We start from the raw sequence: 55375 nt of genomic DNA, 5'->3' as shown, positions 1-55375 counted from the left end.
CGGCGGGCATTCGACCAGGCTGTTCATGCAGCGTTGCGCCAGGTGCTGATACTCCGCCGTGCCACGTTGCTTCCAGGCCAGCTCCTGTTCGGTCAGTGGGCGCTTGACCTGGGCTGGCGAGCCCATCACCAGGCTTTGTGCCGCACATTCGAAACCCGCCTTGACGAATGCCGTGGCCGCGACGATGCAGCGCGGCGCCACATGGGCACCATCCATCACCACCGCGTTCATGCCGATCAAGGCGTCTTCGCCCACGCGGCAGCCGTGCAGCACGGCGCCATGCCCGACATGCCCGTTGCGTTCGACTACCGTATCGCCGCCCGGGAAACCATGCATCACGCAGGTGTCCTGCAGGTTGGCGCCCTCCTCCAGCACGATACGGCCGAAATCCCCCCGTAGTGAAGCCAGTGGGCCGACGTAGCAACGAGGACCGACGATGACATCACCGATCAGCACGGCGCTGGGGTGCACGTAGGCTGTCGGATGAACCACGGGGGTCAGGCCGTCCAGTCGATAGCAAGGCATGGAAAAGCTCCTGAAATGATTTCAAATGCACGCAGATCTTGTATCACAATATTATTTTGCGTCAATCGCCAGGATCGTGTATCGCTTTGGAGGGTGCCGTTTGTTTTGCAAAAAATCGTCGTTTCACGCCGATATACATCTAAATAAACGATTCAACATCATCAACGGCGATGAAAAATCGCTTGTCGCTACGACGCAAAGAGATACGTGAAGCAATTTTGCACGTTGCAAATATGTATCACGTAATGCATATACTGGTTCCACCTGGACGTGATCCCGCATCACGCCCCTGCAAACAATTCCAAGAAATGCCGGCCCCACGATGTGCCGTGCGTGCAGCCAGAGGAACCCGACATGCCGCGATATCTCGATGTGCAGGCGCCGGAACAAGGCGTCCAGCTCATTACCCTGCAACGGCCCGAGGCGCTCAACGCCCTGTGCACCGAGTTACTGGCAGAGCTGGCCACTGCGCTGGAAACGGCCGGGAAGGACGAGCAGACCCGTGCGGTGGTCATCACCGGCAGCCGCAAGGCATTCGCCGCAGGCGCCGATATCCGCGAGATGGCCGAGCGCGACCTGGTCGGCATCCTCAACGACCCCCGTGTGGCTCACTGGCAAAGCATCGCCGCCTTCACCAAGCCGCTGATCGCCGCCGTCAACGGCTATGCCCTGGGCGGCGGATGCGAGCTGGTGATGTGCGCAGACATCGTCATTGCCGGCAGCGACGCCCATTTCGGCCAGCCGGAAATCAACCTCGGGATCATCCCCGGCGCCGGTGGCACCCAACGCCTGCTGCGGGCAGTAGGCAAGCCGCTGGCCATGCAAATGGTGCTGACCGGCGAAGCCATCACCGCCCGCCATGCCTTGCAGGCCGGGCTCGTCAGCGAAATCACCCAGCCGGAACTCACTGTAGAACGCGCGCTGCATGTCGCCCGCGGCATTGCCGCCAAGGCCCCGCTGGCGGTGCGCCTGGCCAAGGAGGCGCTGCTCAAGGCCGGCGATACCGACCTGGCCAGCGGCCTGCGCTTCGAACGCCACGCCTTCACCTTGCTGGCCGGCACCGCCGACCGCGACGAAGGCATTCGTGCATTCCAGGAAAAACGCCAGGCCCGCTTCCAGGGCCGCTGACCATCTTCCCCTCGACTGACGGAGCGAGTCTGTCATGCCTTTCCAGCACATCTTGTTTTCCATCGAGGACGGCGTCGCCCTCCTCTCGTTGAATCGCCCCGAACAGCTGAACAGCTTCAATACCGCCATGCACCTGGAAGTGCGTGAGGCGCTCAAGCAAGTGCGCCAGAGCAGCGAAGCACGGGTGTTGTTGCTGACTGCCGAAGGCCGTGGTTTCTGCGCCGGCCAGGACCTGTCCGATCGCAACGTCGCCCCTGGCGCCGAAATGCCGGACTTGGGCGAGTCGATCGACAAATTCTACAACCCGCTGGTACGCACCCTGCGCGACCTGCCGCTGCCGGTGGTCTGCGCGGTCAACGGTGTGGCTGCCGGCGCCGGTGCCAACATCCCGCTGGCCTGCGACCTGGTGCTGGCCGCCCGCTCGGCCAGCTTCATCCAGGCATTTTGCAAGATCGGCCTGGTACCCGACTCCGGCGGCACCTGGCTGTTGCCGCGCCTGGTCGGCATGGCGCGAGCCAAGGCCCTGGCCATGCTGGGCGAGCGCCTGGGCGCCGAACAGGCCCAGCAATGGGGGCTGATCCACCGTGTGGTCGATGATGCCGCGCTGCGCGACGAGGCCCTTGCCCTCGCCCGCCAGCTCGCCACCCAGCCCACTTACGGGCTGGCCCTGATCAAGCGCAGCCTGAACGCCAGTTTCGACAACGGTTTCGATGAACAGCTGGAACTGGAGCGCGACCTGCAGCGCCTGGCCGGGCGCAGCGAGGACTATCGCGAAGGCGTGAGTGCCTTCATGAACAAGCGCACGCCAGCATTCAAGGGGCGTTGATCATGAGCGCACTCGCAAGCAACGCCCAGGTGGCAGTGATCGGTGCGGGCGCCATGGGCGCCGGCATCGCCCAGGTTGCGGCCCAGGCCGGCCACCTGGTAAAGCTCTACGACAATCGCCCGGGCGCAGCAGCCCAGGCGGTTGCCGACATTGATCGGCAACTTTCCCGCCTGGTGGAAAAAGGCAAGTTGCAGGCCGTCGAGCGGGAAGCCATCAGCGCCCGGCTGTGCCCGGTGGACGCCCTTGAAGCCCTGGCCGATGCCCGCCTGGTGATCGAGGCCATCGTCGAGAACCTGCAGGTCAAGCAAGCGCTGTTCAGCCAGTTGGAAGCCTTGTGCGCCGCCGACTGCATCTTCGCCAGCAACACCTCGTCGCTGTCCATCACCAGCCTTGCCGCCGGGCTGCAACGGCCGCAACAGGTGGTTGGCATGCACTTCTTCAACCCGGCACCGCTGATGGCGCTGGTCGAAGTGGTCTCGGGCCTGGCCACCGCCCCGGCCGTAGCCGCCTGCATTCATGCCACCGCCCAGGCCTGGGGCAAGCTGCCGGTGCACACGCGCTCCACGCCGGGCTTTATCGTCAACCGCGTGGCGCGGCCGTTCTATGCCGAAAGCCTGCGCCTGCTGCAGGAAGGCGCAGCCGATTGCGCCAGCCTCGATGCGCTGCTGCGCGATGCCGGTGGTTTTCGCATGGGCGCGTTCGAGCTAACCGACCTGATCGGGCACGACGTCAATTACGCCGTTACCTGTTCGGTCTTCGATGCGTTCTATGGCGATTTCCGTTTCCAGCCTTCGCTGGTGCAAAAAGAACTCGTGGACGCGGGCCGCCTCGGGCGCAAGACCGGCCAAGGCTTCTATAGCTATGGCGAAGGCGCGGAGCGCCCGCAACCAGCCGAACTGCACAGCGCCGCCATCGTCGATGCGTGCGTCGTCGAAGGCGACCTGGCGGTGATGCAGCCGCTGGTCGAGCGCCTGCGCCAAAGCGGCATCGCCGTGACCCGACGCGCCGGCTGCGGCCTGATCCAGGTGGGCGATGCCACCCTGGCACTGTCCGACGGCCGACTGGCCAGCCAGCGTGCCCGGGAAGATGGCCTGCGTAATCTGGTGCTGCTCGACCTGGCCCTGGACTACGCCACCGCCACCCGCCTCGCCATCAGCTGGTCGGCCGACACCAGCGACCACGCTCGCGACCAGGCCGTGGCCTTGCTACAGCGTGCCGGGCTGAAGGTAACGGCGGTCGCCGACCTGCCCGGCCTGGTGGTGCTGCGCACCGTGGCGATGCTCGCCAACGAGGCCGCCGATGCCGTGCTGCAAGGCGTCGGCAGCGCCACCGACATCGATCTGGCCATGTGCGCCGGGGTCAACTACCCCTGCGGCCCGTTGGCCTGGGCCACGAACATCGGCATCCCCCACACCCTGCGCGTGCTCGACAACCTGCAGCGCGGCTACGGCGAGAGCCGCTACCGCCCTTCCCTACTGTTACGCCGCTGCGAAGCCAAAGGAGGCACCCTGCATGACTGAAGTCGAACTGGCACAAGCCTGTGCCGAGGCCATGTACGCCCGCGATCAGGCCACCCAGGGCCTGGGCATCCGCCTGCTGGAAGCCAGCCCGGGCCTGGCCTGCCTGCGCATGCCGGTACGCGCCGACATGATCCAGGGGCATGGCACCTGCCATGGCGGCTTCCTGTTCGCCCTGGCCGATTCGGCGTTTGCTTTCGCCTGCAACAGTCACGACCAGGCCACCGTCGCCCTGGGCTGCAGCATTGACTACCTTGCCCCCGCGCTGCGCGACGATGTGCTCACCGCCCGCGCCAGCGAGGTCAGCCGCAAGGGCCGCACCGGCCTGTACCACGTCCGCATCGAGAACCAGCGCGGCGAGCTGGTGGCGATGTTCCATGGCAAATCCTACAAAGTGCGCGGCACCGTGCTGGCGCAGGAGACGCAAGATGACTGAACACACCCTGGCCGATGCCTTGATCATCGACGCCGTGCGCACCCCCATCGGCCGTTATGCCGGGGCCTTGAGCGGCGTGCGCGCCGATGACCTGGCCGCCATTCCGCTCAAAGCCCTGATTCAGCGCCATCCCGAACTGGACTGGACAGCCATCGACGACGTCATCCTCGGCTGTGCCAACCAGGCTGGCGAGGACAACCGCAACGTCGCGCACATGGCCAGCTTGCTGGCCGGGCTGCCGATCGAAGTGCCGGGCACCACCATCAACCGCTTGTGTGGCTCCGGCCTGGACGCCATCGGCAATGCCGCCCGCGCCCTGCGCTGCGGCGAAGCCGGGCTGATGCTGGCCGGCGGCGTGGAGTCGATGTCGCGCGCGCCGTTCGTCATGGGCAAGTCGGAGCAGGCGTTCGGCCGCGCAGCCGAACTGTTCGACACCACCATCGGCTGGCGTTTCATCAATCCGTTGATGAAGGAAGCCTTCGGTACCGATTCGATGCCGGAAACGGCAGAGAACGTTGCGCAACAGTTCGGCATTTCCCGCGCCGACCAGGACGCCTTCGCCCTGCGCAGCCAGCACAAGGCGGCCGCCGCCCAGGCACGCGGGCGCCTGGCGAAGGAAATCGTGCCGGTCGAGATCCCGCAGCGCAAAGGCCCGGCCAAAGTGGTCGAGCACGACGAACATCCCCGCGGCGACACCACCCTGGAGCAGCTGGCCAGGCTTGGCACCCCGTTCCGTGACGGCGGCAGCGTCACCGCCGGCAATGCCTCGGGGGTCAACGATGGTGCCTGCGCCCTGCTGCTGGCCTGCAGCACTGCCGCTCGCCGCCATGGCCTGAAGGCTCGCGGCCGCATCGTCGGCATGGCGGTGGCCGGGGTCGAACCACGGCTGATGGGCATCGGCCCTGTGCCGGCTACGCGCAAGGTGCTGCAGCTTACCGGGCTGTCGCTGGCCGACATGGATGTCATCGAGCTCAACGAGGCCTTTGCCGCCCAGGGCCTCGCGGTACTACGCGAGCTAGGCCTGGCCGACGATGACGAACGGGTCAACCGCAATGGCGGTGCCATCGCCCTGGGCCACCCGTTGGGTATGAGCGGTGCACGCCTGGTCACCACCGCGTTGCACGAGCTGGAAGAAACCGCCGGACGCTACGCCCTGTGCACCATGTGCATCGGCGTCGGGCAAGGCATCGCGATGGTCATCGAACGCCTCTGAGCGGCTCAGGCCATGCGCTTGTTACCGAACCGAACGCAGCCGTATATGCTGCTTCCATGACACTCACCACGCGGCCTGCAACCGTTACCGCGCGGCGTACAAGAACAATTCGAGTGAAGCCATGAACATGTACCATGATGCCGATCGTGCCCTGTTGGACCCGATGGAAACCGCCAGCGTCGATGCCCTGCGCCAGCACCAGCTGGAGCGCCTGCGCTGGAGCCTGAAGCACGCCTATGACAACGTGCCGCTGTACCGCCAGCGCTTTGCCGAGTGCGGCGCCCACCCCGCCGACCTCAAGTGCCTCGAAGACCTGGCGAAGTTCCCCTTCACCGGCAAGAACGACCTGCGCGACAACTACCCCTACGGCATGTTCGCGGTGCCCCAGCAAGAGGTGGTCCGCCTGCACGCCTCCAGTGGCACCACCGGCAAGCCCACAGTGGTGGGCTACACCCAGAACGACATCGACACCTGGGCCAACGTGGTCGCCCGCTCGATCCGTGCTGCAGGTGGGCGCAAGGGTGACAAGGTGCATGTCTCCTACGGTTACGGGCTGTTCACCGGCGGGCTTGGCGCGCATTACGGTGCCGAGCGCCTGGGCTGCACGGTGATCCCCATGTCCGGTGGCCAGACCGAGAAGCAGGTGCAGCTGATTCGCGACTTCCAGCCCGACATCATCATGGTCACCCCCTCTTACATGCTAAACCTGGCCGACGAGATCGAGCGTCAGGGCATCGACCCGCAAGACCTCAAGCTGCGCCTGGGCATATTCGGCGCCGAGCCGTGGACCGACGAGCTGCGCCGTTCTATCGAGCAACGGCTGGGCATCGATGCGCTCGACATCTATGGCCTCTCGGAAATCATGGGGCCTGGGGTGGCGATGGAGTGCATCGAAACCAAGGATGGCCCGACCATCTGGGAGGACCACTTCTACCCCGAGATCATCGACCCGGTCACCGGTGCAGTGCTGCCGGACGGCCAGTTGGGCGAGCTGGTGTTCACTTCGCTGAGCAAGGAAGCGTTGCCAATGGTGCGCTACCGCACGCGCGACCTCACTCGCCTGCTGCCCGGTACTGCCAGGCCGATGCGGCGAATCGGCAAGATCACCGGCCGTAGCGATGACATGCTGATCATTCGTGGGGTCAATGTGTTCCCGACCCAGATTGAGGAGCAGGTGCTGAAAATAAAACAGCTTTCAGAACTTTATGAGATTCATCTGTATCGCAATGGCAACCTGGACAGGGTCGAGGTGCATGTGGAGCTGCGTGCCGAGTGCCAGCACCTTGATGAAGGCCAGCGCAAGCTTGTTGTCGGCGAACTGAGCAAACAGATAAAGACCTACATTGGCATCAGCACCCAGGTGCAGTTGCAGCCCTGCGGTGCGCTCAAGCGTTCCGAGGGCAAGGCCTGCCACGTGTTCGACAAACGGTTGGCCAGCTGATTCATTCGGCTGCCTTTTCGGCCCCGGCATCGTCCGGGGCTTTTTTTTGCGTTTTTTCGGCTGGCCTCTTCGCGGGTAAACCCGCTCCCACAGGAATCGCATCATGCCAGGGGGATGCACACGAACTGTGGGAGCGGGTTTACCCGCGAAAGGGCCGCCAATGTGATACACAAATCTTATTCGATACACCTAAAACTGTTTGACGTTATGTTTTGTATCGCTTACAAATGACTCATGCCTTAGCAGGAGTCGCAGCACATGTACGCACAGCTAGTGGAAACCGGAGTCAAGCGCGTCAAGTCGCTGGAAGAAATGTCGCCCGAGGAGCGCAACTTCCAGGAAAAGATCGACGCCGAAATCAAGATAGAAGCCAAGAACTGGATGCCCGAAGCCTATCGCCAGACCCTGATCCGGCAGATCTCCCAGCACGCCCACTCGGAAATCGTCGGCATGCTGCCCGAAGGCAACTGGGTCACCCGCGCCCCCAGCCTCAAGCGCAAGCTGCAGCTGATGGCCAAGATCCAGGACGAAGCCGGCCACGGCCTGTACCTGTACAGCGCCATGGAAACCCTGGGCGCCGACCGTGACGAAGAAATCGCCAAGCTGCACAGCGGCAAGGCCAAGTACTCGAGCATCTTCAACTACCCCACCCTCAGCTGGGCCGACATGGGCGCAGTGGGCTGGCTGGTCGATGGCGCTGCCATCGTCAACCAGGTGGTGCTGCAGCGCACCTCATACGGCCCGTATTCGCGCGCGATGATCCGCATCTGCAAGGAAGAGAGCTTCCACCAGCGCCAGGGCTACGAAATGCTCCTGACCATGATTCGCCACGGCACCCAGGCCCAGCGGGACATGGTCCAGGACGCGATCAACCGCCTGTGGTGGCCGGCACTGATGATGTTCGGCCCCAGCGACGAGCACTCCCCCAACAGCGCCCAGTCCATGGCCTGGAAAATCAAGCGCCAGACCAACGATGAACTGCGCCAGCGCTTCATCGACCAGACCGTGCCGCAGCTCGAGCTGCTCGGCTGCACCGCCCCCGACCCCGACCTGAAGTGGAACGCCGAGCGTGGCCACTACGACTTCGGCGAAATCCAGTGGGACGAGTTTTACGAAGTGATCAAGGGCAATGGCCCGTGCAACCAGGAACGTGTCGCCACCCGGCGCAAGGCCATCGAGGACGGCGCCTGGGTACGCGAGGCCGCCGTGGCCTACGCGCGCAAGCAACAGAACAAGAACGCCGCCTGAGCGGCGATTGATGCGGAGATCGAAAATGTCTGTCTGGACCCTCTACGAAGTGTTCGTGCGCAGCAAGCACGGCCTTAACCACAAGCATGTCGGCAGCGTGCATGCCGCCGATGCCGCCATGGCCATCGAAAACGCCCGCGAGCTGTACACCCGCCGCAGCGAAGGCGTGAGCCTGTGGGTGGTGCCCTCGGCACTGATCACCGCCTCTTCCCCGGACGAGAAAGACCCGCTGTTCGCCCCGGCAGACGACAAGGTCTACCGCCATGCCAGCTTCTACGAACTGCCCGACGAAGTCGGGCACATGTGAGGTTGGCCATGCATAACGAAGCCCTTGCCCCCTACCTGCTGCTGCTTGGCGACAGTGCCCTGGTTCAGGGCCAGCGCCTTTGCGAATGGTGTGGCCGCGCCCCGGCCATCGAAGAGGAGCTGGCCCTGATGAACGTCGGCCTCGACCTGGTAGGCCAGGCGCGCAACTGGCTGGAGTACGCCGCCGAGCTGCTCGATGATGGCCGTGACGCCGACGCCCTGGCCTTCCGCCGTGACGAACGGGCCTATCGCAACCTGTTGCTGGTCGAGCAGCCCAACGGCGATTTCGCCGTGACCATGACCAAACAGTTCTTGTATGACGCCTGGCATTTCGCCGTGCTGCAGGGCCTGGTCGGCTCGAACGACGAGCGTATCGCCGGTATCGCCGCCAAGGCCCTGAAGGAAGTCACCTACCACCTGCGCCGCTCCAGCGAGTGGGTGCAGCGCCTGGGCGGTGGCACCGAAGAAAGCCGCCAACGCATGCTCGCAGCCATCCCGGCACTGTGGCGTTTCACCGTCGAACTGGCCGCCGGTAGCAACAATGAAGTGCACCTGGCGCAGGCAGGTGTCGCTGCCGACCCCGCTGCCGTCGGCGCGGCCTGGCTCAAGCAGGTTGGCGAGACTTTCACCTCGGTCGAGCTGCCGCTGCCCAAGGCCGCCAGCCATTTTTACCTGGACGGTCGCAAAGGCCTGCACACCGAGCACCTGGGCCTGCTGCTGGCCGAGATGCAGTTCCTGCCAAGGGCTTACCCCGATGCAACCTGGTGAGCTGATTGCCGGCGACCGTGGCGCCCGCGCGCAACAAAGCGACGACCTGGCCCGGGCCTGGGCGGTACTGGCCCAGGTAATGGACCCGGAAGTGCCCGTGGTCAGCGTGGTCGACCTGGGGATCGTGCGTGACCTCGGCTGGCACGGTGGCCACTTGCACCTGGTCGTCACGCCGACCTACTCCGGCTGCCCGGCCACCGAGGTGATCGAAGGGGATATCCGCCAGGCGCTGGAACAGGCCGGCTTCCCCGCGCCGGCCCTTGAGCGTCGGCTGACCCCGGCCTGGAGCACCGACTGGATCAGCGAACTGGGCCGCGAGCGCCTGCGCGCCTATGGCATCGCCCCACCACAGGGCAGCGCCAGCAAGCGCAGCCTGCTCGGCGAGGCACCGCAGGTGTGCTGCCCGCAGTGCGGCAGCGCCCATACCGAATTGCTCAGCCAGTTCGGCTCCACGGCTTGCAAGGCGCTTTACCGCTGCCGCGAGTGCCTGGAGCCGTTCGACTATTTCAAATGCATTTGAGCCGTGGAGAACGCCATGAGCCAGTTTCACAGCCTGACCATCAAGCAAGTGCGCACCGAGACCCGCGATGCGGTATCGATTGCCTTCGACGTGCCAGAGCACCTGCAGGCGCAGTTCCGTTTCACCCAGGGCCAGTACCTGGTCATGCGTACCCAGCTGGATAACGAAGAAGTGCGCCGCTCCTATTCCATCTGCAGCGCCGTGCAGGACGGCGAACTGCGTGTGGCGGTAAAGCGTGTGCCTGGCGGGCGCTTCTCGGCATTTGCCAATGACGTGCTCAAGGCCGGCCAGCAACTGGAAGTGATGCCGCCGTCGGGCAGCTTCTTCGTGCCACTGGAACCGGCCCGCCAGGGCAACTACCTGGGCGTGGCTGCCGGCAGCGGCATCACTCCGATCCTGTCGATCATTGCCACTACCCTGGCCAGCGAGCCGCACAGCCGTTTCACCCTGCTGTACGGCAACCGCTCCAGCTCTGGCGCACTGTTCCGCGACAAGCTGGAAGACCTGAAGAACCGCTACCTCGACCGTCTGAACCTGATTTTCGTGTTCAGCCGCGAGCAGCAGGATGTCGACCTGTACAACGGCCGCATCGATGCCGACAAGTGCGGCCAGCTGTTCTCGCGCTGGCTGGACGTTCCTGGCCTGGATGCAGCGTTCATCTGCGGCCCGCAGGCGATGACCGAAACCGTGCGCGAGAGCCTGCGGGCCAATGGCCTGGCCAAGGAACGCATCCATTTCGAGCTGTTCGCCGCCGCCGGCAGCGAAGCCCGTCGTGAAGCCCGCGAGGCGGCGCGCCAGGTGGACTCGGCGCTCAGCCACATCACCGTGATCAGCGACGGCCGCGCCCTCACCTTCGACCTGCCACGCAATACCCGGAACGTGCTGGACGCCGGCAATGCCATCGGCGCCGAGCTGCCGTACTCATGCAAGGCCGGCGTGTGCTCGACCTGCAAGTGCCGGGTGATCGAGGGCGAAGTGGAAATGGACAGCAACCATGCCCTGGAGGATTACGAAGTGGCAGCGGGGTATGTGCTGTCGTGCCAGACCTACCCGGTGAGCGACAAGGTGGTGCTCGATTTCGACCAGCTCTGAAACCGCGTTGCCTGCTTCGCGGGTGAACCCGCTCCCACAGGGACTGCACAAGACCCTGTGGGAGCGGGTTTACCCGCGAAGAGGCCCTAAGCAACACCGCAACACCCGCGTGACCTCAACAAAACAATTACAACACCCAGAGATCGCAACCCATGACACCCGAACGCATCGAAAGCATCGCCAACCACCCCGACTTCCAGCACCTGGTGCAGCGCAAACGCCGCCTCAACGGCAGCCTGACCCTGGCCATGCTGGTGATCTACTACGGCTTCGTCCTGCTGGTAGCGTTCTCCCCCAGCACCCTCGGCCAGTCCCTCAGCGGTGGCGTCACCACCGTCGGCATGCTGGTCGGTGTGCTGATGGTGCTGCTGTCCTTCGCCCTGACCGGTATCTACGTGCACCGCGCCAACAACGTGCTCGACCCGCTCAACGACAAGGTCAAGCAGGAGTGCGCACAATGAACTGGACCGCCATCTCGATGTTCATGGTATTCGTCTGCTTCACCCTGCTGGTCACCCGTTGGGCTGCCATGCGCACCCGCTCGGCCAGCGACTTCTACACCGCCGGCGGGGGCCTGACCGGCATGCAGAACGGCCTGGCGATCGCCGGTGACATGATCAGCGCCGCCTCGTTCCTGGGCATTTCGGCAATGATGTTCATGAACGGCTACGACGGCCTGTTGTATGCCCTGGGCGTACTGGCCGGCTGGCCGATCATCCTGTTCCTGATCGCCGAGCGCCTGCGCAACCTGGGCAAGTACACCTTCGCCGACGTGGTCAGCTACCGCCTGGCGCAAACCCCGGTGCGCCTGACCTCGGCCTTCGGCACCCTGGTGGTGGCGCTGATGTACCTGGTGGCGCAGATGGTCGGTGCCGGCAAGCTGATCGAACTGCTGTTCGGCATCAGCTACCTGTACGCGGTGATGCTGGTCGGCGTACTGATGGTCGCCTACGTCACCTTCGGCGGCATGCTTGCCACCACCTGGGTGCAGATAATCAAGGCGGTGATGCTGCTGTCGGGCACCAGCTTCATGGCCTTCATGGTGCTCAAGCACTTCGGATTCAGCACCGAGGCGATGTTCGCCAGCGCCGTGGCCGTGCATGCCAAGGGCCAGGCGATCATGGCCCCGGGTGGCTTGCTGTCCAACCCGGTGGATGCCATTTCCCTGGGCCTGGGCATGATGTTCGGTACCGCCGGCCTGCCGCATATCCTGATGCGCTTCTTCACCGTCAGCGATGCCAAGGAAGCGCGCAAGAGCGTGTTCTATGCCACCGGGTTCATCGGCTACTTCTACCTGCTGCTGATCGTTATCGGCTTTGGTGCCATCGTCATGGTCGGCACCGAGCCGTCCTACCGTGACGCCACCGGCGCGATCATCGGCGGCGGCAACATGGTCGCCGTGCACCTGGCCCAGGCCGTGGGTGGCAATCTGTTCCTCGGCTTCATCTCCGCCGTGGCCTTCGCCACCATCCTGGCGGTGGTCGCCGGCCTGGCGCTGTCCGGTGCATCGGCTGTTTCCCACGACCTGTATGCCTGCGTGGTGCGCCAAGGCAAGGCCAGCGAGCAGGAGGAAATGCGCGTGTCGCGTATCGCCACGCTGCTGATCGGCCTGCTGGCGGTAATCCTCGGCCTGATGTTCGAGTCGCAGAACATCGCCTTCCTTTCCGGCCTGGTGCTGGCCGTGGCCGCTTCGGTCAACTTCCCGGTACTGCTGCTTTCGATGTTCTGGAAAGGCCTGACCACTCGCGGCGCGGTGTGCGGCAGCATGGCCGGCCTGGTTTCGGCGGTGCTGCTGGTGGTACTGGGCCCGGCGGTGTGGGTCAACGTGCTGCATAACGAGAAGGCGCTGTTCCCCTACAGCAACCCGGCGCTGTTCTCCATGAGCCTGGCCTTCCTCGGCGCCTGGGTGTTCTCGGTCACTGACAGCTCCGAGCGCGCCAGCCAGGAGCGTGGCCGCTACCTGGCGCAGTTCATCCGCTCCATGACCGGAATCGGCGCTGCCGGCGCCAGCAAGCACTGACTCTCAGGGAAGAACAACCATGTCGGGTAAAACAACAACAATGAACCGCACGCACTTCATTTCGGCCGCCTGGCTGGCGACCCTCGCCATGCCGATGCCGGCGATGGCAGATTTCATCGGTGACAGCCACGCCCGGTTGGAGCTGCGCAACCACTACCTCAACCGCGACTTCCGCCAGAGCAACGCACCACAGGCCAAGGCCGAGGAGTGGGGCCAGGGCTTTACCGCCAAGCTGGAGTCGGGGTTCACCGAAGGCCCGGTCGGCTTTGGTGTCGACGCCATGGGCCAACTGGGCATCAAGCTCGACTCCAGCCGCGACCGCCGCAATACCGGCCTGCTGCCTTTCGGCCCGAACAGCCATGAACCAGTCGATGACTACAGCGAACTGGGCCTCACCGGCAAGGTACGGGTGTCCAAGAGCACCCTGCGCCTGGGGACCTTGCAACCGATCCTGCCGGTGGTGGTGTACAACGACACCCGCCTGCTGGCCTCCACCTTCCAGGGCGGCCTGCTCACCAGCCAGGACCTGGCCGGCCTGACCTTCAACGGCGGCCGCCTGACCAAGGCCAACCTGCGTGATTCCTCGGGCCGCGACGACATAGGCTACGGCGCCGCCAGCAGCGACCACCTGGACTTCGGCGGCGGCAGCTACGCCATCACCCCGCAAACCAGCATCAGCTACTACTACGCCAAGCTCGAGGACATCTACCGCCAGCAGTTCGTCGGCCTGATCGATACCCGCCCGCTGGGCGAAGGCCTGAGCCTGCGCACCGACCTGCGCTACTTCGACAGCCGCAACGACGGCGCCGAGCGTGCCGGCAACATCGACAACCGCAACTTCAACGCCATGTTCACCCTCGGCGTACGGGCCCACAAGTTCACCGCCGCCTGGCAGCAGATGTCCGGCGACAGTGCCTTCCCGTTCGTGAACGGCGGCGACCCCTTCACCGTCAACCTGGTCACCTACAACACCTTCACCCGCGCCGGGCTGGACTCGTGGCAGCTGCGTTACGACTACGACTTCGTCGCCATGGGTATCCCCGGCCTGAGCTTCATGACCCGCTACACCGATGGCCGCCACGCCGAAACCGCCACCGTCAGCAATGGCCGTGAGCGTGAGCGCGACACCGACATCACCTATGTCATCCAGAGCGGCCCGTTCAAGGACGTCAGCCTGCGCTGGCGCAACGTCACCTTCCGTTCCGGCAACGGCCTGACCAACGCCGTGGACGAAAACCGCCTGATCATCGGCTATACCGTGGCGCTGTGGTAACAGCGCCCCTCTACATTGGAGAACAGCATGTCTGCCGCCCCTACCCTGCAAAGCTTCATCGCCGGCCGCTGGCTTGGCCAGCATGGCGCCCAGGCCCTGCGTAGCGCCCTGGATGGCCACGTTCTGGCCTACAGCCACGAAGAGCGCCCGGATTTCGCCGAAGCCGTTGACTTTGCCCGTGCTCGTGGTCTGGCCACGCTGATGGCCATGGACTTCCAGCAGCGCGCCGCGCGCCTGAAGGCACTGGCCCTGTACCTGGCCGAGCACAAGGAGCAGCTCTACGCCTTGTCCCACCACAGCGGCGCGACCCGTGCCGACAGCTGGATCGACATCGAAGGCGGCAACGCCACGCTGTTCTCCTATGCAGGCATCGGCAGTCGCGAGTTGCCGTCGGGCAACCTGGTGCATGAAGGCCCGGCCATCCCGCTGGGCAAGCAAGGCCATTTCGCCGGCAGCCACATCCTGGTGCCGCGTGCCGGCGTAGCGGTGCACATCAACGCCTTCAACTTCCCCATCTGGGGCATGCTGGAGAAGTTCGCCCCGACCTTCCTGGCCGGCATGCCGTGCATTGTCAAGCCAGCGACTTCGACCAGCTACCTGACCGAGGCCGCGGTGCGCCTGATGAATGCATCCGGGCTGTTGCCCGAAGGCAGCCTGCAACTGGTGATCGGCAGCACCGGCGACCTGCTCGACCGCCTGCAGGGCCAGGATGTGGTGACTTTCACCGGCTCCGCCGACACCGCCGCCAAGTTGCGTGTCACGCCGAACCTGGTGCGCAACTCGGTGCCGTTCACCGCCGAAGCGGATTCGCTGAACTGCGCCATCCTTGGGCCGGACGTGACCCCGGACAGCGAAGAGTTCGACCTGTACATCAAGGAAGTGGTCCGCGAAATGACCACCAAGGCCGGGCAGAAATGCACCGCCATCCGCCGCGCCATCGTACCGGCCAGGCACATCGACGCCGTTGCCACGCGCCTGCGCGAACGGCTGGCCAAGGTGGTGGTCGGCGACCCGTCGCTGGAAGGCGTGCGCATGGGCGCCCTGGCCTCTCACGACCAGCAGCACGATGTGGCCGAGCGGGTGCGTAGCCTGCTGCAGAGCTGCGACCAGCTGTTCGGCGCCAGCGATGGCTTTGCGCCGCGTGGCGAGGGTGTGGCCGAGGGCGCGTTCTTTGCCCCGACCCTGCTGCAGGCCCGCGACCCGCACGCCGAAGGTGGCGCCCACGATATCGAAGCGTTCGGCCCGGTCAGCACGCTGATGGCCTATGACGACCTCGATGAAGCCCTGGCGCTGGCCGCGCGGGGCAAAGGCAGCCTGGTGGCAACCTTGGTCACCGCCGACCGCAGCGTGGCAGCCAAGGCCATCCCGGTGGCCGCTGCCTGGCATGGCCGCCTGCTGGTACTCGACAGCGAGGCGGCCAAGGAATCCACGGGGCATGGCTCGCCATTGCCGCAGCTCAAGCACGGCGGCCCGGGCCGCGCGGGCGGTGGTGAAGAGCTCGGAGGCCTGCGTGCCGTCAAGCATTACCTGCAGCGTGCCGCAGTACAGGGTTCGCCGAGCATGCTGACGGCGGTTACCGGCGAATATGTGCGCGGTGGCGAAGTGATCGAAACCGAAGTGCACCCGTTCCGCCGCTATTTCGAGCAGTTGCGCATCGGCGAGTCGCTGCTCACCCACCGGCGCACCGTGACCGAAGCCGACCTGGTCAACTTCGGCTGCCTGTCGGGTGACCATTTCTACATGCATTTCGACGAGATCGCCGCCAAGCAGTCGCAGTTCGGCAAGCGCATCGCCCACGGCTATTTCGTGTTGTCGGCAGCGGCCGGGCTGTTCGTCTCCCCGGGGGCAGGCCCGGTACTGGCCAATTACGGCCTGGACACCCTGCGCTTCATCAATCCGGTGGGCATCGGCGACACCATCCAGGCGCGCCTGACCTGCAAGCGCAAGATCGACCAGGGCAAGACCAGCCCACTGGGCCAGCCCCAGGGTGTGGTGGCCTGGGATGTTGAGGTGACCAACCAGTTGGGCGAGCTGGTCGCCAGTTACGACATTCTCACCCTGGTGCTGAAAAAGCCCTGACAGTGCCGTTGGTCAGGGGCGGTGACAATCCAACCGACCTCCCCTGGCTGTTGCCGCTCTCATTCAATGAGGGGTGGTCAATGGCTTCGCCTCTCACTCCTGTATTGGGCCCGCCTGATCGCGGGCCGTTTTTTCATCGAGAGCGAGGGTTGCGAGATGAATGGCTTCATGGGAATGGGTGGCGGCAGCGCACAGGATGACTGGCCAGAGCTCGAGCCGGACCAGCGCAATGACCGGGCAGATGACCCGGATGCCGACCCCAATGTGGCTGATGACGAAGAAAACCGCCCGGGTGTACCGGCCAGCGACCCCGAATCCGGTGCCTGACCGTCATACAGACGGTCTGCGCGATCCCCTGTGGGGAGATTGCCCAACCCTTTGGGCCGCGCTGTCGCACAGATAACGGAATTCGCAAGCGATCCTCGTACCCTGTGGGAGCGGCTTTAGCCGCGAAGAATCCAACGCGGTGCATGGCACCGGCTGCGCCGGTGTTCTCGGCTAAAGCCGCTCCCACAGAGGATCGTGCCAACTTTTAGAATTTGAGCAGGACGTTTGTTCCCGCACGGATTGTGCAGTCGGGGAATCACATGGTCGCCGCCGGCCCACCTACCGACTGGTTCGGCTTGCCGCCGGACACCCGCCAGCTCACTTCGGTAATGCCGTAGCGCTCGGCCATCGGCCTGCTGACTTTTCTGATTTTTTCGCGCCCGAACTTGGGGATGATGCCGATGCCCGCATCGCAGCTTGCCCAATGCCAGGCCTCGGCATTGTCCAGCGTCTCCAGACGAATGATGAAACTGCGCGGCTGGCCATGCAGTTGGTAATCGATGATGTATAACTGTGGGCTAGGCATCGCAGGGGCCTCCCTTTCTCCATGGATGACACCCTGATTGATCGGAGCACGGCCAGAAGATTCAAAAAATCGTCGAACAATAGGGATCAAAGGCTATTGCAGCCTCGGTACGCAGAGCTCGGCCGGCACCCGGCCCAGCGGGTGCCGGGTGTCCGGTAACCCTTCAGCTCACTGTTGGCGCCCCCCGCCATGGCTGTTCTGGCCGCCCTTGCGGCCGGCCTCCGATGCCCGTTGGCGGTCATTGGCGAAGTTGCCGCCAGAAGCCTGCCCGCCTTTGTGCCCTGCGCGGGAGGCCCGTTCCCGGTCATTGGCGAAATTGCCTGGGTTGGTTTCCTTGGTGCCGCCGCGCTGGCTGGCTCGCTCTTGATCCTGCGCCATTTGGTATCTCCTTGCGATGGATGGGTCGCATGGATGTTTGCCATGCCTTGGTTCCGAGCCGCCGATCACAAAGTCTGCTCAATGGTTTTACTGGCAACTGACCAGTGGCACCAAACATGGGCCGGCAAAAGGTTTGCGTGGCGGAAGCAGGTGGATCGCACTTTCCTTTGCCGGCGGAGGTCTCAACAACATGGCGACGGCCTATAATCGCGCCACACACACGCCCGATGATGCTGCTTCGGGCGGAACGTTCCGGTCTGTACAAGGCTCCGTCCATGAAGTCGTCCGCCAAACAACCTGCCTCGCCCCAGAACCCGGCGCTCAGCCCCAGCCACCTGGATTTCCCGGTGGTGGGCATCGGTGCATCGGCAGGCGGCCTGGAAGCGATCTGTACGCTGTTCCGGCAAATGCCCGGCGATTGCGGCATGGCCTTCGTCGTGGTCTTGCACCTGTCCCCCGACCACCAGAGCGTCGCCGACCGCATCATCCAGGAGACCACGCAAATGCCGGTGCGCCAGGTGACCGAGCCGGTGCCGATCGAGCGCAACCACATCTATGTGATTTCACCGGCCAATCGCCTGTCCACCAACGATGGCTACCTGCGCGTGACCCCGGCCAACCGGCGCCGTGGCGACCACGTGGCCATCGACCTGTTCTTCCGTGACCTGGCTGACGTGCACAAGGACCACGCCTTCTGCGTGGTGTTGTCCGGTACCGGTGCCGATGGTGCCGTGGGCCTGTCGCGGATCAAGGAGCAAGGCGGCGTGACCCTGGCGCAAACCCCGGACGACGCCCAGTACGACAGCATGCCCCGCGCTGCCATCGAGACCGGCATGGTCGACCTCGTGCTGCCGGCGGCAGAAATGCCGCAGAAGCTGCTGGAGCTGTGGCGCAATGCCCGTCAGGTGAGGCTCCCGGAAATCGAGGACGACACCCTGCCCCCGGCCCTGGGTACCCGTGCCGGCGATGCCCAGGCTTGCGAGCCGATGCTCGAGGAGATCCTGCTGCAATTGCGCAGCAATACCGGCCACGACTTCCAGCACTACAAGCGCGCGACGGTGCTGCGGCGCATCGAGCGCCGCCTGCATGTAACCGGCCAGGCGGACCTGGCGGCCTACCTGCATTACCTGGAACAGCACCCCGCGGAATCCAGGGCGTTGCTGGCCGACATGTTGATTGGCGTGACCAATTTCTTCCGTGATCGCGAAGCCTTCGAAGCACTGGAGCGTCATGTGCTGCCGCAACTGGCCTGCGAACGCGACCCTGCCGAGGGCGCGGACGAGATTCGCGTATGGTCGGCGGGCTGCTCCACCGGCGAGGAGGCGTACAGCCTGGCCATACTGGTTTGCGAGCAGCTGGCACTGGAACAGCGCACGAGCAAGGTACAAGTGTTCGCCACTGACTTGGACGAACGCGCCATCGCCATTGCCCGCAGTGGCTCCTATTCCGAAGCGATCGTCACCGATGTGCCGCCCAGCCGGCTGCGCCAGTTCTTCCTCAAGGAAGACCAGCATTACCGGGTGCGAAAAGAGGTTCGCGAAAAGGTGCTGTTTGCCCGTCATAACCTGTTGTCGGACCCACCGTTCTCGCAGATCGACCTGATTGTCTGCCGCAACCTGCTGATCTACCTGGACCGCGAGGTGCAGCGGGACATCCTGCAGATGTTCCACTTCGCCCTGCGCCCAGGTGGCTACCTGTTCCTCGGTTCGTCCGAGTCGGCCGACGTGGTCAACGAACTGTTCACCCCGGTGGACAAGCGCAATCGCATTTTCCGCGCACTGGATGCCAGCAATGCCGGCCGTAACTCTGGCCATAAACCTGGCCATAAACCTGGCCGTCAGCTGCCCGGTACTTCTGCCGCCAGCATGCCGCAGGAAACACTGGCCAAGGCCAAACCGGGGCGCAAGCCATCCTTCGCCGACCTGCACCATCGTGCCCTGGCGCGGCGCATGCCGCATAGCCTGATCGTCGATATCGACGGCAATATCCTGCACATGAGCGAAGGCGTGGGCCGCTTCCTGCAACTGGCCGGGGGCGAACCGAGCCGCAACCTGCTCAACCTGGTGCTGCCGCCCCTGCGCCTGGCCCTGCGCAGCACCTTGTTCCAGGCGCGTCAGGGTACCGAGGCGGTGACCTCGCGCCCTGTCGACCTGGCGGAATCCATGGGCAGACTGCAGGTGGAGATCACCGTGCAGCCGTACAAGGACGACCTCGGCGCCAGCGATTGCCTGCTGGTGGTATTCGAAGAGCGCGCGCCCGACCCGTCCCTGCCGTTGCCAGGCGTCATCCGCCAGACCGACAGCATGGTCTTGCACAACCTCGAGCGCGAACTGCTGCGCACTCGCCTGCTACTGCAGGAAACCATCGAGCAGTCAGAGGTTTCCAGCGAGGAGCTGACCGCTTCCAACGAAGAGATGCAGGCCATCAACGAGGAGTTGCGTTCGGCCAGCGAAGAATTGGAAACGAGCAAGGAAGAGCTGCAATCGATCAACGAGGAGTTGCTTACGGTCAACTACGAGCTGAAGAACAAGGTCGAAGAAACCGACAAGATCAACGACTACCTCAGCAACCTGATCGCCTGCACCGAGATCGCCACGGTGTTTGTCGACCGCAACCTGCATATCCGCTGGTTCACGCCGCGCGCCACCGACCTGTTCAACATGCTGCCGGTCGATACCGGCCGTTCCCTGCTCGACATCACCCATCGCCTGGATTACCCGGCACTGGCTGACGATGCTCGCGCCGTGGCCCAGGGCGAGGCCATCATCGAGCGTGAGATCGGTAGCCAGGGCGATCACTGGTACCTGGCGCGCCTGCTGCCCTATCGCTCCAGCGAGCAGAAGATCGACGGCACGGTGCTGACCTTCATCGACATCAGCAGCAGCCATGCCGCCGAAGAGCGCGTGCGCCAGGGCGAAGAGCGCCTGAGCAAGCAGTTGGCCGAGACGCAGAACACCAGCCTCATGAAGGACGAGTTCTTCGCCGTCATGTCCCATGAACTCAAGCACCCGCTCAACCTGATCCAGCTCAACGCCGAAATCCTGCGCCGCCTGCCGTCGCTCAGGAACATCAGTGCAGCGAGCAAGGCCGTTGGTACCATCTGCGATGCGGTAACCAGCCAGGCGCGGATCATCGACGACCTGCTGGATGTGGCGCGCATTCGTACTGGCAAGCTAAAGCTCAAGACCGAGCCTGTGGATCTGCTCGCCGTCCTGCAGGGCATCCATGGCGTGGTAGTGAGCGAGCAACATCCCTGCCCGGTTCGCCTGGAGCTGCCCGCCGACAGCCTGCCGGTGGTGATCGAGGGTGACGTAACCCGCCTGGAGCAGATCATCTGGAACCTGCTGAACAACGCGCTGAAATTCAGCCCGGCAGGCAAAGAGATACGCCTGGTGCTGAGCCACGACGAAGACCACGCGCGCCTGCAGGTGATAGACCATGGCGTGGGCCTGAGCCACGACAGCCTGGAGCACATCTTCGACCTGTTCAGCCAGGCTGCGCCGCAACAGGCCAGCCACAGCCGCGAGGGCCTGGGCATCGGCCTGTCCCTGGTACGGCAACTGGCCGAGGCTCATGGTGGTAGCGTACGCGCCACATCACCGGGGCTTGGCCTGGGCTGCACCTTTACGGTCACCCTGCCCCTTTGCGCAATCCAGCACCCGCAGCGTGAGCGGGGCTCGGAGCCACTGAGCGAGGGCCGCCTGAATGGTATTCGCGTGTTGCTGGTGGATGACTCCGTAGAGGTGCTGGCGGTAATGCAGGAGCTGCTGGAAATGGAGAGCGCCACTGTTCATGCCTTCAGCAAGCCGCGTGAGGCCCTGGACGCCGCTTCGGGTGAGGAATACGACATCATCCTGTCCGACATCGGCATGCCGGTGATGGACGGGCATGCGTTGATCAAGGCCCTGCGTGGCCATGCGCACCTGCGCCATACCCCCGCCATCGCCCTGACCGGCTATGGCGCCAGCGCCGACCAGTACAAGTCACGCCAGTCGGGTTTCGACCGGCACTTGAACAAGCCTGTGGGCTATGACGAGCTGGTGGAGGCCATCGAAGCACTGAGCGGCTCGGTACCTTACTGACCATTGGTCGCATTCAACGCAACGTTCATTGCTGCCAGGGGCCGAATCTTCATGGAATGAGGGATTCGCCCAGGAGCCTGAATGAAGCCAGTCAAGCATCGCGCCACCATCATCTGTCGGCATGGCAAACAAACCCATAAATGGTTGTGGGTAAGAAAGCCCAACGCCGCCTGGACCCTTCCCGGCGGCAAGATCGAACCCGGCGAGACGCCGGTACAGGCGGCGGAGCGTGAATTGCTTGAAAAAACCGGGTTGCAGGCAGAATCACTGACCCTGCTGATGCGCCATGAAGCGGCAGAGCGCATGCATTATGTGTTCGAGGCGGAGTTCATCGAGCCCCCGCACCCCAAGGCCTTGCACGAGATTGCCGATTGCCGGTTCGCTCATCTGGACCAGGTGCCCATGCTCAAGGACGAGATCAAGCTGCTGATCCGCTCGTTGCTGGCGTGTGATCGGGCGACGGCAGCGTCGGTGAGATAGGGCTTTATGCCTGTGCCGGCCCTTTCGCGGGTGAACCCGCTCCCACAGGTCCAGTGGAATACCTGTGGAACCCCTTGTGGGAGCGGGTTCACCCGCGAAGAGGCCTGCCCTGCAAACTGCTAGGCATGCACACTCCACTGGCAGGCCTCCACCTCGATCGGCATCTCGTCTATGGCATGGATCATCCCGTTCGCCAGTGCCTCCCGGGGCCCGAGTATTCGCGGATAGGCCATCAGATAACGTGGCACATCCAGCACCTCATCCGCCCCTTCCGTCCGCTCGGCGACGATCTGTGCATACAGCCGCAGGTCGTAGTCCAGGCTCATTGCATATTCGGCCATACGTGAGTGGTCGACCGAGCCATGCAAGGTCCAGTGGAACGGATGGAACAGGAACTTGCTGTAACTGCATGCCGTGCGCCGTTCCCCGGCCAGAAAGAGGATATTGCCCATGGACTCCACAGTGCCCAGGTTGTGGGTATGCACCGCGACCGGTAACGCCCGCAAAAAGTTGTACAAGGTAAACCCGTAACTGCACTCGCCGCCCATGGTGGCGATGTTCAGTTGCAGGACATCGGCGCCTTGCTGCAACGCCCGCGAACAGGTGTTGATCAGGTTGCCGCAGGTGGATGAGTTGATAGGCCCGGTGAAGTGGACGATATGTCTGGCCATGCTTGCCTCCGGTGTTGGCAGATCATTCCTTGGTTTTCTGCGCATCGTCACCCTGCCCGGCCATCTGCCGGTACTGCTTGCGCAGGGCATGCAGCTCGGCCGGATCCATGTCTTCAAGGTCCAGCAGCGCCTTGTGCGCCTGTTGGGTGGTGCGCAACAGTTCATCGATCTTGATGTGCAGTTCGTCGTTGTCGCGGTTCTGGGTGTTCTGGATCAGGAACACCATGAGGAAGGTGATGATGGTGGTCGAGGTATTGATCACCAGTTGCCAGGTGTCGTTGAAACCGAACAACGGCCCGGTCACCGCCCAGCTCAGGATCAGCAGGCAGGCGATGCCAAAGGTCAGCGGGCGGCCGGCCCAATTGGCCAGCCACTGGGCGAAACGGTCGAATTTCATCCTGGCACCCTTCCTCGTAGCAACTATTGGGTGGAAACGTCACGGGCCACAAAGTTCAACGCGGCATCCGCCTTTTCCGTTGGTCAACCGTGCTGAACCCTGGCCGCTGTTCACCAGTCGCACCTTCAGAGTGACCGAACAAGGACCCGGCAATGAGGAAGGCAGCGTGAGCGATATCCGCATCGGCATCTCTGGTTGGCGCTACGGCCCCTGGCGCAAGGATTTCTACCCGAAGGGCCTGCCGCAGGACGACGAACTGGCGTTCGCTTCGCGAGCGGTCAACAGCATTGAAATCAACGGCTCGTTCTACAGCCTGCAAACGCCCGAACGCTATCGGGGCTGGCATGACGAAACACCCCCCGGCTTCGTGTTCGCGGTAAAGGCCCCGCGCTACATCACCCATGTACGCCGGCTCAAGGACATCGAAGAACCCATGGCCAATTTTTTTGCTTCCGGGCCGCTGCTGCTCGGCAAGAAACTGGGCCCGTTCCTGTGGCAGTTTCCACCGAACATGAAGTTCGACGAGGCCCGGTTCGCCCGTTTTCTCGAACTTTTACCGCACAGCCGCAAGGCTGCGCGCGAATGCGCACAGGGCTGTGCTCAACGCCTGCAGGGCAACGGCAGCACAGATATCAAGGGTAATGCTCGGCTGCGCCACGCCGTGGAAATCCGCAACGAAAGCTTTCTGTGCGAAGCCTTCATCAAGTTGCTGCGCAAGCACCGGGTGGCGCTGGTAGTGGCTGACAGCGCCGGGAAATGGCCGTATGTCGAAGACCTTACCGCCGACTTCGTGTACATGCGCCTGCATGGCGATGTCGAGCTGTACAGCAGTGGCTATACCGCCCAGGCGCTGCGGCGCTGGAAGCAGCGCATCCAGCTGTGGAGCCAGGGCGGCCAGGCCGACGATGCCCAGCTGGTCGTGCCCGGGCCGCCGCCACGGCGCGCCGCCCGTGACGTCTACTGCTATTTCGACAACGACCAGAAAGTGCATGCGCCGTATGACGCCCGGCGCCTGTTGCAGAAGCTGTCGCTGGACCATGAGCTGATGACCGAGCCTGGCGTGGTGCCGGAGGTGACCCTGTGAACAGGACACTGCCTGCCCCGCACTGCATCATCGACAAGATCACCGCCGTGCATCGGCTTAATGTACTGACCTTGAACGTGCACAAGGGCTTCACCTTCTTCAACCGGCGCTTCATCCTGCCCGAACTGCGCGAGGCGGTGCGGGCCACCGGTGCCGACCTGGTGTTCCTCCAGGAAGTGCACGGCAGCCACCAGCAACATGCCCTGCGCCACCCAGCCTGGCCGGAAACGCCACAGTACGAGTTCCTCGCCGACAGCATGTGGCCGCAGTTCGCCTACGGCCGTAACGCCGTGTACCCCCATGGTGACCACGGCAACGCGCTGCTGTCGAAATTCCCCATCAGCCGCTTCGACAACCTCGACGTCTCGGTGCAGGGCAAAGAGCAGCGCGGCCTGTTGCATTGCCAGCTGGAGGTGCCGGGCCATGACCAAGTGCATGCGGTGTGCGTGCACCTGGGCCTGCGCGAGGCCCACCGGCAACGCCAGGTGAAGCTGCTGCTGGACCTGCTCGACAGCCTGCCGCCCAAGGCGCCGGTGATCGTGGCCGGCGACTTCAACGATTGGCGGCTGAAGGCCGATGCGGTGCTGTGCGAACACCTGATAGAAGCCTTCGGCGAGCATTTCGGCACCCCGGCGCGCAGCTTTCCGGCGCGCCTGCCGCTGTTGCGCCTGGACCGCATCTACCTGCGCAACGCCATGCCCGGCAGTGCCCAAGTGCTGTCGAAATACCCGTGGTCGCACCTTTCCGACCACGCCCCTCTGGCATCGGAGATCAACCTGTGAACCGACCCTGGGTAGACGGCAACAGCGTGCAGTTGCTGATCAATGGCGAGCAATACTACCCCCGCGTGTTCGAGGCCATGGCCCAGGCACGCGAGGAAATCCTGCTGGAGACCTTCATCATCTTCGATGACAAGGTTGGCCAGCAATTGCAGCAGGTACTGATCGATGCCGCCCGGCGCGGCGTGCGTGTCGAAGTGGCCGTGGATGGCTACGGCACGGCCGACCTGCCTGCGCCGTTCATCGCGGCCATGACCGATGCCGGGGTCAGTTTCCACGCCTTCGACCCGCAGCCGCGACTGGTGGGCATGCGCACCAACCTGTTCCGGCGCCTGCACCGCAAGATCGTGGTGATCGACGGCGAGCGGGCGTTCATTGGCGGCATCAACTACAGCGCCGACCACCTGGGCGACTTTGGTGCCATGGCCAAGCAGGATTATGCCGTGGAGGTCGCCGGCCCGGTGGTGGCGCAGGTGCATGCCGCCAGCAAGCGCCTGATGTCGCCGGTACTGCAGCCGCCCAGCGCGGTACGGCCGCTGACCGAGCCTGCCGGCACTTGCAGCGCAGTGCTGGTCGAACGTGACAACGGGGTGCGCAGCACCGATATCGAGGCCCATTACCTGCAAGCGTTTCGCAGTGCCCGGCAGCGTATCGTGGTGGCCAATGCGTATTTCTTCCCGGGCTACCGGCTGATGCGCGAACTGCGCAATGCATCCCGGCGAGGCGTGGAGGTGCGGTTGATCCTGCAGGGCCAGCCGGACATGCGCTGGGTGCGGGCGCTGTCGCGGCTGCTGTACAACTACCTGTTGCGCGACGGTGTGGCCATTCACGAGTACTGCCAGCGGCCGTTGCACGGCAAGGTGGCGCTGGTGGACGACCAGTGGGCTACGGTCGGCTCCAGCAACCTGGACCCATTGAGCCTGTCGTTCAACCTGGAAGCCAACCTGTTCATCCGTGATCGCGCCTTCAATCACCAACTCAACCAGCACCTGCAGGCGCTGGCCCGCGAACAATGCAAGCCGGTCACCCTGGAACGCATGGTTCGCGGCTACTGGTGGCGCGCGCCGCTGATTTTCCTGTGCTTCCACGTGATCCGCCATTTCCCGCGGATTGCCGGTTGGTTCCCGGCGCACCGCCAGCACCTGCGTTCGCTGCAACCAGAAGCCGAGGCTCAGGGTGACTATCACGAGGGCAAGACCTGATGGCGCGAAAACACTGGCAAACCTGGGGCAAACGGCTGTTCACCCTGGCATTCCTGATCCTGATCCCTGTGCTGCTGTACCTGCTGGCGCGCAACCTGGACTGGAACGAGGTACGCCAATCGTTGCTGGCCTACAAGCCCGGCACCCTGGCCATCGGCCTGGCGCTGGCCGGGTGCAGCTACCTGACATTCGCCAGTTACGACCTGCTGGCCCGGGCCTACACCGGCCACCACCTGCCGGCTCGCCAGGTTTTGCCAGTGGCCTTCGTGTGCTATGCCTTCAACCTCAATTTCACCACCTGGGTGGGTGGTGTGGCCTTGCGCTACCGGCTTTACAGCCGCCTGGGCTTGGACACGGCAACCATCACCCGCATCATCACCCTGGGCCTGTTGACCAACTGGATGGGTTACATGCTGCTGGCTGGCACGGTGTTCGCCTTGCGCTTGGTCGAGCTGCCTGCCAACTGGGCGGTCGGCGCCAGCGGACTGCAACTGATCGGCCTGGTTTTGCTGGCGATTGCCGCAGGCTACCTGCTGGCCTGTGGTTTCGCCAAAAAGCGCACCTGGCGCTGGCGCGAGCATGAGGTAACGCTGCCATCGCTGCGCCTGGCGCTGTGTCAGGTGGTACTGGGTGCCAGCAACTGGGCGCTGATGGCACTGCTGATCTTCTGGTTGCTACCTGGCGAAGCCTTCTATCCATCGATACTTGGCATCCTGTTGATCAGTTGCGTGGCGGGTGTGGTCGCGCATATCCCGGCCGGGCTGGGTGTGCTGGAAACGGTGTTCCTGGCCCTGCTGCACGGGCAGCTTGCCCAGGGTACGCTGGTGGCGGCCCTGCTGGGGTACCGCACGCTGTACTATCTGGTGCCGCTGTTGCTGGCGGTGCTTACCTACCTGATCCTGGAAAAGCGCGCCAAGGCCATGCGCCGGCGCGACAAGCCTGCCTAGAGCTGACAAGGGCCATTGGCCCGGGAGGTGGCAAATGCGTGGCGCTGTCTTGAAGCCGATGTTCATCCTGATGGTGGCCAGCCTGGTCAGCGGCCAGGCCTTGGCCGAAGCCTGCAATGTGCTCACCCGTTCCTCCAGCGAGGCGGTAACGCCGGTGGAGCGGCACAGCTGTTACAGCTACAGCAACCTGCCCGCCGAGGCGATCAACTGGTCGTGCAGCAACGAGAACAAGGACATGCTCAACAGCGAAAAGCACAAGGTCGCGCGTTGTGCGGATGGCAGCGTTGGCAGTTGCATCGCACCGTTGACCCAGGAAGCATTGGCCAACCCCAAGGCCGCCGGCGGTGACAGGCCGGCATTGCCCAAGGATGCGCGGGTCATCACCTACTACTACGACACCCCCAGCCTGGGCCAGGCCCGCACTGATTGTGAGCGTAGCAATGGCATTTGGCAGACTCATTGAGCCGTCTGTTATGGCCTGTACCGGCCCTATCGCCGGCAAGCCAGCTCCCACACCGACCGCATTGGCCGCAAGGACTGCGTTATCCCTGTGGGAGCTGGCTTGCCGGCGATAGGGCCAGAACAGACATTCAGAACAGCGGCATCAATTGATGTTCTGGCCGCAGGTAGGGTCAGGCATCAGGGCGAAATCGGGTCACTCGCCGGGAAAGTCTCGTCCAGCGCATTGTCCACCGCGCTTTCTCCGGTTTTCTCGCCACAGTGGCAATCAGGCATTCGGCACGGCTCGCCATCGCGATGCCCGCTGGCGCAGGCCTCGCAGCAATACACCTTGCCTTCGAGCTGCAAGGCATTGGCATCCACGGTGCAGGAACAACCGGCACAGGCACAACGCACCTCGTTCATGGCTTGCTCTCCTCGTCATCGATCACATCATCGCTCCACGGTTCACCATCAAGCGGCGCGGAGCGGGCCAGTTCGGCTTCGTCCAGGCCTATACCGCCGCCAATTTCACTGGCCTCCACCCGCCGCAGGGTCTTGTCTGCAGGGCCGCCGCTGCCGCCCGGTTCGTGCGGGTCGCGGGCGCCGGTTTCGTCCAGCAAGGTGTCCGGGCTCAGGTCGTCATAAGTGACATTGTCCTCGTGCAGGCTGTCGCTCAACGCCTCGCCGCCGGTCATGCCGCTTTCGGCTACGCGCCGGGGCGGGAACTCGCGGGCCACCTCCGTAGCCGGTCGCTCGTCACCCGCGCGCCCCTCGCGCTCATCCAGGCGCTCGTCGAAGTCCAGTTCATGCACGCTGCCCATGCGGTCTTCGGTGTCGTCGATTTCGCTGGGGGTATACGGCTTCGGTTCATCTGCTCGGGCCATGTGCCTTCTCCGTCAGGTGGCTTCATTCGGTCGACTGCACCTGCTGCTGGAAGATTCAGAGTTTTTTTGAACTACCGCCCGGGCCGCTGCCTCCCAGCTTAGGGTTTGTATGAAAAGTCGCCGAGCGGCGATCAGGCAAGGCGAAAACAGGCGAGGAAGCGGAGTTTACGGGTTGTAAATGAGCATTCCGAGCCTGTTTTCAACGCAGCATGATCGTCGCGCAGGCACTTTTCGTACAAAGCCTAGAGACTGCGAACCGCCCGGAGCCCGCCATGGCCAAACCCCTGCAGGAATATGCGCGCAAGCGCGACTTCAATGCCACGCCCGAGCCCAGCGGCAAGCGCAGCCGTGGCAAGCGGGCCCACGCACTGCAGTTCTGCATCCAGAAGCACGATGCCAGCCACCTGCATTACGACTTTCGCCTGGAACTCGATGGCACGCTGAAAAGCTGGGCCATCCCCAAAGGGCCGTCGCTGGACCCCAAGGTGCGCCGCCTGGCCGTGCACGTGGAGGACCACCCGCTGGACTACGCCGACTTCGAAGGCCATATCCCCGAAGGCCATTACGGTGCAGGCGATGTGATCGTCTGGGACCGGGGCATCTGGGAACCCGAAGGCGATGCGCGCGAGGCCTATGCCAAGGGCAAGTTGCGTTTCCGCCTGCAAGGCGAAAAGCTCGGCGGTGTATGGAACCTGTTCCGCACCCACCTGGCCGGCAAGAAGGAACAGTGGATGCTGGTCAAATCGCACGACGGCCAGGCGCGCAGCGAAGCCGACTACAGCATTGTCGACGCCCAGCCCGACAGCGTGCTCAGCGACCGCACGCTGGTGCCGCGCAAACCGGCAGCAAAAAAGGCCGCCGCGCCACGTCGCAAGGCCCCCAGCAAAGCCCCGAAGGTGGAGTTGCCGGCGCAGTTGCAGCCACAACTGGCGACCTTGGTCGACTCCCCGCCCAATGGCGACTGGCGCTACGAGGTCAAGTTCGACGGTTATCGCATCCTTGCCCGCATCGACGGTGATGATGTGCGCCTGTTCACCCGCAATGGTCATGACTGGAGCAGCAAGATGCCCCGGCAGGTTGCCGCCTTGCGTGCGCTGGGCATCGATTCGGCCTGGCTCGACGGCGAAGTAGTGGTGGCCGACGATAACGGCTCGGCGGACTTCCAGGCGCTGCAGAACGCCTTCGACACCGAGAATGACGAGCACATCACCTATTACCTGTTCGACCTGCCCTTCCTCGGCGGCCAGGACCTGCGCCAGTTACCGCTGCAGGACCGGCGCAATACCTTGCAGCACTTGCTGAAACACAACGAATCGGACCTGCTCAAGTACTCCGCCGACTTTGACCAGCCCGTCGAGTCCCTGCTCGACAGTGCCTGCCGGCTGCAACTCGAAGGCCTGATCGGCAAGCGCGTCGACAGCCCCTACAGTGGGCGCCGCAGCCCCGACTGGATCAAGCTCAAGTGCAAACAGCGCCAGGAGTTCGTGATCGTCGGCTACACCGACCCCAAAGGCAGCCGCAGCGGTTTCGGTGCCCTGCTGTTGGCTTTGCACGACAACGGCAGCGGCGAGTTGCGCTATGCCGGCAAGGTCGGCACCGGCTTCAGTGCCACCACTCTGGCCAGCATCCATGCCCGGCTGAAACCCTTGGAAATCGCCAGGCCGGCCCTGCCCAACCAGCCCACCGGGGCCGAAGCCCGGGGCGTGCACTGGCTGAAACCGCAACTGCTGGCCGAAGTCGCCTATGCCCAGATGACCCGTGACGGCATCGTGCGCCATTCGGTGTTCCACGGCCTGCGCGATGACAAACCGGCTACCGCCATCGACCTGGAGCGCAGCATGCCTGCCAAGACCCTGCCCACGCGCAAGCAGGCCAAGGCCCCCGAGGCCTTGGGCGAGCTGCGCCTGACCCACCCCGAGCGGGTGGTCGACGCCACCAGCGGCGTTACCAAGCGCGAAGTCGCCGAGTACTACGCCGCCGTCAGCCAGTGGATAATGCCCCAACTCAAGGACCGCCCGGTCGCGCTGGTGCGCGCGCCGGACGGCCTGGCCGGGGAGCTGTTCTTCCAGAAGAACGCCGGTCAGCTGCATCTACCCAACGTGCTCAGTTACGACAAGGCCGAGGCCGGCCAGGCGGCGATGGTCATCAACCGCGCCGACACCTTGCTGGGTGCTGTGCAGATGAACATGCTCGAGCTGCACACCTGGAACGCCACCGACAAGGACTTCGACAAGCCCGATCGCTTCGTCCTCGACCTCGACCCGGACCCGGCACTGCCGTGGAAGGCCATGCTCGAGGCCACCCAACTGGCCCTGACGCTGCTGGACGAACTGGGCTTGAAGGTGTTCCTCAAGACCAGTGGCGGCAAAGGCATGCACCTGGTCGTGCCCCTGACCCGGCGGGCCAGCTGGGATGAAGTCAAGGCGTTCAGCCACGGCATCGTCGATTACCTGGCCAGGCTGTTCCCCGACAGGCTCAGTGCCGTGTCCGGGCCCAAAAATCGCATCGGGCGCATCTTCATCGACTACCTGCGCAATGGCAAAGGCGCGACCACCGCCTGCGCGTATTCCCTGCGCGCCCGCGAAGGCCTGCCGGTATCCGTGCCGATCTGGCGCGAGGAACTGCCGCAACTCAAGAGCGCCAACCAGTGGAACATCGGCAACGTGCTTGAACGCCTGGGCGATGTGGACGACCCCTGGGCCGATTATGCCAAGACAAGGCAATCGATCACCGTAGGCATGCGCAAGCAACTGGGGCTGGCCCGGTGACGGCTTGCCTGCAGCGCTACGCCCGCAGCGCCTCACCAAGGAGCCGAGCCCATGAGCATCGTTCAGGATTTTGACCTGACCAACCTCGACCGCCTGCTGCGTGCCTTCGGCGAGCGGCAGCAACCGCTCAACCTGGATACCCAGTTGCCGCAACTGATCCAGGCACTGCAAGCCGACCACCTCGACCTGCTCCCCCTGCCCGGCCAGGGCAATACCCTGCGGCGCTGGCAAACCCTGGCCCGGGTGGCAGGCTGTGACCTGGCCTTGGCCAAGCTGTACGAGGGCCACACCGACGCGTTGGCAATCCTTGCCGAATGCGCTGCGGCACACCACGCCGCTGAGGGTATATGGGGCGTTTGGGCCGCCGAACCGCCGGATGCCCGCGCCTGCATCGTGGCCCGTGAGGGCGACCAGGTTCGCCTGGAGGGTCGCAAGGCCTGGTGTTCCGGCGCATTGCAGATCGACCGGGCACTGATCACGGCCTGGGACCAGCACGACCAGCCCCAGTTGGTGGCCATCGAACTGTCCCATCCTAGCCAGGGCCTTGCCATAGAACGCTGGCAGGCCATCGGCATGGCCACCACCGCCAGTGTTGAAATCGAATTCAACCATACCCCTGGCATCGCCATCGGCCGCCCCGGGCAATACCTCTCCCGCCCTGGTTTCTGGCATGGCGGTGCTGGTATTGCGGCCTGTTGGTACGGCGCCGCGGAAGCTTTGGCCGATTACCTGCGCGAACACTGCCGCAACCCCCGCCCCGATCCACACGCCGATGCTCACCTGGGTGCGGTCGACGCGGCGTTGTACGGCGCCAGGGCGGCACTGCGCGAATGCGCGGCGTGGATCGACCGCCAGCCAGGCGCAGACGCGAGCTTTGAAGTGCGCCGCACCCGCGCCCAGGTGGAACAGGCCGTGGAACAGGTGATCCACCACGTCGGCCGAGCGCTGGGCGCCTCTCCTTTCTGCCGTGACAACCATTTTGCCCGGCTGAGCGCCGACTTGCCGGTGTTCCTGCGCCAGAGCCATGCCGAGCGCGACCTGGCGGCGCTCGGTGAGCAGTTGACCCAAAAGCCGGCAGGAGTCTGGCAGCTATGAGCGAGAACCTGATCCAGGCGAACAGCGGTACACCGTGGGCTGCCTGGCAGCAGGCCGCGCACCTGGCCAGGGCTACCTGGATCACCCCGCAGCAGCTGTGCCCACCGGGCCGTCGCCTGGTAGTGCTGGCTCCCCACCCCGATGACGAGATTCTCATGGCCGGCGGGCTGCTGGCAGGCTTCCAGGGCCGAGAAGACGACCTGGTGCTGATCTCCGCGACCGATGGTGAAGCCAGTCACCCTGGCTCTGCCCACTGGAGCGAACACCGCCTGCGCCGGCAAAGGCCGCTGGAAAGCCGCCATGCACTGCAACAGCTTGACCTCGACCTCGGCCGCCTGGACTGGCGGCGGCTCCACCTCAAGGACGGCGCGTTGCCGCGCAACGAGGCGTTCCTGCTCAACCACCTGAGCCAGTTGCTCAGGCCTGACGACCTGCTGATGGCCACTTGGAGCGGCGATGGCCACTGTGACCACGAGGCAGCCGGCCGGGCTGCGGCGCAGGCGGCCCGGATGCGCAAGGTGCAATGCCTGGAAGTACCGGTATGGGCCTGGCACTGGGCGCAACCGGACGACCCGCGCCTGCCATGGCCACGCGCTCACCGCATCCAGCTGGACGAGGCCAGCCTGGTCCGCAAGCGCAAGGCCCTGGCCGCACATGTCAGCCAACTCGAGCCGGATGGCCCGCGCCCGCCCGTACTACCGCCGAACTTGCTGGAGTGTCTGCTGCAACCTTTCGAACTGGTGTTCCTGTAAATGGAGTTGTCATGAGCCTCGACCCACAGTATTTCGCTGACCTGTACGCCAGCAGTGAAGACCCTTGGGCCTTTCGCACCCGCTGGTACGAAAAGCGCAAGCGCGACCTGGTCATGGCCAGCCTGCCGCGCCAGTGCTACCAGCGGGTGTTCGAGCCGGCGTGTGCCAATGGCGAGCTCAGCGCCTTGCTGGCCGAGCGTTGTGCCAATCTGTTGTGCCAGGACCTGGACCCTACCGCGGTAGCACTGGCCGGTGAACGCTTGGCTGGACTGCGCAATGTCTCGGTGGAGCTGGCACGGCTGCCGGCGGACTGGCCGGGTGGGCGCTTCGATCTGATCGTGTTGAGCGAGGTGGGTTACTACCTCGACCCGACCGACTGGTTGCAGGTGATCGAGCAGTCGGTAGCCAGCCTGGCCTACGATGGCGGGCTGCTGGCGTGCCACTGGAAGCACCCCATCGCCGGTTGCCCGCAAGACGGGCGTGAAGTGCACCGCATGCTGGCCCGGCACCTTCCGCTGCATCTGCAGTTGCAGCATGACGAGGCGGACTTCGTGCTGGAGTACTGGTCCGCTCAGCCCAGCGTGGTCGACCTTGATGAGACTTGCCCATGATTGCCGTGGTGATCCCGGCCCACAACGAGGCCCGGCGCCTTGGGCGCTGCCTGCGGGCAGTACAGGTTGCCGCCCAGCAGGCGCAGCAGGCGGGGTACCAGGTGGAGGTGCTGGTGGTGCTGGACCGCTGCAGCGATGGCAGCGCTGACGTGGCAAGACGCCTCGGTGTACCGGTTCTGACGGTGGATGCCGGCAACGTCGGTATGGCCCGCCGGGTTGGCGCAGCATACATGGTCGAGCGCGGCGCGCAGTGGCTGGCGTGCACCGACGCCGACAGCAGAGTGCCAGCGCACTGGCTGCTGTCGCAACTGGCCTGCCGGGCCGAGGTGGTTTGCGGAACGGTACATGTCGAGTCTTGGCAACCCTGGCAGACAGCGGTCTTGCGCAAGCTGTACCACAGCCGTTACCAGGCATGTGAAGGGCATCGGCATGTGCATGGGGCCAACCTCGGCGTATGTGCCGACGCCTATGATCGGGTGGGTGGTTTCCAGCCTCTGGCAGCGCATGAAGACGTGCAGCTGGTCAGCGCCCTGCAGGCCAGTGGCGCGCAGATCGTATGGACCGCCAGGCACAGCGTGGCCACCAGCAGCCGGCGCGACAGCCGCGCCCGCGAAGGGTTTGGCGATTATCTGGCGGGGCTGCAGGCGGAGGTTTGACAAGGCTGTACCGGGTAGGCAGAACATGAGCCAGCAACCCTCACGCGCAGCCTGTGGGAGCGGCTTTAGCCGCGAAGAATTCAACGCGGTGCATGGCACCGGCTGCGCCGGTGTTCGCGGCTAAAGCCGCTCCCATAGGGGCCCCGCGTTATGTGCAGTTCCATGCGAGCTGGTTTGCGGTGACGGTTCCTTTCACGACGCTTTGCGTGTCTTCTTCGCCGGCTTCTTGCCACCCAGGCTGCGCTTGAGCAGTTCGGTGAGGTCGAGGATGTCCGCACCTTTCCCCGCTTCGGTCGCCTCGCCCTTCTCCACCGTCTCGATCTTGCCCTTGCTGGCCTTCTCTTCCACCAGGTCCATGATGGTCTGGCGGAATACATCCTGGTAATCCGCCGGTTTCCACTCCCCGCTCATGTCTTCCACCAGCCGCTTGGCCATGTCCAGCTCGCGCTTGTCCAACTTGGCCTCTGTCACGCTGCTGTCCAGCTCCAGTGTTTCCAGCCCGCGCACTTCCTCGGGCCAGCGCAGGGTGATCATCACCAGCGCGTCGTCCAGCGGCCGCAGCAGCGCCAGGTGCTGGCGGGTGTGCAGCACCACCGTGGCCAGCGCCACCTTGTTGGTCTTCGCCAGGGTTTCGCGCAGCAAGGCGTACACCTTGCCGCCACGACGGTCAGGAGTAAGGTAGTACGGCGTGTCAAAGTACTGCAGCGGGATCTCGCCGGCCTCGACGAAGGAAAAGATGTCGATCGTCTGGGTCGCCTCGGGCCTGGCCTTGCGAATTTCCTCTTCGCTTATTACCACGTAGCGGCCCTTCTCGAACTCGACGCCCTTGACGATGTTGTCCTTGTCGATTTCCTTGCCGGTGACCTTGTTCACCCGCTTGTAGCCGACCGGCTCCATGCTGCGCTTGTCGAGCCAGTCGAAATCGACTCGCTCGGTGCGCACCGCGGTATTGAGGGCCACGGGTATGTGCACGAGGCCGAAACTGATGGCACCTTTCCAGATTGCCCTAGCCATTGGAGGTGCTCCCAGGGTTGCCTGCCAATACTTGAATCGACTGCAACGGGCGGCGAAGGTTTAGCCGCCCTGCCCTACGGCAGCGGGTTGCCGCCCGTCACGCCGAACACCTCCCCGGTGATGTAGCTGGACTCCTGGCTGGCCAGCAACACATACACCGGCGCACACTCGGCGGGCTGCCCCGGGCGCTTCATCGGTGTTTGCGCGCCGAATTCGGGGATTTTCTCCGGTGGTTGGCCGCCACTGGGCTGCAGTACGGTCCAGATGGGCCCCGGGGCCACCGCGTTGACGCGGATACCGCGCTCGATTACCTGCTTGGCCAACGCCTTGGTGAAAGCGACGATCGCGGCCTTGGTGGTGGCATAGTCGAGCAAGGTGGCTGAAGGCTGGTAGGACTGGATCGAGGCGGTGTTGATGATGGTCGCCCCCGCCGGCATCAGCGGTACTGCGGCCTGGCAAAGCCAGAAAAGCGCGTAGACGTTGGTTTTCAGAGTGTGGTCGAACTGCTCGTGGCTGACCTGGCTGATATCCTTGCGCGCTTCCTGCTTGCCGGCAACGTTGACCAGGATGTCCAGGCCGCCGAGCTGCTCGTGGGCCTGGTCGACGAGTTCCTTGCAGAACTGCTCATCCTTCAGGTCACCGGCAATGGCCACCACCTTGCGGCCCTCGGCTTCGATCAGCTTGATGACTTCACGGGCGTCGGGTTGTTCGATGGGCAGGTAATTGAGGGCAATGTCGGCACCCTCGCGGGCAAAGGCGATGGCCACTGCCCGGCCGATGCCGGAATCGGCACCGGTGATCAGCGCCTTGCGCCCTGCCAGGCGGCCAAAGCCCTTGTAGGTGGTTTCGCCGTGGTCCGGCTCGGGCTGCATGTTGGCATCCAGCCCCGGCGCTGGCTGGCCTTGGGCCGGGAACGGTGGGTGCGGGTACTGGGTCAGCGGGTTCTGCATGCTGAACTGGTCGTGGGGTTTGTTGGGCATGGGGGTCACTCCTCTGGTGAAACCGGTATCGGCCCTTCGCGGGCTTGCCCGCTGCCACAGGTCTTGAAACGGGTGGTAGTCCTGTGGGAGCGGGCAAGCCCGCGAAGGCCGCTCTACCGTTTTCGAGGTGAACCGCCATCGATGGTTTTTTCCGACTGGTCAATACACCGACCAGCGGTCGATACGTCACTCAGAGCGACTAATTCCGTGCCTCGACTGCGTCGACATCCGGTGCGTCCGGTGCATCAGGGGCATCTGGCGCGTCGTCCACATCCGCCTTGGCAGCGTCCCTGGCTGCATTGGCAGCGACTTTGGCTTCGTCCCTGGCAGCATCAGCAGTTGCCCTGGCTGCATCTCTGGCCGCGTCAGCTTCGTTTCTGGCTGCGTCCCGGGCGGCATCTGCCGCGTCCCTGGCAGCGTCTCTGGCTTCATCTGCGCCTGCCAAGCCAGCCGCTTTTGCAGCGTCGCGGGCTGCATCCGCCTCGGCTCGGGCAGCGTCTCTGGCTGCATCCGCAGTAGCTTTGGCCGCATCCCGGGCGGCATCTGCCTCAGCCCTGGCTGCGTCCCGCGCTGCATCAGCATCGTTTCGGGCTGCGTCCCTGGCGGCATCTGCCGCATCGTTGTCGTTGTCGTTGTCGTTGTCATGCGCATCGCCTGGGCCTCTGCCGGCCATGCCACCACGGTCACCATGGTCCCCATCGCCACCACCCGGGCCGCCATGTCCGCCACCACCATCACCACCGTGACCACTTCCAGAGCCACCGCTGCCGCCACCGTGACCGCCACCGCCACCTCCACCGCCATCCTTGGCGTAGGCGCTGGAGCCACTGGATATCGAGTCTGGGATCAGAACGATGGAAGTCGACAGCACGCCAGCAACGGCTACAGCCAATAGAGCCTTTTTGAACAGCACATGGATTTGCATATTTCGTCTCCAGGTTGTCGCCATGAGAAACGCCAAATCGAGCCGGGAATCCTGAGTTCGGTTGTTGCCTTTCGATGCGTGGGAATTTTTCCCACGAAAAAGTAATAGACCGGCGAATACCGAGGTTCAAGCAGCGCACGGACAAGCCGACCAGTGGTTGGCCTGCTATGTTTGCCTTATCGTCATGGAGGAACACCGGCATGCATTCGGTACTGACGCTGCAAACCCCGCGCTTGGGTGACTACGGCGAACTGGCACAGGTGTGGGAGGACTCGGTACGTGCCACCCACGACTTCCTGCCGGATGGCTACATCGTCCTGCTACGCGACCAGGTACTGCGTCGCTACCTCGACGCCGTAATGCTGATCTGCTGCAAGGACCGCCAGCGCATCTGTGGTTTCGCCGGGGTCGCCAACGGGCGCGTGGACATGCTGTTCGTCGCACCGCACTACCGTGGCAAAGGGGTTGGCAAGCGCCTGCTGCACTATGCAATAGACGAACTGAATGCCGAACGGCTGGATGTCAATGAACAGAACCCGCAAGCCTTGGGCTTCTACCTGCATGAGGGCTTCGAGGTGATCGGCCGTTCGGAGACCGACGGCCTGGGGCAACCCTACCCGTTGCTGCACATGCGCCTGCGCAAAACGGCGTAAATGACACAGATTCCCAGCCCCTCGGCCGCGCGGGCAGGTACAATGCAGGTCTTTCCCTGCCTTTGCGAATTGCCGTCATGTCCGAACCCGTCCGCCTGTCCAAACGCCTTATCGAGCAGCTTGGCTGCTCCCGCCGCGAGGCCGAGCAGTATATTGAAGGCGGCTGGGTCACAGTCGATGGCGTGGTGGTCGAGCAACCGCAGTTCAAGGTCGAACAGCAACGCGTCGAACTGCTGCCGGGTGCCCGTGCCGAAACGCTGGAACCGGTAACCCTGCTGCTGAACCAACCGGCCAGCGTGGATAGCGAAACCGCCCGCGCCAGCATGAACATGAGCACCCTCAGCGAAGCCCACCGCGAAGGTGTGCGCGCCTTGCACGGGCATTTTGCCCGGCAGGCCTGCGTGGCGCCGCTGGAGCGCGGTGCCAGCGGCCTGCAGGTATTCACCCAGGACTGGCGGGTAACCCGCAAGATCGAAGCCGACCTGCGCCGCCTCGAACAGGAATTCATCGTAGAAGTGCGCGGCGAGACCACGCCCCAGGCGCTGGAACGCCTGGCACGCGGTGCCACCCGCAATGACCGCGAGCTGCCTAGAGCCAAGGCCAGCTGGCAGAACGAGACCCACCTTCGCATGGTCCTGAAAAACCCGCAGCCAGGGCAGATCGCCGAGCTGTGCGCCTACCTGCGCCTGGAGCTGGTAGGCATGCGCCGCATCCGCCTGGGTGGCGTGTCAATGGGCAAGTTGCCCCTGGGCCAGTGGCGCTACCTGGCCACTACCGAACGTTTCTAAGCAATACGCCGCGCCCACAGGCGCGGCACCTGAACAGGATTCTGCAACAATGAACCACAACGACGTCCTGCGCAGCCTGCGCTACATGCTCAAGGTGAATGACGCCAAGATGGCCGAAATCATCGGGCTATCTGGCCTAGACGTGCACCCCCTGGTACTGGCCACCTACCTGAAGAAGGAAGACGAGGAAGGCTTCGTGCGCTGCCCGGAACGGGTCATCGCGCACTTTCTCGACGGCCTGGTGATCCACCGTCGCGGCAAGGATGACAGCCGCCCGCCGCAGCCGATCGAGCTGCCGGTGACCAACAACCTCATCCTCAAGAAGCTGCGGGTGGCTTTCGAGCTCAAGGAAGATGACCTGCATGCGATCCTCAAGTCGGTCAACTTCCCGGTCAGCAAACCCGAGCTCAGTGCGTTGTTCCGCAAGGCTGGCCATGACAACTACCGCCCCTGCGGCGACCAGTTGCTGCGCAATTTCCTCAAGGGCCTGACCCTGCGCGTGCGCGGCTGATTGGCCATGCAGCACACGGTTACCCCGGTCGGCGTCATCCGCTCCTGTTTCAAGGAGAAGTTTGCCATCCCGCGCCAGCCGCAACTGGCGCCCGCCGCACGCGGAGTGCTCGAGCTGCTGCCGCCGTTCGACCAGGGCGATGCGGTCGAGGGGCTGGAGCAGGTCAGCCATGTCTGGCTGCTGTTCCTGTTTCACCAGGCACTGGAAGACAAACCCCGCCTGAAGGTGCGGCCACCGCGGCTGGGCGGGAACAAGAGCATGGGTGTGTTCGCCACCCGCGCCACCCACCGGCCCAATGGCATCGGTCAGTCGGTGGTACGCCTGGAAGGCGTGGAACCCGGGCGGCTGCTGCTGTCTGGTATCGACCTGCTGGACGGTACGCCGGTGCTGGACATCAAGCCGTATGTGCCGTACGCCGATAGCATCGCTGGCGCCAGCAACCAGATGGCCAGCCAGGCGCCAGCCGCGATCGCCGTGCAGTGGGGCGACAACGCCCTGCTCCAGGCCCGCGAACATGCACTGCGCCTGGGTGAACCGCTGGTGGAGCTGATCGAGCAATGCCTGGCGCAGGACCCACGGCCGGCCTACCAGGTGCCGCCGGCGGAGCGGGTGTATGGGGTGAAGTTCTGGGATGTGCAGGTGCGCTGGCACTACCCGCAACCGGACGTGATCCGGGTGCTGGAGGTGGTGCTGGCCTGACCTCTGGACTGTGCGCGGTCTTCGCGCCTGTACGCGGTCCCTTGTAGGAGCGCGCACAGGTATGAAGGCACATGAAAAAGGCGACCCTGAGGTCGCCTTTTTCTTTTCACCATCCCGCGATCAGCGAGCCGGGCCTTCAGCCACGCCCAGGTCGTCGGTCGGACGAGTATCGACCAGCGGCGCACCACCGGAGGCCAGCTCCGATGCCAGCTTGTCGTTGTCCATTTCCTTCACCCACTTGGCCACGACCACGGTGGCAACGGCGTTACCAACCAGGTTGGTCAGGGCGCGGGCTTCGGACATGAAGCGGTCGATGCCGAGGATCAGCGCCAGGCCGGCAACCGGCAGATGGCCAACAGCCGACAGGGTGGCGGCCAGCACGATGAAGCCCGAGCCGGTAACGCCGGCAGCACCCTTGGATGCCACCAGCAGCACCAGCAGCAAGGTGATCTGGTGAGTGATGTCCATGGTGGTGTCAGTGGCCTGGGCGATGAACACCGCAGCCATGGTCAGGTAGATCGAGGTGCCATCGAGGTTGAACGAGTAACCGGTCGGGATGACCAGGCCAACCACCGACTTCTTCGCACCCAGGCGCTCCATCTTCGCCAGCATGCGTGGCAAGGCCGATTCCGAGGAGGAAGTGCCCAGTACGATCAGCAGTTCTTCACGGATGTAGCGGATCAGCTTGAGGACGCTGAAGCCGTGGGCGCGGCAGATACCACCCAGCACCACCAGCACGAACAGCAGGCAGGTGATGTAGAAGCAGGCCATCAGGTAGCCAAGCTGCACCAGCGAACCAACGCCGTACTGGCCGATGGTGAAGGCCATTGCACCAAATGCACCGACCGGGGCCAGCTTCATGATCATGTTGATGATGTTGAACATGACATGGGCGAAGCGGTCGATCATGTCCAGCACCGGCTTGCCGTAGCTGCCCAGGCGGTGCAGGGCGAAGCCGAACAGCACGGAGAACATCAGCACTTGCAGGATGTCGCCGTTGGCGAAGGCGCCGACCACGGTGTTGGGAATGACGTTGAGCAGGAAGCCGACAGTGGTCTGCTGCGCGCCGGCGGCGGCGTAGGCAGCCACGCTGCTGGCGTTCAGGGTGCTGACGTCGATGTGCATGCCAGCGCCCGGCTTGACCACGTTGACGACGACGAGGCCGATGATCAGGGCGATGGTGGAGACGATTTCAAAGTACAGCAGCGCGTAACCGCCGGTCTTGCCGACCGACTTCATGCTCTGCATGCCGGCGATGCCGCTGACCACGGTGCAGAAGATGATCGGGGCGATGACCATCTTGATCAGTTTGACGAAACCGTCACCCAAGGGTTTGAGAGCGACGCCCGTCTCCGGGTAGTAGTGGCCGAGCAGGATGCCGATGGTGATGGCGACCAACACCTGGACATACAGGGATTTGTACAGCGGCTGACGTGTCGTCATGGCTAATTTTCCTCAAGTGTGCCGGTTCACCCTTCCCAGGGCGATGGGGCACCTGAATCGCTAACCCTCCTGCACCCGGAGGGATTTGTCGTTGTGTTCGAGCTGCCTGGGCAGGCCTCTGCGAGGATCAATAGCAAGGGTGGTGCCAAAATGCCCACGAAGGGTGCAAGGGCCGTATTTGCAAGGGATAAACGCCCAACGACGGGGCGACTTGCCTGAGGTGGGCTGGCGGATTTCCGCCCGATGGCGGGATTTGTACAGGGGCATTGGCGGGAATCCGCCCATCATCAATAGCCTGGGCTGGCCTCTTCGCGGGTAAACCCGCTCCCACAGTGACCGGGCTGCATTCAGATCCTCTGCGGTCTTGTGGGAGCGGGTTTACCCGCGAAGAGGCCGGCACAGGCTAAAAATCAATCCAGGTTGAATGTAATCCTGAACGCCGCGCCCCCCAGAGGAGAATCACCCAGGCTCAACTCGGCGTCATAGCTGTCGACGATATCCTTGACCACCGCCAGCCCGATCCCCTGCCCCGGATGCTGGCTGTCGAGCCGCTCCCCACGCTCCAGAATCCGCTCACGCTGATCCACCGGCACCCCCGGCCCGTCGTCCTCGATGCACAAGGTCAACAGCCCAGGCGCCTGCTCCAGGCTCACGCGCACCTGACCAAGGCTCAGGCGGTAGGCGTTCTCCAGCAGGTTGCCCAGCAGCTCCAGCAACGCGCCCTGCTCCATCGGCACCTGCGCCGCCTCGGGCAGTTGCAGGGTCACCTCCACCCGCTTGTCCCGGTACACCTTGGCCAAGGTGCTGCACAGGCTGTCCAGCAGCGGTCGCAGCAGCACGCTGTGGCGTACCAGGCCGCTCTTGCGCAAGCTGGCGCGTTGCAGCTGGTAGTCGATCTGCTGGCTCATGCGCTCGATCTGGCTCTGCAGCACGCGCGCCTGCTCGCGCTCGCCGCTACGCTGCTGCAGGCTTTCGCCCACCCCCTGCAACACCGCCAGCGGCGTCTTCAGGCTGTGCGCCAGGTCATCGAGCGAATCACGGTAGCGCTGGCGCTGCTCGCGCTCGCTGCGCAACAGGCGGTTCAGCGAGCCGGTCAGGCGCAGCAGCTCACGTGGGTGTTCGCCGCTCAGGCCATCGCGCTCGCCCGATTCCACATCGTCCAGCTCGCGACTGAGCCGGCGCAACGAACGCAGGCCCCAGGTCAAACCGGCCCATAGCAGCGCCAGCAGCGCCAGCAAGGCCGCGCCAAAGCCCAGATAGAGCTTTTCGCGCAGGCCATCGAGGGTGTGCTGGTATTCGCGCACAGGTTGCAGGGCAACGATGCTGTAAGCGGCGCTCTGGCCACCCAGCAGCTTTATCTCGACGTCATAGACGAAGAACTCTTCGCCATCGGCCTGGTGAATACGGGCAAATTCATTGCCACGGCCGTCGTAGCGCGGGCGGTAGTTGATGTTCTGCGCGGCGGTAGCCCGCGACTGCCAGACCAGCTCGCCGTCGCGGTCGAAGATATAGCCGAGCAGGCCGGTGTATGGCAGGTTGTAACGCTCGTCCGGCAGCAGCGTCGGCATCTGCAGTTGGCCATGTTCGATGCGCGCAGCGGAAATCAGCGTGGTCACATCCGAAGCCAGGCGTTGTTCGATCGACTCCTGCAGGGCCAGGCTGAAGGCTTTCTGCAAGGCCGGCAGCAGCGCCAGCATGAACAGCAGCGCCAGCACCGCGGCCGCCAGCATCAGGCGCACCCGCAGCGAACGGATCATCGGCAGCGCTCGGTGAACAGGTAGCCCAGGCCGCGCACGGTGTCGATCGGCTTGAAACCGTGCTCGCCCTCGAGCTTGCGCCGCAGGCGGCCGACCAGCACTTCGATGACATTGGGGTCGCGCTCCTCGTCACCCGGGTACAGCTGCTCCATCAGGCGGTCCTTGGCCACCACCTGCTGGTGATGGCGCATGAGGTATTCGAGGATGCGGTATTCGTAGGCCGTCAGAGCCAGGGGCTGCTCGTCCAGCGTCGCCTGCTTGCGGTTGAGGTCGAGCACCAGCGGGCCGGCGGCAATGGTCGATTGGGTGAAGCCGCTGGAGCGGCGCAGCAGGGCGTTCAGGCGCGCCTCGAGTTCTTCGAACTGGAACGGCTTGACCAGATAGTCGTCGGCACCGGCGGCAAGCCCCTCGACCTTGTCCTGCCAGTTGCCGCGGGCGGTGAGGATGAGAATGGGGAAGGTCTTGTCCTGGCTGCGCAGGCGCGTGATCAGTTCCAGCCCGCTGATGCCGGGCAGGCCCAGGTCGATGATGGCCAGGTCGAAGTGGTACTGCCCGGCCTGGTACAGCGCCTCTTCGGCATCGGCCACCGCCTCGACCACATGGCCGCTTTCGCCCAGGCGGGTGTAGAGGTGATGGCGAAGCAGGGCTTCGTCCTCGACCACCAGCAGTTTCATGTGCAGCTCCTTGATATTTATTGCCTGTACCGGCCCTTTCGCGGCTAAAGCCGCTCCCACAGGAATCGCACAGGTTTCAAGAACTGTGCGGTACCTGTGGGAGCGGCTTCAGCCGCGAAGAGGCCGGTACAGGATAACCCGGCTCGCCCGTCAGAACTTGTAGCTTGCAGCCAGGTAGGTCTGCGCGCTGCTGGTCAAGCGCAAGGTGCCGTCCTTCGGCCCGCCGTGCGCACCTACTTCGGTGGCGGCGTTGGTGCGCAGGTAACGGTAGCCCAGCTCCACCGAAGCCTTGTCAGTGATGTCCTGAATCACGCCGGCCTGCAGGCCATACGCGTAACCGTAGTCGGTATCCCGGCTGGCGCCCGGCGAGTCCTGGGTCAGCTTGGTCACGCCCAGGCTGCCGCCGCCGAACAGCTTGGTGGTATCACCCACCGGCAGGAACAGGTCGTAGCTGCCCAGCAGGTTTTCCTGGCGCAGCTTCAGGCCGCTGTGGTCGCCCGAGACATTGTCGTAAGTCATGTAGTAGCGGCCCTGATCATTGATCTTGCCCACTCGCACGCCCCAGGTGTCGTCCTTGCCGATGATGCCGTCGGCGTTGAGGTGGTCGGTGTTGCGCTGCAGCAGGCCGGACTTGCGAACCTTGTCGCTGGTCTGGCCGTAGGTCAGGCTGGCGAAGTTGTCATCAGCGGCCTGGGCAGTGGTGATGCCAGCGGCGCAGACGGCCATGGCGGCAAGCAGGGTGTTGAAGGTTTTCATGGCTGGATACTCCAGTTGGGTGCGCTGTTTCGGTCTGGAAGCTAGAGTAAGCAGGGCACCCTGAACCGCGCCTGAACCCTGGCTGAACCCTGGCTGAACGAACCGTTTGCAGAACAAGGAGTAGTGACCATGCGTGCCCTGCTGGCCTTGACCCTGATGTGCAGCGCCGCCCTCGCCCAAGCGGCGGTACAAACCCGCGAGATCCCCTACCAGGACGCCGACGGCAATCGCCTGGTCGGCTACTACGCCTATGACGACGCTGTCGAAGGCAAGCGCCCCGGCATTGTCGTGGTGCATGAATGGTGGGGGCTGAACGACTACGCCAAGCGCCGCGCCCGTGACCTCGCGGCGCTGGGCTACAACGCGCTGGCCATCGACATGTATGGCGACGGCAAGCAAACCGAACACCCTGCCGATGCCCAGGCATTCATGACAGAAGCGCTGAAAGACCCGAAAGCGGCTGCGCGGCGCTTCGATGCCGGCCTCGAACTGCTGAAACTGCAGCCGAACACCAACAAGCATCAACTGGGCGCTGTCGGCTACTGCTTCGGCGGCAAGGTGGTGCTGGATGCCGCACGCCGCGGCGAAAAACTCGACGGCGTGGTGAGCTTCCATGGCGCGCTGGCTACCCAGACCCCGGCCAGGCCTGGGGTGGTTCGCGCGGATATCCTGGTCGAACATGGTGCGGCGGACAGCATGGTTACCCCGCAGCAGGTGGAGGCGTTCAAGGCCGAGATGGATGCGGCCAAGGTCAACTATCAGTTCGTCAGTATCGACGGTGCCAAGCACGGATTTACCAACCCGGACGCGGACCGCTTGAGCCACGGCGAGCATGGCGGGCCGGATATCGGCTACAACAAGGCCGCGGATGAACGCTCCTGGGCGGACATGCAGGCGTTCTTCAAGAAGGTGTTCAAGTAAGGATTGCCGGGGCCGATGTGGGAGCGGCCTTGCGTCGCGAAAGGGGCGCGAAGCGGCCCCAGGGTCTTAGCCGTTCTGCAAAATCGCCGGGGGCGCTGCGCGCCCCTTTCGCGACGCAAGGCCGCTCCCACAAGGATGCATTGCCACGCTGGCTCCCTTAGTGTCCGTACAGCTGGCACAATAGCCCCATGAATACGCTCCCTGCCTGCTGCGCCCCCCTTCAGTACCACTGGCCCCTGCCCCGCCCACTACCTGGCGCGGTGCTGGTCAGTTGCGCCTTCGACCCGACGCGCCTGGCCCCCGACGACTTCCAGCGCACCGGCGTGGTGCCCACTGCCAGCCTGCAACGCTCGGTGGCCAAGCGCCAAGCCGAGTACCTGGCCGGCCGGGTTTGCGCCCGTGCCGCGCTGCAGCGCCTGGACGGCCGTGACTACGTACCGGGTACGCACGAGGACCGCTCGCCCGTCTGGCCCGCCGGCATCCACGGCTCGATCACCCACGGCAAAGGCTGGGCGGCCGCCGTAGTCGCTGCCGAGGGCAGTTGCCAGGGCCTGGGCCTGGACCAGGAAGCACTGCTGGATGACCAGCGTGCCGAGCGGCTGATGGGTGAAATCCTCACCCCGCCCGAGCTCGAGCGCCTGGACCGCCGCCAGCTCGGCCTTGCAGTCACCCTGACCTTCTCGCTGAAGGAAAGCCTGTTCAAGACGCTCTACCCGCTGACCCGCCAGCGTTTCTACTTCGAACACGCCGAAGTGCTGGACTGGTCTGCCGAAGGCCTGGCCCGCCTGCGCCTGCTCACCGACCTGTCGCCGCAGTGGCGGCATGGCGCCGAGCTGCAGGGCCAGTTCTGCCTGCAGGACGGCCACCTGCTCAGCCTGGTCAGCGCCTGACCGTCACAACGGCGCTTGCTGCCGTGGCCAGTTCAGGCTGAAGCAGGCACCGCCCAGCGCGGCGCTGCGCCCCACCGTGGCCCGGCCCGCGTGCCAGTAGATGATCCGCCGCACAATCGAAAGGCCCAGGCCATGCCCGCCCGAGGCGCGTGTACGGCTGTCGTCGAGGCGAGTGAACGGTGTGAAAATACGGTCCCAGACACCCTCGGGTATCCCCGGGCCGTCATCCTCCACATCGATGCGGCAGCGTTGCTGCCCCAACTGGTAGCTCAGGCGCACCTCGGCCTCGGCATGGCGCATGGCGTTGCCCACCAGGTTCTGCAGGGCCCGGTGCAGGTAGCGCGGCTCGGCCTCGACCCAGGCGCCTTCGCCATCGGCACCCTGGCACTCACCGCGCACAACCCGTACCTCGGCACGCAGCGGCGCGAGCTCTTCGATCACGCGGTCGAGCAAGGCATCCAGGTCGACACGCTCGAACTTCAGCGCCGGTGCGCCCTGCTCCAGGCGGGCGTAAGTGAGCATCTCGTCGACCAACTTGTCGAGGTCCTGGATATCGCCGTCCATGCCCGCCAGGTGCTTGGCCCGAGCCTGCTCGGTGGTGGCACTTTCGATCATCTCCAGGCCAAAGCGCAGGCGTGCCACCGGCGTGCGCAGCTCATGGGAAACCGCCCGCACCAGCTCGCGCTGCATGGTCAGCGAGCGTTGCAGGTGCTCGGCCATGCCATTGAAAGCCGCGGCCAGGCGCCCCACCGAGTCGGCATCGTCGGCCGGCACACGGGTATCCAGGCTGCCCTGGGCGATGCGCGTAGCGGCAATCTCCAGGCCCGACACGCGCCGCTCCAGTTGGCGTACCAGCAGGTAGACCACCAAGCCGATCAGGCACAGGCCAAGAAAGGTGATCAGGATCAGCAACTGCGGCGGATAGGGGTTGAGCTGGTGCAGCGGGCCGATTTCCAGCACCCACGGCGAACCAGCCAGCCCGGCGAACACGCGGATCGAGTCACCATCCTTGCCCAGGGCCATGACCGTGTCGCCTTCCTCGACCCGGCGCCGCTGGTCATCATCCAGGCTCACCCGCTCGATGCGCTGCAGGGCCACGCCAAAGCCGAAGCCCTTTTCTTTCTTGATCTGTGCCAGGCGCTGTTGCTGTTCGGTCACCGGATAGCGCACCAGTTCGTCGGCCAGCAGATAGAGGGTGGCCCGCGCCAGTTGCTCGCTGATCTGTTTGATCTGCGCTACCAGCATCAGGTCTTGCTGGCCGACCTTGCGCAACACCTGGGCTGCATGCGGGCCGGTCTTCTCCACCACCACCAGGCCGCGGTACAGGCGCGCCCGCTGGCCGCCATCGAGTGTGCGCGCAGTCATCGGTTGCAGCGCCAGCGGCACACCGAGCAGGCGCTCCCAGATCAGCAGCGAGCGCTTGCGCTCGGTGTCGTTCTGCAGCGCCAGGTTGTCGGCCATCAGGCTGAACGTACCCTGGGCCAGGCCCTCGCGGTGCTGCGCGGCACGCACTTCGTTGACCAGGTGCAGGCTGAGCACCCCGAGCAGGGCCACCAGCACCAGCACTGCCAGCATGCCGCCATAGATGCGCAGGAAGATCGAGTTGTTCATGGGGCTTCGCCGACGAACAGGTAGCCCTTGCTGCGCAGGGTCTTGATCAGCCTTGGCTGGAGCGGGTCGTCGCCGATCTTTGGGCGGATCCTGGAGATGCGTATGTCGATGGAGCGGTCCTGGCCGTCGTAGCCGACGCCACGCAGCGCGGTAAAGATCTGCTCGCGCGTCAGCACCCGCCCGGCGTTGCTGGCCAGCAGCCAGAGCAGGTCGAATTCGGCGCCGGTCAGCTCGATCAGCTGTTCGCCCAGGCGCGCCTCGCGCAGGCGATTGTCGATGCGCAGCGCGCCGAAGGCCAGGTCCTGGCGCTTGCTGTCCGGTGCTTCGCTGCGGCGCAGCAGGGCCTGAATGCGTGCCAGCAGCAGGCGTGGGCGTACGGGTTTGCAGACATAGTCATCGGCCCCCAGGTCCAGGCCCTGGACCTGGTCCAGTTCATCGCTGCGGGCGGTCAGCATGAGGATCGGGCCCGGGTACTGGCTGCGCACCCGGCGGCAGATGCTCAGGCCGTCCTCGCCGGGCAGCATCAGGTCGAGAATGACCAGGTCGGGCTGGCTGTCGACGATGCGCCGCGCGGCGCGAGCGCCATCGCCTTCGACGCTGACTTCGTAGCCGTTGGCCTGCAGGTACTCGGCGGTGAGCTCGGCCAGGCGCTGGTCGTCTTCGACGATGAGGATGCGGGGTGCGGGGTGGTCCATGGCTTGTGCCTTTGTTTGTTGTTTTTCTGTGGCCTGTACCGGCCCCTTCGCGGGCTCGCCCGCTCCCACAGGAACCGAGCCGCTTTCGAAGCCTGTGCAATACCTGTGGGAGCGGGTTCACCGGCGAAAGGGCCGGTGCAGGAAACATGACCCTTTAACCAAAAGGCAACATCTACTTCGGATACTACGTCCCGCCCCCGGCACTGCCAAGCCGCCCGGCAGCCCCTCGACTGAACCGTTTTTTGTGATAGGGTTCGCGCCCGAAAAATTCTGCCCAGGGGCAGCAGGACGCAGAAAAATACTGCAAACCACTTGGCACAAGGCCTACAGCGAATACCCACCATTCACTCACAAAGTACGCACAAGTTATCCACAGGGGCTCCGCCTTGCAAAGCCCCCGATACCGCATTATCTTGTATCCCGATCGCAGCGAACCACTAGATATAGGGGTTCGTGCAAAATCACACACAAAAGTCAACCCGCAAAATCAAGCGATTTTCCGGGTGAACTTCAAGTGATTCCAGCAGCCAAACCGCTCCTGCGGAGGCGACCGAGGCAAGCCCTTCCAGGGCCTTGTTCGGGTATGGGTGCTACAGGCCAGGCCTGGCATCCATCAGCAACAGTTTTTGGGCCCGGCCCAGAACCTTTGACTTCGGCCAGGGAGCGGCGAGCCAATTGCCCTTATTCCTGAGTCTGTCCCGAAGTTGGTACGCCCGCGCGGGCGGATGCGCATGCATTGCCCATCCCCGCCAGGCCATCGAGCAAGTGGACGGAACGGTGGGCGCCCAAAAGGCGCCTGAACAATATAGAAACTGTGGAGACACCCACCCATGCAAACCGACACAACTCGCGAGAACCCGCAGGCCAAGGTGCCGCAGGCCGCCGATTCCAACCAGGATCTGGCCGCCACCGCTCCCGGCCAACTGCGTGTGATCAAGCGTAACGGCACTGTCGTCCCCTATACCGACGACAAGATCACCGTGGCCATCACCAAGGCGTTCCTCGCAGTTGAAGGCGGCACCGCCGCTGCTTCGTCGCGCATCCACGACACCGTCGCGCGCCTGACCGAGCAGGTCACCGCCACGTTCAAGCGTCGCATGCCATCGGGTGGCACCATCCACATCGAAGAAATCCAGGACCAGGTCGAACTGGCCCTGATGCGCGCCGGCGAGCAGAAAGTCGCCCGTGACTACGTGATCTATCGCGACCAGCGTGCCAAGGAGCGTGCTACCCGCAGCAACGCCGACGCCGTGGTCGAGCCGCACCCGAGCATCCGCATCACCCTGGCCGACGGCAGCCTGGCGCCGCTCGACATGGCCCGCCTGAACACCATCATCAGCGAAGCCTGTGAAGGCCTGGCCGAAGTCGACGGCGAGCTGATCCAGCGCGAAACCCTGAAGAACCTGTACGACGGCGTGGCCATCAAGGACGTCAACACCGCCCTGGTGATGACCGCCCGTACCCTGGTCGAGCGCGAGCCGAACTACTCGTTCGTCACCGCCCGCCTGCTGATGGACACCCTGCGCGCCGAAGGCCTGGGCTTCCTGAACGTGGCCGAGAGCGCCACCCACCACGAAATGGCCGACCTGTACGCCAAGGCCCTGCCGGCCTACGTCGACAAAGGCGTCGAGTTCGAGCTGCTGGACCCGGCCCTGAAAGGCTACGATCTGGAGCGTCTGGGCAAGGCCATCGACCACGAGCGTGACCAGCAATTCACCTACCTGGGCCTGCAGACCCTGTACGACCGCTACTTCATCCACAAGGATGGCGTGCGCTTCGAGCTGCCACAGGTATTCTTCATGCGTGTGGCCATGGGCCTGGCGCTGGAAGAGAAAGACAAGGAAGCCCGTGCGATCGAGTTCTACAATCTGTTGTCGTCCTTCGACTACATGGCCTCGACCCCGACCCTGTTCAACGCCGGCACCCTGCGCCCGCAGCTGTCCAGCTGCTACCTGACCACCGTGCCGGACGACCTGTCGGGCATCTACCACGCGATCCACGACAACGCCATGCTGTCGAAATTCGCCGGTGGCCTGGGCAACGACTGGACCCCTGTGCGTGCACTGGGCTCCTACATCAAGGGCACCAACGGCAAATCCCAGGGCGTGGTTCCGTTCCTGAAAGTGGTCAACGACACCGCCGTTGCCGTCAACCAGGGTGGCAAGCGCAAGGGCGCCGTGTGTGCCTACCTGGAAACCTGGCACCTGGACATCGAAGAGTTCATCGAGCTGCGCAAGAACACCGGTGATGACCGTCGTCGTACCCACGACATGAACACCGCCAACTGGATCCCTGACCTGTTCATGAAGCGTGTCTTCGATGACGGCAAGTGGACCCTGTTCTCGCCTTCGGAAGTGCCAGACCTGCACGACCTGACCGGCAAGGCCTTCGAAGAGCGCTACGAGTACTACGAAGCCCTGACCGAGTACAACAAGATCAAGGTGTTCAAGACCATCCAGGCCAAAGACCTGTGGCGCAAGATGCTGTCGATGCTGTTCGAGACCGGCCACCCATGGCTGACCTTCAAAGACCCGTGCAACCTGCGTTCGCCGCAGCAGCACGTGGGCGTGGTCCACAGCTCGAACCTGTGCACCGAGATTACCCTGAACACCAACAAGGACGAGATCGCGGTCTGCAACCTGGGCTCGATCAACCTGCCGAACCACATCGTCGACGGCAAGCTGGACACCGCCAAGCTGCAACGCACCGTGAACACCGCCGTGCGCATGCTCGACAACGTGATCGACATCAACTACTACTCGGTGCCGCAAGCGCGTAACTCGAACTTCAAGCACCGCCCGGTCGGCCTGGGCATCATGGGCTTCCAGGATGCGCTGTACCTGCAGCACATTCCGTACGGCTCCGATGCTGCGGTCGAGTTCGCCGACAAGTCGATGGAAGCGGTCAGCTTCTACGCCATCCAGGCGTCCTGCGACCTGGCTGACGAGCGCGGTGCGTACGAGACCTTCCAGGGTTCGCTGTGGTCCAAGGGCATCCTGCCGCTGGATTCGCAACAGATCCTGATCGAGGCCCGTGGCGCCAAGTACATCGACGTCAACCTGGAAGAGTCCCTGGACTGGGCCCCGGTGCGCGAGCGCGTCAAGAAAGGTATTCGCAACTCGAACATCATGGCCATCGCGCCGACCGCGACCATCGCCAACATCACCGGCGTTTCGCAGTCCATCGAGCCGACCTACCAAAACCTGTACGTGAAATCGAACCTGTCGGGCGAGTTCACCGTGATCAACCCGTACCTGGTCCGCGACCTGAAGGCCCGTGGCCTGTGGGACTCGGTCATGATCAACGACCTGAAGTACTACGACGGTTCGGTGCAGCAGATCGAGCGTATCCCGCAAGAGCTGAAGGACCTGTACGCCACCGCGTTCGAAGTCGAGACCAAGTGGATCGTCGATGCCGCCTCGCGTCGCCAGAAGTGGATCGACCAGGCCCAGTCGCTGAACCTGTACATCGCCGGCGCTTCGGGCAAGAAGCTGGACGTGACCTACCGCATGGCCTGGTACCGTGGTCTGAAGACCACCTACTACCTCCGTGCCCTGGCTGCGACCAGCACCGAGAAGTCGACCATCAACACCGGCAAGCTCAACGCCGTTTCCAGCGGTGGCGACAGCGCCCCGGTCCAGGCAGCCGGCCCTGCGCCAGTGCCGAAGGCCTGCGCGATCGACGAGCCTGACTGCGAAGCCTGCCAGTAAGGCCTGAATGCCGCGCAGGGTGCCCATGGGTGCCCTGCGCGGCATTTTTGCATCTGCGCCACGGAGAAGCCTTGCCCTTTGCCCACTGCTCGCGCAGCTCGGTAAAAGAACAGGACCTCTCCAGCAAAGGACGTAACCATGGCGCGGAAAAAACTGGCAACTCGCAAGATTGGTCGCAATGCGGAAACCGGCCGCTTCACTTCGGTGGAACAGGCCCGCAAGCACCCCAAGACTCACATTGTCGAAACGCTGCACAACCCACGTAGCTAGTGGTTACTGACCTGGCCTCATCGCCGGCAAGCCAGCTCCCCCAGGTACTGCATCGCCCTCCGGCCTGGCGCGATATCTGTGGGACCTGGCTTGCCGGCGATGAGGCCAGGCCAGGCAACACGAAAACCCATAAAAACACCATATGGTGTGCCTTCAAATTTAAACTGGCACAACATATAGGTTAGCGCTAAACTCTCCTCCCGTAGAAAACTACACAAGACTTCGTGAACGGACGCACGCCAGACCGGTCGAAAAAGTTACCCTCGCCCGCCAGACACGCGCCCCGATCGAAGGCGAATTCCGGTATACTTCGCCCCCTCTGAAAAGGGCACCTATCAATTGTCCCTGGCCCCTCGCGAAGGCCTGGCCAGGTACAAGCCAGAACACACCAGATGTAAACGAGAGTCAGCCTCTCGAGCTGTCCATTCGCCGTTACGGCCTTGCGTCAGGCATCACATTCTTAAAATCCAACCGGTTGCCCCAGGGCAACCCTCAAGCAGGAGCCAAACCATGCTGAGCTGGGACGAATTCGACAAGGAAGACGGCGAAGTAGCCGCCAAAGGCAACACCCCTGCGCAGGCCACTGCCGCCGCCACCCTCGACAAGCTCGACAGCGCCGGTGGTGCCGCCGCCCTGGAAGCCCGTGCCGCCACCGCCGACGACTCCGACGCCGTCAAGCGCGCCAAGGCTGCCCTGAACGACCTCGACATCGCCGAAGGCCTGGCCGAGCTGGAAGGCTCCGGCGCCCGCGTGCGTGTTGACGAAAAGCGCATGATCAACTGCCGCGCCGACCTCAACCAGCTGGTACCGTTCAAGTACGACTGGGCCTGGCAGAAGTACCTGGACGGCTGCGCCAACCACTGGATGCCGCAAGAGGTCAACATGACCGCCGACATCGCCCTGTGGAAGAGCATGGACGGCCTGACCGAGGACGAGCGCCGCATCGTCATGCGCAACCTCGGCTTCTTCTCCACCGCCGACTCGCTGGTAGCCAACAACCTGGCCCTGGCCGTGTACCGCCTGATCACCAACCCGGAGTGCCGCCAGTACATCCTGCGCCAGGCCTTCGAAGAGGCGATCCACACCCACGCCTACCAGTACTGCATCGAGTCGCTGGGCATGGATGAAGGCGAGATCTTCAACATGTACCACGAGATCCCGTCGGTCGCGAAGAAAGCCGCCTGGGGCCTGAAGTACACCCGCGCCATCTCCGATCCGGAATTCAACACCGGCACCGTCGAAACCGACAAAGAGCTGCTGCGCAACCTGATCGCTTACTACTGCGTGCTGGAAGGCATCTTCTTCTACTGCGGCTTCACCCAGATCCTGTCCATGGGCCGCCGCAACAAGATGACCGGCGTCGCCGAGCAGTTCCAGTACATCCTGCGTGACGAGTCGATGCACCTGAACTTCGGTATCGACGTGATCAACCAGATCAAGATCGAGAACCCGCACCTGTGGGACGCGGCGATGAAGGAAGAAGCGACCCAGATGATCCTGCAAGGGACCCAGCTGGAGATCGAATACGCCCGTGACACCATGCCACGCGGGGTACTGGGCATGAACGCGGCGATGATGGAGGACTACCTCAAGTTCATCGCCAACCGTCGCCTGACCCAGATTGGCCTGAAGGAAGAGTACCCGGGGACCACCAACCCGTTCCCGTGGATGAGCGAGATCATGGACTTGAAGAAGGAGAAGAACTTCTTTGAGACGCGTGTGATCGAGTATCAGACTGGTGGGGCGTTGAGCTGGGATTGATCGTCCGGGCTGAGCATCGAGAAGGCTGCCGATTGGCAGCCTTTTTTATTGGCAGGGGAATGGCAGAACAGGAAGCATCCTACAACTTTAACCGTTGTCACTTTGAACGCAGAACGGGGTGGAGGATGTCCCGCGACTGGGGCAGATGTGCTGGCCTGGGGGGCGGAGCGCGACGTTGTTGTATTGGCAGAGTGAGCCTTGGGTGAGGATGCGGGATATGCCGGTGGTGCTGGCTGGGGAGGTGGACCCGCTGGGGCCGGTGCAGAAGCGCAGGTTGAGTTGGCGGGAGTGTGCGCAGCGGGCGCTGCGGTTGCATGGGGTTTAAGCGGCGGGTTTGCCTGGGCGGGCCTCTTCGCGGGTGAACCCACTCCCACAGGTACTCCGCTGGCTTCGGGATCACGCTGTACCTGTGGGAGCGGCCGTGGCCGCGAACACCGGCGCAGCCGGTGTCATACACCGCGTCGCCTGCTTCGCGGGCGCGCCCGCTCCCACAGGGACTGCGCTGGCTTCGGGATCACGCTGTACCTGTGGGAGCGGCCGTGGCCGCGAACACCGGCGCAGCCGCTGCCATACACCGCGTCGCCTGCTTCGCGGGCGCGCCCGCTCCCACAGGGACTGCGCTGGCTTCGGGCTCATGCTGGACCTGTGGGAGCGGCCGTGGCCGCGAACACCGGCGCAGCCGGTGCCATACACCGCGTCGCCTGCTTCGCGGGCGCGCCCGCTCCTTGTATGTTGTGTCTGGCCTAGCGGGAGAGGTTATTCTCGTCGGGCTGAAGAAGCACTTCCGGGGAGGCCGATCGCTCCTGAAGGCAGGCATTGCCCCTGACCTTGTATGTAGAGAGGCC

Annotated in this window: 53 protein-coding genes (1 of these 53 cut by a window edge); 37 read left to right on the top strand and 16 right to left on the bottom strand. The window is 64.1% G+C overall.

Annotation, left to right across the window (positions count from 1 at the left end):
• Positions 1–525 carry the 5' portion of a phenylacetic acid degradation protein PaaY gene (gene paaY / locus J5M58_RS20280; RefSeq protein ID WP_112251789.1) on the bottom strand. The gene continues 75 nt to the left of window position 1, outside the view, so the window shows 525 of its 600 coding nt (coding positions 1–525); it begins with the start codon at positions 523–525; its stop codon lies beyond the left edge, outside the window.
• 354 nt (positions 526–879) lie between these two features.
• Between paaY and paaF the strand changes: the two genes are divergently transcribed.
• From paaF to J5M58_RS20200, 16 genes are all read left to right on the top strand, one after another.
• A complete protein-coding gene (gene paaF / locus J5M58_RS20275; RefSeq protein WP_112251788.1) occupies positions 880–1653 on the top strand; it encodes a 2,3-dehydroadipyl-CoA hydratase PaaF in 774 nt (257 codons plus the stop codon).
• 34 nt (positions 1654–1687) lie between these two features.
• Entirely contained in the window at positions 1688–2479 is a 792-nt protein-coding gene (paaG, locus tag J5M58_RS20270; RefSeq protein WP_112251787.1) for a 2-(1,2-epoxy-1,2-dihydrophenyl)acetyl-CoA isomerase PaaG, read from the top strand.
• 2 nt (positions 2480–2481) lie between these two features.
• Complete coding sequence (gene paaH, locus J5M58_RS20265) at positions 2482–3999, top strand: 3-hydroxyacyl-CoA dehydrogenase PaaH (protein ID WP_207879355.1); 1518 nt, start codon at positions 2482–2484, stop codon at positions 3997–3999.
• The gene (gene paaI, locus J5M58_RS20260; RefSeq protein ID WP_207879351.1) at positions 3992–4432 is read left to right on the top strand and encodes a hydroxyphenylacetyl-CoA thioesterase PaaI; all 441 of its coding nucleotides are present in this window, start codon (positions 3992–3994) and stop codon (positions 4430–4432) included. Before paaH ends, paaI begins: the two co-directional genes overlap by 8 nt.
• Positions 4425–5645 carry a 3-oxoadipyl-CoA thiolase gene (gene pcaF / locus J5M58_RS20255; protein WP_207879349.1) on the top strand — a complete coding sequence of 407 codons (1221 nt, stop codon included), beginning with the start codon at positions 4425–4427 and terminating at the stop codon, positions 5643–5645. Before paaI ends, pcaF begins: the two co-directional genes overlap by 8 nt.
• 121 nt (positions 5646–5766) lie before the next feature.
• On the top strand, positions 5767–7086 hold the full coding sequence (gene paaK / locus J5M58_RS20250; RefSeq protein WP_207879346.1) for a phenylacetate--CoA ligase PaaK: 1320 nt from the start codon (positions 5767–5769) through the stop codon (positions 7084–7086).
• Between the two features lie 258 nt (positions 7087–7344).
• Entirely contained in the window at positions 7345–8334 is a 990-nt protein-coding gene (gene paaA, locus J5M58_RS20245) for a 1,2-phenylacetyl-CoA epoxidase subunit PaaA (RefSeq protein WP_207879343.1), read from the top strand.
• Between the two features lie 25 nt (positions 8335–8359).
• Complete coding sequence (gene paaB, locus J5M58_RS20240) at positions 8360–8641, top strand: 1,2-phenylacetyl-CoA epoxidase subunit PaaB (protein ID WP_013972614.1); 282 nt, start codon at positions 8360–8362, stop codon at positions 8639–8641.
• 8 nt (positions 8642–8649) lie between these two features.
• Complete coding sequence (gene paaC, locus J5M58_RS20235; protein WP_207879341.1) at positions 8650–9408, top strand: 1,2-phenylacetyl-CoA epoxidase subunit PaaC; 759 nt, start codon at positions 8650–8652, stop codon at positions 9406–9408.
• Positions 9395–9928 (top strand): 1,2-phenylacetyl-CoA epoxidase subunit PaaD, encoded by a 534-nt coding sequence (paaD, locus tag J5M58_RS20230; RefSeq protein WP_207879338.1) that lies wholly within the window; start codon positions 9395–9397, stop codon positions 9926–9928. The genes paaC and paaD overlap by 14 nt, the downstream gene beginning before the upstream one ends.
• 15 nt (positions 9929–9943) lie before the next feature.
• On the top strand, positions 9944–11020 hold the full coding sequence (gene paaE, locus J5M58_RS20225) for a 1,2-phenylacetyl-CoA epoxidase subunit PaaE (RefSeq protein ID WP_207879336.1): 1077 nt from the start codon (positions 9944–9946) through the stop codon (positions 11018–11020).
• Positions 11021–11172: 152 nt separating this feature from the next.
• Complete coding sequence (locus J5M58_RS20220; RefSeq protein WP_004376242.1) at positions 11173–11481, top strand: DUF485 domain-containing protein; 309 nt, start codon at positions 11173–11175, stop codon at positions 11479–11481.
• On the top strand, positions 11478–13040 hold the full coding sequence (locus J5M58_RS20215; RefSeq protein WP_112251779.1) for a cation acetate symporter: 1563 nt from the start codon (positions 11478–11480) through the stop codon (positions 13038–13040). Before J5M58_RS20220 ends, J5M58_RS20215 begins: the two co-directional genes overlap by 4 nt.
• Before the next feature lie 40 nt (positions 13041–13080).
• Complete coding sequence (locus tag J5M58_RS20210) at positions 13081–14313, top strand: OprD family porin (protein ID WP_207879334.1); 1233 nt, start codon at positions 13081–13083, stop codon at positions 14311–14313.
• Positions 14314–14340: 27 nt separating this feature from the next.
• The gene (paaZ, locus tag J5M58_RS20205; RefSeq protein WP_207879332.1) at positions 14341–16392 is read left to right on the top strand and encodes a phenylacetic acid degradation bifunctional protein PaaZ; all 2052 of its coding nucleotides are present in this window, start codon (positions 14341–14343) and stop codon (positions 16390–16392) included.
• Between the two features lie 156 nt (positions 16393–16548).
• Complete coding sequence (locus J5M58_RS20200) at positions 16549–16719, top strand: hypothetical protein (protein WP_181457325.1); 171 nt, start codon at positions 16549–16551, stop codon at positions 16717–16719.
• 256 nt (positions 16720–16975) lie between these two features.
• Here J5M58_RS20200 and J5M58_RS20195 read toward each other — a convergent pair whose 3' ends face one another.
• Complete coding sequence (locus J5M58_RS20195) at positions 16976–17245, bottom strand: DUF6555 family protein (RefSeq protein ID WP_112251776.1); 270 nt, start codon at positions 17243–17245, stop codon at positions 16976–16978.
• 168 nt (positions 17246–17413) lie between these two features.
• Positions 17414–17623, bottom strand: a complete 210-nt coding sequence (locus tag J5M58_RS20190) for a general stress protein (protein ID WP_085625071.1) — start codon at positions 17621–17623, stop codon at positions 17414–17416.
• 275 nt (positions 17624–17898) lie between these two features.
• Here J5M58_RS20190 and J5M58_RS20185 point away from each other — a divergent pair, with 275 nt between their 5' ends.
• Positions 17899–21705 (top strand): CheR family methyltransferase, encoded by a 3807-nt coding sequence (locus tag J5M58_RS20185; RefSeq protein WP_207879330.1) that lies wholly within the window; start codon positions 17899–17901, stop codon positions 21703–21705.
• 81 nt (positions 21706–21786) lie between these two features.
• Positions 21787–22185, top strand: coding sequence for an NUDIX hydrolase (locus J5M58_RS20180; protein ID WP_207879328.1), 399 nt, complete (start codon positions 21787–21789; stop codon positions 22183–22185).
• A 119-nt stretch (positions 22186–22304) separates the two neighbouring features.
• On the opposite strand, the gene J5M58_RS20175 is transcribed toward J5M58_RS20180, so the two are convergent.
• Positions 22305–22856 carry an ATP-dependent Clp protease proteolytic subunit gene (locus J5M58_RS20175; RefSeq protein ID WP_112251773.1) on the bottom strand — a complete coding sequence of 184 codons (552 nt, stop codon included), beginning with the start codon at positions 22854–22856 and terminating at the stop codon, positions 22305–22307.
• A 22-nt stretch (positions 22857–22878) separates the two neighbouring features.
• Positions 22879–23253, bottom strand: a complete 375-nt coding sequence (locus J5M58_RS20170; protein ID WP_112251772.1) for a low affinity iron permease family protein — start codon at positions 23251–23253, stop codon at positions 22879–22881.
• A 166-nt stretch (positions 23254–23419) separates the two neighbouring features.
• On the opposite strand from J5M58_RS20170, the gene J5M58_RS20165 reads away from it, so the two are divergent.
• From J5M58_RS20165 to J5M58_RS20145, 5 genes are read left to right on the top strand one after another with little or no spacing between them, the layout of a single operon-like run.
• The gene (locus tag J5M58_RS20165) at positions 23420–24337 is read left to right on the top strand and encodes a DUF72 domain-containing protein (protein ID WP_112251794.1); all 918 of its coding nucleotides are present in this window, start codon (positions 23420–23422) and stop codon (positions 24335–24337) included.
• On the top strand, positions 24334–25119 hold the full coding sequence (locus J5M58_RS20160; RefSeq protein ID WP_207879326.1) for an endonuclease/exonuclease/phosphatase family protein: 786 nt from the start codon (positions 24334–24336) through the stop codon (positions 25117–25119). Before J5M58_RS20165 ends, J5M58_RS20160 begins: the two co-directional genes overlap by 4 nt.
• On the top strand, positions 25116–26318 hold the full coding sequence (gene clsB, locus J5M58_RS20155) for a cardiolipin synthase ClsB (RefSeq protein WP_112251770.1): 1203 nt from the start codon (positions 25116–25118) through the stop codon (positions 26316–26318). The genes J5M58_RS20160 and clsB overlap by 4 nt, the downstream gene beginning before the upstream one ends.
• On the top strand, positions 26318–27265 hold the full coding sequence (locus J5M58_RS20150; RefSeq protein ID WP_112251769.1) for a lysylphosphatidylglycerol synthase domain-containing protein: 948 nt from the start codon (positions 26318–26320) through the stop codon (positions 27263–27265). Before clsB ends, J5M58_RS20150 begins: the two co-directional genes overlap by 1 nt.
• A 34-nt stretch (positions 27266–27299) precedes the next feature.
• Positions 27300–27728, top strand: a complete 429-nt coding sequence (locus J5M58_RS20145) for a hypothetical protein (RefSeq protein WP_112251768.1) — start codon at positions 27300–27302, stop codon at positions 27726–27728.
• Between the two features lie 176 nt (positions 27729–27904).
• Here the strand turns inward: J5M58_RS20145 and J5M58_RS20140 are convergent, their stop codons facing one another.
• Positions 27905–28129, bottom strand: a complete 225-nt coding sequence (locus J5M58_RS20140) for a metallothionein (RefSeq protein WP_112251767.1) — start codon at positions 28127–28129, stop codon at positions 27905–27907.
• Positions 28126–28590 carry a phosphotransferase system, HPr-related protein gene (locus J5M58_RS20135; RefSeq protein WP_207879322.1) on the bottom strand — a complete coding sequence of 155 codons (465 nt, stop codon included), beginning with the start codon at positions 28588–28590 and terminating at the stop codon, positions 28126–28128. The genes J5M58_RS20140 and J5M58_RS20135 overlap by 4 nt, the downstream gene beginning before the upstream one ends.
• 272 nt (positions 28591–28862) lie before the next feature.
• On the opposite strand from J5M58_RS20135, the gene ligD reads away from it, so the two are divergent.
• Genes ligD through J5M58_RS20110 form a run of 5 tightly spaced genes read left to right on the top strand, consistent with a single transcriptional unit; the run spans position 28863 to position 34472 of the window.
• The gene (gene ligD, locus J5M58_RS20130) at positions 28863–31358 is read left to right on the top strand and encodes a DNA ligase D (protein ID WP_207879320.1); all 2496 of its coding nucleotides are present in this window, start codon (positions 28863–28865) and stop codon (positions 31356–31358) included.
• Positions 31359–31409: 51 nt separating this feature from the next.
• On the top strand, positions 31410–32453 hold the full coding sequence (locus tag J5M58_RS20125; protein WP_112251764.1) for an acyl-CoA dehydrogenase family protein: 1044 nt from the start codon (positions 31410–31412) through the stop codon (positions 32451–32453).
• Positions 32450–33205, top strand: a complete 756-nt coding sequence (locus J5M58_RS20120; RefSeq protein WP_112251763.1) for a PIG-L deacetylase family protein — start codon at positions 32450–32452, stop codon at positions 33203–33205. Before J5M58_RS20125 ends, J5M58_RS20120 begins: the two co-directional genes overlap by 4 nt.
• A gap of 11 nt (positions 33206–33216) precedes the next feature.
• Positions 33217–33816: a bifunctional 2-polyprenyl-6-hydroxyphenol methylase/3-demethylubiquinol 3-O-methyltransferase UbiG gene (locus J5M58_RS20115; protein ID WP_207879318.1), complete on the top strand. Its 600-nt coding sequence runs from the start codon at positions 33217–33219 to the stop codon at positions 33814–33816.
• Positions 33813–34472, top strand: a complete 660-nt coding sequence (locus tag J5M58_RS20110; protein WP_207879316.1) for a glycosyltransferase family 2 protein — start codon at positions 33813–33815, stop codon at positions 34470–34472. Before J5M58_RS20115 ends, J5M58_RS20110 begins: the two co-directional genes overlap by 4 nt.
• 192 nt (positions 34473–34664) lie before the next feature.
• Here J5M58_RS20110 and J5M58_RS20105 read toward each other — a convergent pair whose 3' ends face one another.
• From J5M58_RS20105 to J5M58_RS28005, 3 genes are all read right to left on the bottom strand, one after another.
• On the bottom strand, positions 34665–35486 hold the full coding sequence (locus tag J5M58_RS20105) for a Ku protein (protein WP_207879314.1): 822 nt from the start codon (positions 35484–35486) through the stop codon (positions 34665–34667).
• A 74-nt stretch (positions 35487–35560) separates the two neighbouring features.
• Positions 35561–36466, bottom strand: coding sequence for an SDR family oxidoreductase (locus J5M58_RS20100; protein ID WP_207879312.1), 906 nt, complete (start codon positions 36464–36466; stop codon positions 35561–35563).
• A 199-nt stretch (positions 36467–36665) separates the two neighbouring features.
• Positions 36666–37391, bottom strand: coding sequence for a hypothetical protein (locus J5M58_RS28005; RefSeq protein WP_243432426.1), 726 nt, complete (start codon positions 37389–37391; stop codon positions 36666–36668).
• Positions 37392–37591: 200 nt separating this feature from the next.
• Between J5M58_RS28005 and J5M58_RS20090 the strand changes: the two genes are divergently transcribed.
• The 4 genes from J5M58_RS20090 (at position 37592) to tsaA (ending at position 40042) form a co-directional block, all read left to right on the top strand.
• Complete coding sequence (locus J5M58_RS20090; protein WP_207879308.1) at positions 37592–38044, top strand: GNAT family N-acetyltransferase; 453 nt, start codon at positions 37592–37594, stop codon at positions 38042–38044.
• A 77-nt stretch (positions 38045–38121) separates the two neighbouring features.
• Entirely contained in the window at positions 38122–38832 is a 711-nt protein-coding gene (locus tag J5M58_RS20085; protein WP_112253471.1) for an rRNA pseudouridine synthase, read from the top strand.
• A 49-nt stretch (positions 38833–38881) separates the two neighbouring features.
• Positions 38882–39343 carry a DUF1456 family protein gene (locus tag J5M58_RS20080; RefSeq protein ID WP_112253470.1) on the top strand — a complete coding sequence of 154 codons (462 nt, stop codon included), beginning with the start codon at positions 38882–38884 and terminating at the stop codon, positions 39341–39343.
• A gap of 6 nt (positions 39344–39349) precedes the next feature.
• Complete coding sequence (gene tsaA, locus J5M58_RS20075) at positions 39350–40042, top strand: tRNA (N6-threonylcarbamoyladenosine(37)-N6)-methyltransferase TrmO (RefSeq protein WP_112253469.1); 693 nt, start codon at positions 39350–39352, stop codon at positions 40040–40042.
• A 120-nt stretch (positions 40043–40162) separates the two neighbouring features.
• Here tsaA and J5M58_RS20070 read toward each other — a convergent pair whose 3' ends face one another.
• The 4 genes from J5M58_RS20070 to J5M58_RS20055 form a co-directional block, all read right to left on the bottom strand.
• Positions 40163–41485, bottom strand: a complete 1323-nt coding sequence (locus tag J5M58_RS20070) for a dicarboxylate/amino acid:cation symporter (RefSeq protein WP_025340279.1) — start codon at positions 41483–41485, stop codon at positions 40163–40165.
• A 410-nt stretch (positions 41486–41895) separates the two neighbouring features.
• Positions 41896–43242 carry an ATP-binding protein gene (locus J5M58_RS20065; protein ID WP_207879306.1) on the bottom strand — a complete coding sequence of 449 codons (1347 nt, stop codon included), beginning with the start codon at positions 43240–43242 and terminating at the stop codon, positions 41896–41898.
• The gene (locus tag J5M58_RS20060) at positions 43239–43916 is read right to left on the bottom strand and encodes a response regulator (RefSeq protein WP_025340281.1); all 678 of its coding nucleotides are present in this window, start codon (positions 43914–43916) and stop codon (positions 43239–43241) included. The genes J5M58_RS20065 and J5M58_RS20060 overlap by 4 nt, the downstream gene beginning before the upstream one ends.
• Positions 43917–44066: 150 nt before the next feature.
• Positions 44067–44672 (bottom strand): outer membrane beta-barrel protein, encoded by a 606-nt coding sequence (locus J5M58_RS20055; protein WP_013973837.1) that lies wholly within the window; start codon positions 44670–44672, stop codon positions 44067–44069.
• A gap of 129 nt (positions 44673–44801) precedes the next feature.
• On the opposite strand from J5M58_RS20055, the gene J5M58_RS20050 reads away from it, so the two are divergent.
• Together J5M58_RS20050 and J5M58_RS20045 are read left to right on the top strand one after the other, a co-directional pair.
• The gene (locus J5M58_RS20050; RefSeq protein ID WP_207879304.1) at positions 44802–45593 is read left to right on the top strand and encodes a dienelactone hydrolase family protein; all 792 of its coding nucleotides are present in this window, start codon (positions 44802–44804) and stop codon (positions 45591–45593) included.
• 188 nt (positions 45594–45781) lie between these two features.
• Positions 45782–46483, top strand: coding sequence for a 4'-phosphopantetheinyl transferase (locus J5M58_RS20045; protein ID WP_112253465.1), 702 nt, complete (start codon positions 45782–45784; stop codon positions 46481–46483).
• Between the two features lie 3 nt (positions 46484–46486).
• On the opposite strand, the gene J5M58_RS20040 is transcribed toward J5M58_RS20045, so the two are convergent.
• Together J5M58_RS20040 and J5M58_RS20035 are read right to left on the bottom strand one after the other, a co-directional pair.
• Positions 46487–48094 carry an ATP-binding protein gene (locus J5M58_RS20040; RefSeq protein WP_112253464.1) on the bottom strand — a complete coding sequence of 536 codons (1608 nt, stop codon included), beginning with the start codon at positions 48092–48094 and terminating at the stop codon, positions 46487–46489.
• A complete protein-coding gene (locus J5M58_RS20035; protein ID WP_085590720.1) occupies positions 48091–48789 on the bottom strand; it encodes a response regulator transcription factor in 699 nt (232 codons plus the stop codon). The genes J5M58_RS20040 and J5M58_RS20035 overlap by 4 nt, the downstream gene beginning before the upstream one ends.
• 830 nt (positions 48790–49619) lie before the next feature.
• Here J5M58_RS20035 and J5M58_RS20030 point away from each other — a divergent pair.
• The 3 genes from J5M58_RS20030 (at position 49620) to J5M58_RS20025 (ending at position 54530) form a co-directional block, all read left to right on the top strand.
• The gene (locus J5M58_RS20030) at positions 49620–52499 is read left to right on the top strand and encodes a ribonucleoside-diphosphate reductase subunit alpha (protein WP_112253463.1); all 2880 of its coding nucleotides are present in this window, start codon (positions 49620–49622) and stop codon (positions 52497–52499) included.
• 138 nt (positions 52500–52637) lie between these two features.
• Entirely contained in the window at positions 52638–52769 is a 132-nt protein-coding gene (locus J5M58_RS28330; RefSeq protein WP_256474673.1) for a hypothetical protein, read from the top strand.
• 510 nt (positions 52770–53279) lie between these two features.
• Positions 53280–54530 carry a ribonucleotide-diphosphate reductase subunit beta gene (locus tag J5M58_RS20025; protein ID WP_112253462.1) on the top strand — a complete coding sequence of 417 codons (1251 nt, stop codon included), beginning with the start codon at positions 53280–53282 and terminating at the stop codon, positions 54528–54530.
• Positions 54531–55375 lie beyond the last annotated feature (845 nt).

This window comes from Pseudomonas sp. 32_A (assembly GCF_017490905.1).
GTDB classification, from domain to species: Bacteria; Pseudomonadota; Gammaproteobacteria; order Pseudomonadales; family Pseudomonadaceae; genus Aquipseudomonas; species Aquipseudomonas inefficax.
Note: the sequence above shows the minus strand (reverse complement) of the source record. Positions and strands in the feature narration are given on the sequence as shown.

What these genes read in the sequence shown, in the direction of transcription:
- paaF (WP_112251788.1), top strand. Translation starts at nt 880, where the DNA reads ATGCCGCGATATCTCGATGTGCAGGCGCCGGAACAAGGCGTCCAGCTC.
- paaG (WP_112251787.1), top strand. Translation starts at nt 1,688, where the DNA reads ATGCCTTTCCAGCACATCTTGTTTTCCATCGAGGACGGCGTCGCCCTC.
- paaH (WP_207879355.1), top strand. Translation starts at nt 2,482, where the DNA reads ATGAGCGCACTCGCAAGCAACGCCCAGGTGGCAGTGATCGGTGCGGGC.
- paaI (WP_207879351.1), top strand. Translation starts at nt 3,992, where the DNA reads ATGACTGAAGTCGAACTGGCACAAGCCTGTGCCGAGGCCATGTACGCC.
- pcaF (WP_207879349.1), top strand. Translation starts at nt 4,425, where the DNA reads ATGACTGAACACACCCTGGCCGATGCCTTGATCATCGACGCCGTGCGC.
- paaK (WP_207879346.1), top strand. Translation starts at nt 5,767, where the DNA reads ATGAACATGTACCATGATGCCGATCGTGCCCTGTTGGACCCGATGGAA.
- paaA (WP_207879343.1), top strand. Translation starts at nt 7,345, where the DNA reads ATGTACGCACAGCTAGTGGAAACCGGAGTCAAGCGCGTCAAGTCGCTG.
- paaB (WP_013972614.1), top strand. Translation starts at nt 8,360, where the DNA reads ATGTCTGTCTGGACCCTCTACGAAGTGTTCGTGCGCAGCAAGCACGGC.
- paaC (WP_207879341.1), top strand. Translation starts at nt 8,650, where the DNA reads ATGCATAACGAAGCCCTTGCCCCCTACCTGCTGCTGCTTGGCGACAGT.
- paaD (WP_207879338.1), top strand. Translation starts at nt 9,395, where the DNA reads ATGCAACCTGGTGAGCTGATTGCCGGCGACCGTGGCGCCCGCGCGCAA.
- paaE (WP_207879336.1), top strand. Translation starts at nt 9,944, where the DNA reads ATGAGCCAGTTTCACAGCCTGACCATCAAGCAAGTGCGCACCGAGACC.
- J5M58_RS20220 (WP_004376242.1), top strand. Translation starts at nt 11,173, where the DNA reads ATGACACCCGAACGCATCGAAAGCATCGCCAACCACCCCGACTTCCAG.
- J5M58_RS20215 (WP_112251779.1), top strand. Translation starts at nt 11,478, where the DNA reads ATGAACTGGACCGCCATCTCGATGTTCATGGTATTCGTCTGCTTCACC.
- J5M58_RS20210 (WP_207879334.1), top strand. Translation starts at nt 13,081, where the DNA reads ATGAACCGCACGCACTTCATTTCGGCCGCCTGGCTGGCGACCCTCGCC.
- paaZ (WP_207879332.1), top strand. Translation starts at nt 14,341, where the DNA reads ATGTCTGCCGCCCCTACCCTGCAAAGCTTCATCGCCGGCCGCTGGCTT.
- J5M58_RS20200 (WP_181457325.1), top strand. Translation starts at nt 16,549, where the DNA reads ATGAATGGCTTCATGGGAATGGGTGGCGGCAGCGCACAGGATGACTGG.
- J5M58_RS20195 (WP_112251776.1), bottom strand. Translation starts at nt 17,245, where the DNA reads ATGCCTAGCCCACAGTTATACATCATCGATTACCAACTGCATGGCCAG.
- J5M58_RS20190 (WP_085625071.1), bottom strand. Translation starts at nt 17,623, where the DNA reads ATGGCGCAGGATCAAGAGCGAGCCAGCCAGCGCGGCGGCACCAAGGAA.
- J5M58_RS20185 (WP_207879330.1), top strand. Translation starts at nt 17,899, where the DNA reads ATGAAGTCGTCCGCCAAACAACCTGCCTCGCCCCAGAACCCGGCGCTC.
- J5M58_RS20180 (WP_207879328.1), top strand. Translation starts at nt 21,787, where the DNA reads ATGAAGCCAGTCAAGCATCGCGCCACCATCATCTGTCGGCATGGCAAA.
- J5M58_RS20175 (WP_112251773.1), bottom strand. Translation starts at nt 22,856, where the DNA reads ATGGCCAGACATATCGTCCACTTCACCGGGCCTATCAACTCATCCACC.
- J5M58_RS20170 (WP_112251772.1), bottom strand. Translation starts at nt 23,253, where the DNA reads ATGAAATTCGACCGTTTCGCCCAGTGGCTGGCCAATTGGGCCGGCCGC.
- J5M58_RS20150 (WP_112251769.1), top strand. Translation starts at nt 26,318, where the DNA reads ATGGCGCGAAAACACTGGCAAACCTGGGGCAAACGGCTGTTCACCCTG.
- J5M58_RS20145 (WP_112251768.1), top strand. Translation starts at nt 27,300, where the DNA reads ATGCGTGGCGCTGTCTTGAAGCCGATGTTCATCCTGATGGTGGCCAGC.
- J5M58_RS20140 (WP_112251767.1), bottom strand. Translation starts at nt 28,129, where the DNA reads ATGAACGAGGTGCGTTGTGCCTGTGCCGGTTGTTCCTGCACCGTGGAT.
- J5M58_RS20135 (WP_207879322.1), bottom strand. Translation starts at nt 28,590, where the DNA reads ATGGCCCGAGCAGATGAACCGAAGCCGTATACCCCCAGCGAAATCGAC.
- ligD (WP_207879320.1), top strand. Translation starts at nt 28,863, where the DNA reads ATGGCCAAACCCCTGCAGGAATATGCGCGCAAGCGCGACTTCAATGCC.
- J5M58_RS20125 (WP_112251764.1), top strand. Translation starts at nt 31,410, where the DNA reads ATGAGCATCGTTCAGGATTTTGACCTGACCAACCTCGACCGCCTGCTG.
- J5M58_RS20120 (WP_112251763.1), top strand. Translation starts at nt 32,450, where the DNA reads ATGAGCGAGAACCTGATCCAGGCGAACAGCGGTACACCGTGGGCTGCC.
- J5M58_RS20115 (WP_207879318.1), top strand. Translation starts at nt 33,217, where the DNA reads ATGAGCCTCGACCCACAGTATTTCGCTGACCTGTACGCCAGCAGTGAA.
- J5M58_RS20110 (WP_207879316.1), top strand. Translation starts at nt 33,813, where the DNA reads ATGATTGCCGTGGTGATCCCGGCCCACAACGAGGCCCGGCGCCTTGGG.
- J5M58_RS20105 (WP_207879314.1), bottom strand. Translation starts at nt 35,486, where the DNA reads ATGGCTAGGGCAATCTGGAAAGGTGCCATCAGTTTCGGCCTCGTGCAC.
- J5M58_RS20100 (WP_207879312.1), bottom strand. Translation starts at nt 36,466, where the DNA reads ATGCCCAACAAACCCCACGACCAGTTCAGCATGCAGAACCCGCTGACC.
- J5M58_RS28005 (WP_243432426.1), bottom strand. Translation starts at nt 37,391, where the DNA reads ATGCAAATCCATGTGCTGTTCAAAAAGGCTCTATTGGCTGTAGCCGTT.
- J5M58_RS20090 (WP_207879308.1), top strand. Translation starts at nt 37,592, where the DNA reads ATGCATTCGGTACTGACGCTGCAAACCCCGCGCTTGGGTGACTACGGC.
- J5M58_RS20085 (WP_112253471.1), top strand. Translation starts at nt 38,122, where the DNA reads ATGTCCGAACCCGTCCGCCTGTCCAAACGCCTTATCGAGCAGCTTGGC.
- J5M58_RS20080 (WP_112253470.1), top strand. Translation starts at nt 38,882, where the DNA reads ATGAACCACAACGACGTCCTGCGCAGCCTGCGCTACATGCTCAAGGTG.
- tsaA (WP_112253469.1), top strand. Translation starts at nt 39,350, where the DNA reads ATGCAGCACACGGTTACCCCGGTCGGCGTCATCCGCTCCTGTTTCAAG.
- J5M58_RS20070 (WP_025340279.1), bottom strand. Translation starts at nt 41,485, where the DNA reads ATGACGACACGTCAGCCGCTGTACAAATCCCTGTATGTCCAGGTGTTG.
- J5M58_RS20065 (WP_207879306.1), bottom strand. Translation starts at nt 43,242, where the DNA reads ATGATCCGTTCGCTGCGGGTGCGCCTGATGCTGGCGGCCGCGGTGCTG.
- J5M58_RS20060 (WP_025340281.1), bottom strand. Translation starts at nt 43,916, where the DNA reads ATGAAACTGCTGGTGGTCGAGGACGAAGCCCTGCTTCGCCATCACCTC.
- J5M58_RS20055 (WP_013973837.1), bottom strand. Translation starts at nt 44,672, where the DNA reads ATGAAAACCTTCAACACCCTGCTTGCCGCCATGGCCGTCTGCGCCGCT.
- J5M58_RS20050 (WP_207879304.1), top strand. Translation starts at nt 44,802, where the DNA reads ATGCGTGCCCTGCTGGCCTTGACCCTGATGTGCAGCGCCGCCCTCGCC.
- J5M58_RS20045 (WP_112253465.1), top strand. Translation starts at nt 45,782, where the DNA reads ATGAATACGCTCCCTGCCTGCTGCGCCCCCCTTCAGTACCACTGGCCC.
- J5M58_RS20040 (WP_112253464.1), bottom strand. Translation starts at nt 48,094, where the DNA reads ATGAACAACTCGATCTTCCTGCGCATCTATGGCGGCATGCTGGCAGTG.
- J5M58_RS20035 (WP_085590720.1), bottom strand. Translation starts at nt 48,789, where the DNA reads ATGGACCACCCCGCACCCCGCATCCTCATCGTCGAAGACGACCAGCGC.
- J5M58_RS20030 (WP_112253463.1), top strand. Translation starts at nt 49,620, where the DNA reads ATGCAAACCGACACAACTCGCGAGAACCCGCAGGCCAAGGTGCCGCAG.
- J5M58_RS28330 (WP_256474673.1), top strand. Translation starts at nt 52,638, where the DNA reads ATGGCGCGGAAAAAACTGGCAACTCGCAAGATTGGTCGCAATGCGGAA.
- J5M58_RS20025 (WP_112253462.1), top strand. Translation starts at nt 53,280, where the DNA reads ATGCTGAGCTGGGACGAATTCGACAAGGAAGACGGCGAAGTAGCCGCC.